Genomic DNA, 56,093 nt, shown 5'->3' with positions numbered 1-56,093 from the left:
GAGTGGCATGATTTGCCTGAAATGGCTCCTGTAGGAGTCCTCTCAATCCAAGGAATGTGCTCTCTGGAAGACCGACAGAATTTATATCCGGCTTTGTAGAATCAGGCATGACCTTCTGGCTCACGCATATGTGATGAACATTTCTCCGTCGCCGCCCCCCGCCCCTGGGGGAGGTCACTCTCCGGGATCTCCACTCCGCTCGTCTTTCTGCGCTTCTCTGCATCTCTTTGTGATCGCCCTGACCCTTGGGTCGTCGGGACAGAGTGCAAGGGCACGCCTGCAGAACCCCGCTGCCTCTTTTGGACGTCCGATGTCCATGAGTCGCTCGGCGAGTCCGGTGATGAGCGAGAGGTTCTCGGGGTCGAGACGCCAGCCTCTCAGAAGATAGTCGATCGCCTCCCTCTCTGAACTGGCGGTCCTGGCAAGATAATACATCAGTGCCGGTTGGTTGGGCTTGAGACGGTATGCGGTGAGCAATGCCTCCTTTGCCCCGACTTCATTCCCGAGATGATAGCGCGCGATCCCGTGGCCGAGCCATGCCTCGCCGTCGTGCGTGTCGAGGGTGATCGCCGCAAGAAAGGCCTCGTTGGCCGGGTCATATCTCTCCAGTGTGAGGAGGGCGGTGCCGAGGTGGAGGTAGCCCGTACTATTCTCAGGTTCGGCGGTTGTCGCCGCAAGGAAGTATTCGTACGCCTCGTGATAGTTTTTCAGGGCCATCAGGACCTTCCCTTTGCCGATGAGAAAGTCGGGATGGTTGGGGACAGCCCTGAGGGCGCGGTCGAAGTAGGAAAGGGCGTCCTCGTATTCATGAATGGAGAGGTGGGTGATCCCCTCGTGGTACCAGCCAAGGGCATACCGTTTCAGTCCAGAGATCCTGTGGTTCTTGGTCATCTGTGTGCTCTACGGTATTGGATCCAATCCATGATATTTATAGTTTCGTAGGCAATAACATATATTATTCGTACGATTCTACATTTTTAATGATTTTTTCTCTATTTTATCGGCCCATGTGCCCCCGATTGGGGTGTCAGGCCGGTCTCCATCTGGGTGATGATGCCCCTCTTCCTCGCAGGCCTGTGATTGTTCAGGTTCTCGCCATCGCCAGATGTGAGCATGATAGGGGCGCCTTCTCTTCTTTTCTCATCTGGGCCGGCACGTTCCCTGTCACGGAGAGCTGTCTGGAGAATGTTTTTCAGAGGCTTGAGAAGAGCGGCCGTGTAGGGCCCTGGACAGTCACCTCCTGGCGCGAGAGAGCAAGGAAACGCTCATTTATTCTTGATGTGGGCGGCACGTTGGATCGGTCTGCCCACCATCATCAGTCAAGTCAGGTGTCCCGCCCCTGAAATCCCCGGGATTGCGATTGACGCGGGGAAGGCAGAGAAATGGCAGAAGGGATCGATCGAGCCCTGGATATTTTTGGGATATTATCTTTGGCGGGGGGCGTGCCGCCCCCCGGGCCCCCGCGCGCGATTCGAGAGGCGGTGAATGGCATTACCCTCCTCATGGCGGTTGAGTGTGCCTTCCTGGCCGAAGAGGGGGGAAGGCAGGCGACACACATCTCCCACAATAGGTGGGGGGTTTTACAGAGCAGAAAAATTAATCTAATTTCTTCCCAGACTTCAGTTCTTCGATCGACTCTCCCTCATCGATCTTCTCTTCGAGCTGGCGGAGGAGGGTCTCGACCTCCTTTGAGGTCGGGATCTCACCGAGGATCGTCTCGTCAAGGGCCTGCGCCGCCTCTGCGCCCTCCTCTTCGGCCATCTCGTCGGTCGCCCCGAGGAACTTTGCGCTCTGTTTTACCAGGCTCGAGATCTCGAAGGGGAAGATGATCTTTGTCGCCTGGCCGTCGGCCATCTGTTTGAGGGCGTCGAGGGAGAGGACGGTGATCGCCTTCTTGTCCAGCGGCCTGGACCCGAGGGAGAGCACCCGCAGCCCCTGTGCCTCGCCCTGCGCCTGGAGGATCTTCGAGAGCCGGTCACCCTCGGCACGGAGCACTTTGCTCTGCCGCTCGCCCTCGGCCTGGAGGATCATGGACTGCCGCTCGCCCTCGGCACGGAGGATCGCGGAACGCTTGTCGCCCTCGGCGCGGAGAATTGCCGCACGCCGTTCACGCTCGGCCGCGGTCTGCTCGGTCATCGCCTGCTTGACCACGCCCACCGGGTCGACCTCCTTGATCTCCACCCGCTCGACCTTCACGCCCCACTGGTCGGTCTCGCGGTCCAGGATGTCGCGGAGTTTGGTGTTGATGAGGTCGCGGTTGTACAGCACCTCGTCGAGTTCCATGTCGCCGATGATCCCTCTCAGGCTTGTCTGGGCGAGGGCGACCGTCGCCATCCGGTAGTTCGAGACCTCGAAGAACGCCTTCTCCGGGTCGACCACTCTGGTATACACGATCGCATCGACGTTGGTCGGGGAGTTGTCCTTGGTGATCACCTCCTGCGAGGGGACGTCCATCACCTGGGTCCTGAGGTCGAGTTTCTCCACGGTCGTGATGACCGGGACCACCCACCTGAACCCGGGGTTCAATCGTCCGATATATTTTCCGAGCCTGATCTGCAGCCCTTGTTCATAGGGCTGGATGATCACGACTCCCTTGGACATGATATAGATCACGACCAGGATCAGAAAGATCGTGATGAGATTACTGGCAATCTCTTCAAGTACCATTTATTTCATCTCCTCCACCACAATATGCACACCCTCGGAACGCACGACGACCACCCTGGCCCCTGCCTGGATGGTGCCGTCTGCTGAGCGAGCACTCCATTCGACGCCCTCGATCGTGACCTTGCCTCTGATACTCTCGGGCTCGACTTCTTTTGTCACCAGTCCTTCGAGGCCGACGACCGAGTCGCGGCTGAGGGTCGTCGGGGGGTTTTCGTCGGGGGTGATCCTGGAATAGAGCCAGACCGTTATGATTGCGGCCGCAAGGGCGGTCACCACGCCTACGATGACCCCAAGGGTTGAACCAAAGACGTCGACCCCGAGGACGAAGAGGACTCCAAGGATGATCATCACGGTGCCTGGCACGGCGATGAAGAAGCCCGGGTTGGTCGCTTCTATCAGGAGAAAAAGGGCGCCGAGGACGATGAGGATCCATCCGATAGAGATGCCCAGCAGTTCCATGGGTTGGAATTGGTTTCTCAAGATATAAAGATGCTCAATGGAAAGAATAGGGGATGTTACTGGATATATAAAATATAGGTTTTGTGGCGCTGTAGTATCTCTCGTTTATTCTTGGTGTGACTGTAGCTCTATTGCCTTCCTGCATCTTTCGTCCCCGGGCGAGTGCCGCCCGCATCCCCTGGATGAAGAAGGGGCCAGGAGGCACATCTGATGTTCTTGAAGGGGATTATGCCGTCCTCGACTGGTCTGTTGCGAGGGGGCTCGGGGGGCGGCACGCCCCCTGACTCCTGCCCCTGGTCAGGGGTGGTAGAAGACCATGATCCAGATCGTCGTTGCGATGATGGCGAAGAAGCCCCAGGTGACGACCGAGATGATTGTCTCTGCGTAGCGTTTGAGGCCCCGTGGTTCGAGGACTCGTTCCAGTCCTTCCTTGAGGATGAGCCCACCGTCGAGGGGGAGCATGGGAAGGGCGTTGAAGATCCCGACGTTGATGTTGATCCAGGCCAGCCAGAAGAGGAGGTGGATCACTTCCCAGAAGAAGGGGAAGGGGACGGCGAAGAACTGGACGTCGGGCGTGGGCGAGGTGAGGATCATCAGGTGCTGTCCGAGGACCGGGTTGTAGAGGTGTGCCAGCGGGATTGCGATGAACAGGAGAAGGCCTGGCACCGAGAGGATGCTTTCGGCGGTGCTGGTGACGATCTCGGGCTGGTAATAATAGATGCCCATGTAGCCGCTCTCCCGCGGTCCGGTCTGGGGGGTAAGGCTCTCAGGCCAGGGGTCGAGGGTGAGGGTGTATGCGGTCTCTGTCCCGTCGTTTTCGAGGACGAGGTCGAGGGTGTCGCCCGGGCTGGTGGTATTGAGGACGGCGGCGACGTCTGCCGGGGTTGCGACCCCGATCCCGTTCACTTCGGTGATGAGACTCGGTGTCGGGAGGTCGGCGCGGTCGGCGGGGCCGTCCTGGTAGATGCCGTAGACGACGGGAGCGTTGGTGGGGACGGCCATGCCCATGAGGGCGACAAAGAGGAGGATGCAGATCGCGCCGAGGACGATGTTGTTCGTGATCCCGGCCCCGTACATCCTGGCCTTGGGCATGCCGGTGGTCTTCTCGACGTCCTCTTCATCGGGTTCGACGAAGGCGCCGATGGGGATGACGGCGTACAGGAGGCCTGCACTTTTTACCTTGATGTTCTCGATCCTGCAGAGGATCCCGTGGCCGCATTCGTGCACCAGGAGGGTGACGAAGAAGGCGATCCAGACGGCGACGGTCGAGGGGATGAAGGGGTTGAGTCCTGGGATAAGGAGGACGGCCTGGGGGGCGAGCGACCCGGCCTGCTGGTCGATGTTGGTGAGAGTCAACTGGAAGGAGAGGATGACCATGAGCGCCATCCCGATGGAGGCCAGGATGACCATCGCGACGCCGAATGTCCCGTAGGCGCGGAGAAACCTGGAGAGGGGTTTGAAGAGGTCGAAGAACCCGACCCTTGAGGTCCGGATCATCATGACTGGGCCCCAGAATGTGACGTGATCACTGAACCGCCCGGTTTTCAGGATATAGATCGAGATGGCGATGTAGATCGCAAGGAGAGATGCAAGTACCAGTACCCAGTCCATCTGAAGATACTGGTAGTTGTCGCTCTCTGATTAAACTACTGTCTTTTTGATCTGGGACACCGGCGCTCCCAGGAGATGCGCAGGGATGCGTGTCGTGCCTGGAGGGTTTGCGGGGGGGCCTGGACTGTGCGCGTGATTTTTTTCCATCGGCCCGGGGATGGGGCGGGGGTATGGGGGTGGGCCGACGATTTATCGTCATTTTGCGATGATGTTATCCTGGAAATGATGGGTTGACCAAAATCGGCAATTATTTATATTTTCATGCGATCTTATGATCGCACATATAAATCTTGGGCGATGAAATTCATGGATGCGACGAAAAAAATTCTTTTGGCGTCTATTGGGATTGCTTTAGTGGCATTCCTGATCGGCGGCGGGACGTACGCGTACTTCAGTGATATTGAGAAGACTCAGAACAGCACCTTCACGGCCGGGACGCTGGACCTGGACCTTGGGGATGTCACGGTGCCGGTTGCTGTCGATCCGCTGAAGCCAGGGGATAAGGATGAGACCTATGCCGAGTGGACCCTTACAAACACTGGGAACGTTGCGGGGGTGCTCAATGTCTCGGTAGGTGTGGTGTCAGGTAACGAAGGAGGAAATCCGAACGAACCTGAAGGGGACGCCGAGGAGGGTACCTCTGTTGGACTTGAGGAGAGACTGAATGTCTCCCTCTGGATTGAACAGGATACGGAGAAAAAATATCTCAAACCCGAGGGTGACTCTCTGGTGTGGGCTGATACTGAAACCTACGCTCTTCTGAACGATTTCAGCGGGAAGAGCACGACAGAGACGATCTCTCAGGGCACTGGAGACCCCAATCTCGGTACCTTCCACATCGCCTACGACCTCCCCTACGAGACCGGCAACGAGGTCCAGGGGGACAGTTGCTCGTTTAATGTCACCTTCGAGTTGAGGCAGCCACCCCAGCAGCCGTAAGACCAGACCCACACAGCACACGCGTTGAACAATGACAGAGAAAGGGAAGGCCCTGGCCGGGCGGCGGGGGGTGCTCCTCCTGCTCCTGGTCGTGGCAGCGGGCGCCATACTCCTTGCGGCGATGGGGGGGTGGCGGGTGGACGCCGTGCTCTCGGGGAGCATGGAGCCTGCGATCCCTGTCGGCGGGGTGGTGGTCACCCGGCCGGTGGCGGCCTCTGAGATCGGGGTGGGGGAGGTCATCACCTACCAGACCAGAGGGCACCTCACCACCCACCGCGTCGTCGAGGTCGTCCCTGGCCCGCCGCGTACCTTCGTGACGAAGGGCGACGCCAATGAGGATCCAGACCCCACACCGGTCTCGGCCGGGGACGTGGTCGGTGTCGTCTGTCTCTCCCTCCCCTTCCTCGGGTATCTTGGCCACTTTGTCAGGAGCCCTCCGGGTTTTGTCCTTCTGGTCCTCGTTCCCGTATTTCTCCTCCTTCTGACCGAGACCGTGTCGCTCCTGCGGCAGGGCGGGAAAGGGGGGACATAGATGGACCTTCGTGAGCGGGGCGCCGGGTTGGTTTTATTTTTTCTCCTTGTCCTCGCCTTCTGTGCTCTTCTGTTCGGTGAGAGCGGGTGTGTCTTTGTCGATCATGAGAAGACCAGGGAGATCGCCTTTGAGGCATGGCGGTCAGAGTGCCGGGAGTGGACGACGCAGGCGGACTTTGTGAACTGTACGCCTGAAAACGTCGATGTGCACCTGAGACCTGGCAGTGTGACCCTGGCGCTGAAGGGGAGTGGCAAACCACTTGAACCACGAGCGGTGGTAGGGGAGTGGAGTCCTCAACAATGGGCCGGGCCTGAGGTGGACCGGGACGTGGGGAATGATGTTGCTGCCCCGCCTCCCATTGATCTGGAGGACGAACCCTCTCCCTCTCCCACTGATTTGCTCGCTGATCCGGATCCTTCCCTTGAGAACGAGACGGCCGCAAATACCTCGATGGAGGATGGAGAGGAGGGTGGAGGCGGTAAAGGGTCCGAGCATGTTTCCGCTCCTGATCAGTCCACTCGCAGGGTGTCTGCACAGATCATGGCGACACAGATGAATGCGACGGCGGCGAACCTCACGGTCGAAGAGGAACTTATAGATCCAGATGGGGTCGAGGTGTTGTCGCCAGCGCCTGTTCTGCCTGCCGCAGGAGAAGAGGATGGAAACGATGACGATCCCCTTGAGGTCCTGGGATGCAACAAGAGTGCAGGAGAGATCCCGGTGCGGGAACCTGCAGGCCAGGAGATGATTGGGGAATACGATCCCGTCCTGGCCCCCTCCCCGCCGGCCGCAGGCATCGGGACCGAGGTGACGGGCGCCGGGGGAAGGGTCTGGAAGCGTTGTGCACCGGTCACCATCATCAATCCAGGCGGCCTGCTCACTGATTATCAGGTGAGGGTTGAGGTGCTGTATTCAAAGGGGATGAAGAACGACTTCCGTAATATTAGATTTACCAATACAACAGGCCAGGAGTCCCTCCCTCACTGGTGCGAGGGATATGAGAAGAAGAGTTCGGCGGTCTTCTGGGTGCGGGTGCCGTCCATCCCTTCAGGAAATTCGACCATCTATATCCTCTATTGGAATAAGAATGCACAGAGCGCGAGCAATGGGACGGCTACATTTCTCTTCTATGACGACTTTGGAGATACCACCACTGGTTCTTTGGATCGATGGACTTCAGAGGGTACCATTGAGACAGAGGTGTTCAATGATGGCGGAAATTATGTTCTGAAAGTCTCTAGTCCGTTATGGAATGGTCCTCCATTTCGGGATGATCTTCCATCCTGGATCATTGACAACGGTGGATATCTCATCGCAGATCACAACGAGAGTTGGGATAATATCGCTGTCAGGGAGCGTATCAAGTTAGATGGTGGTTCTATTGGAGTCGCGGGAATCACTGCTCGATATGAGAGTCCAGAAAATCATCTCTCAGCATATGTGCTAGGGAGTTTTACAGGGATTTCTGGTTGTACTGAAGGGAGATTATGGCTCGGTGAGATATGGGATGTACCCTGGGATCAGGGGACATGGCATACCGAAGAACTTGGCCTCTCCGGGGGTCGGGCCGACCTCTCTGTCGACGGAGATTGGCTTGGGAGCACCATGTCGCCTGAGAATGCTCCAGAATATGGGAAGACTGGCCTCTATGTCTTAGATATTATTCCTCAATACCGTGACGAACACATCGTCCGCCGCTACTGCCCGGTCTATGGGGGGTATCATCAGACCGGCACCCTCACCTCAGACGTCTTCGACACCGGCGACACCACCTCGAAATGGGACTCCCTTGCCTGGGACGCCGACCTCCCTGCGAGAACAGAGATCGCATTTGCGGTGCGGGCCTCGAACAATTCGAACGCGTTCTCCGGATGGATAGCGGTGGGAAACACCTCACCAGTAAGCGCGGACGCCCTCCCCCAGGGCCGCTACCTCCAGTGGCGGGCCACTCTCTCGACGGCCGACGAAACCCAGACTCCCATCCTCGAAGAGGTGCGGGTCTGGTACACCCCGGGAGGATCCTGACGATGCGGCCCGCCCCTCTGCTCTTCATGGTGCTCCTCGCGATCGTCCTCACAACCCCTGTCTCTGCCGCGGCGATCGATCTCGTCATCGACGAGGAGACTGCGGTCTCCTGGAACGAGACCGGGCTCGCCCCAGGCGACGAGGGAGAGGGGGTGGTCATGCTCAGGAACGCCGGGAACAGGCCCGGCACCCTCTCTCTCTGGGTGAGCGCCCTCACCGAGACCGACGCCGGTGGTGACGGTGCCGCCCTCGGCCGCTACCTCCTCTTCAATCTCTCGGGCGAGGGACTGGAGAGCAGGGTCACGTTCCCGGCACCTCTCGCGGCCTTCCCGCATGGCCCGGATGATCCGAATTCGATCCAGGTCTCAGGTCTCGGTCCTGGGGAGAGCGTCGCCCTCACCTGGCACTGGGAATTTCTTGAGGCCCATACTCCGCAGAACGACGCTCAGGGTGATACTCTCACCTTCGAGGTCACCTATCATCTTGTCGAGGTACCTCCCACCACCCCGTCACCCTCTGGTCCAGGAGACGGCGGGAAGAAAGTGAGATACTGGTTCCCATCCGCAACAGGGATGGATGGGGTTGAGCCTGAGAATAGAACCGTGGTCGCAGACGGATCGGTCGTCCCCCCGACACCCGCCGGCCCTCTCCCCCCGGCAGACTGGAGTCTAATCTTCCACTGGCTTCCCGCCCTCCTCGGCATCGCCCTCCTTGCCTACACCCGCAACAAGGCGGCGAGCGAGGGGACGCTCCCGCAAGGGACAGACACGCCGACCTTCGTCGGGATGCTCCTGGTCCTCGCCGGTGCCGGGCTTGCGGTCGTCGAGATCGGGGGGTGGTCAGGGTTGACCTGCGTAGGCGGACTCTGCCATGCCCTGGCCGGGGTGCTGGCCGCAGGCGTGATCGCGTTCGTCCTCATCTGCTGTTGTACCAAGAAGGGACGGGCATGGCGGTCACGTCGCTCTGCCCTCCAGCGCCGCCACGTCGTCAGGACGATCACCCTCCTCCTCCTCGTCGCTCTTCTCACTGGATTGCTGATGGCGTTCACTCGGTGGTGGGGGGTGCCTCTGGGGTAGTATCCGGGCAACTGGCTGATCCTTGAGTTCATCCCAAAAATCTCTGTGGCTAGAATATCCCTTTGAACCGAAGCGCTTCCTTCCAGAAATTCTGGCCTCTCTCCTCCGCCGGAGGGCTTACCTCTCGAAAATCATAAATTTTCTCGACTTCTTCCGGTCGTACTCGGAGATCAAAGATCTTCTCAAGCTCACTGGCGCTCGCACCCCCCGGACCCCCCGTTAATGAAGAGGTCATCCCAAAACTCTCCGACCTTACCTTTACAGAATATAGCGATGGATGATGGTTGAAAGATCCTCGCCCCCTCGTAGCCTAAAGAAGCACCTATGGCCTTCCCGCACGCTTGTGCTGGGGGCGGGGGCGCTGCCCCTTGGACCCCCGGGATGGCGATAGGTGGAGGATGGCGTCTTTTATAATCACGAAGGAAGGATTACTGTCCTCCTCCCTATCTTCTGCGGAGGGACCGGGGGGCTGCCGCCCCCCGGCGGAAGATACGCATTCTAAATTCTTGGAAAGGAGTGTTTCAATTCAGGCCTCAGAGGGTTTTGGGATATGCTCGAAGATTGACGGGGGATTCCCTACGGTCTTTATGGTCTTCTCTTTGCTTTCCCTGTCCAATCTTCGTCCCGCGGATCTAGTGGAAACGTGCGTGAGCAAGTTTGAGGAGATCTTTGATCTTCGCTGTGCGACCGGAGGGAACTTGAGAATATCTATGATCATCGAGATCTCCCCCGGTGCGAGCATGGAGGGGGACGATTGCGTCACATTCGAACTAAAAACAGATGAGAAGTCTACGGGACTTCTCCTCCGTTGCCCAACTCTCTCGTCTCACCTGCTAAAAATCGCCAAGACTTGTCTGCCGCCGCCGGTCGAAGAGTCGGGAGACCGTCTCCCAGCTCGTGCGGGCAAAAGCCGGGGCGGTGCCGTGTCCCGCGATATAGTCCTTGAGATAGGCGATGGTGACCCGGTCTGAGGGATACCCGCTCCCGACCGCGCCGAATTCTGCCCTGAGATCTTCGAGCGCCCGGTCCCTCGTCACCTTGGCGACGATGCTTGCAGCGCTCACCACCGGGAAGAGGGCGTCGCCGTGATGGCGGGCGACGACTTCGCAGTCGCCGCCGATGAGTGCAGCGACCTTTGAGCGGTAGCGTTCCTCATTCACATCGCAGGCATCAAGATAGGCCCGCCCGGCACCTCCCAGGCGCATGACCGCCCTGGCATGGGCCCTGGCCACCAGGTCGTTCATCGTCATCTCCTGCCTGAGCCGGTCGATCTCGGCCGCCTCGACCACCACCGTCTGCCAGGGGAACGACGCCGTGATCTCGGTATAGAGCACCTCCCGCCGCCTGGGGGTGAGGGCCTTTGAGTCCCGCACCCCGTCCGGCAGAGCTTCTTCGGCCTCGCACCCGACGACTCCGACCACCAGAGGGCCGAGGACTGCGCCTTTTCCCGCCTCGTCGACGCCACAGATCATGTACGGGTAGATTGGATGCACAAGGTATTTCAAGCCAGGGGCGGCAAATTGGTGGTGTGTATATCATCATCGTTGGTCTCGGCGGGATCGGGCGGAATCTGACGGCGATATCGGCATACCGCGGCGACAGCGTCGTGGTCATCGACCAGGACGAGACGAAGTGCAACGACATCCTTGAGCACTATGATGTGCTGGCGATCGCCGGCGACTCCACCGACAGTTCGATCCTCGACGACGCCGGGATCGACCGGGCGCAGAGCCTTGTCGCGACGACGAGCGATGATGCCGTGAACCTGATGACCTGCTGGCTTGCGAAACGTTTCAAGGTCCCCAACGTCGTCTCCATCGTGAACCAGAAGGAGCACTCGGCCCTCTTCAAAGAGGTGGGCGTGAAGATCAGCGAGAACCCGGACGAACTCGTGGCGACCAGGCTCTATTACTGGGCCGAGAACCCGAACATGCAGCAACTCGCCTCCATCCCGGGCGGGACGATCTTCGAGGTCGTGGCAGAGGAGGGGGCGCCGATCATCAACCACGAGATCAGGGAACTTGAAGTGAAGAACTTCGTCTTCATCGCGATCAGGCGGGCAGGCGGCGAACTGATCATCCCGAGTGGCGACGTGAAGATCCGGCCAAGTGACATCATCACGGTCTTCACCAAAAAAGAGGCCGAGAAGGAGTGTATCACCATCCTTAACCGGCAGTTGAAGAGTCCAGAACCCTGAATATCCCCTTCGTGTGCTTTTTGGCTCTGTAGAGACTCTCGCCTTTTATGGGTGCACGCGCGATTCTCCTGCCTTCTCTCGTGAATCGCCCCCGGCGCAAGGGTATGGGAAGGCATGATGATCAGTCGTGCCGCCCTCATCGCAGACTCTTTCCCGCGGTCTCGCGCCGGAGGGCTTTTCCCCCCGACCCCCCTGGAGAAAATAGGCGGAGGCGACACGATGCAAGATTTCTGGCCGTTCCCCCGTCACGAGGAGAATGACCAGAGATCCTTCCACGCCCTGGAACCCTGTGACATGAAAGTTTCAATCGCGTATGCGTGAACCTACGGTTCATGCTCAATTCTACTAGAGCTGTTTTTTCATTTTTTTGGCTCTATAGAAATGCTCTTAATGATTATCTCTGCGGGGGTCGTGCCGCCCCCCGAACCCCCCGCGCCACGATAGGTCGTGGACGGCAATCCCTCTTCAAGGATTTCGAATATGCCTTCCCAGTTCAATCTTCATCCCGGGGGTTCGGGCGGGTGCCGTCCGCCAGAGTGTTTCATCAAGAGGATTTACCATGAAAATGATCCTGACGATTATCTCTCCGGGTTTTTATGAGAATTAGAACTATCCATATCTTGTTGAAGATGATATTCAGATTACTGAGACCCCTTCAGCATGATCGGCGTTCTGCCTCCCCGCCCCTATTGCCATCCCGGGGTGCGGGGGCGCCGTGCCCCGCGACGAGGATAGGTGGGCGGGAGGTGAGTGGTGGTCCCCCCGTGGTGTGTGTGTGTCCTGCGCGAACGGGGGATCACGGGTCCACACACCCTGGAGACCCACGATCATGTTCATCTCGTATGCGTGAACTCAGGTTCATACTCGATTCTACAAAGCCGAAAAAAGAATCAGGGAGGCAGGTGCGGATCGCGATCCGGCGCACCCCTCCCTGCCAGGCACGTATTGGTCTTAATGTTTCAGGGCATCTTTGAGTTCTCTCAACTCAAAGAGCATCTTTGGATTTCTCTTGATCAGTTCCATGACCAGGGCCCTGACCGAGAACTCGGCGAAGTCGATATGTGCGATCGAATCGGCGAGGTCGTTCATCTTCTCGTCAGAGAGTTTTATAAAGAACTCTTTGACCTTGTAATTGCGCTCAAGGCTCTGGCCCATCTTCGAGTTGCGCCACTCCTCGTCGTACGGCATCAGGGCCGCCTTCGACGTGTCGCCTGCTGCGATCGCCTCTGCCGCCACCTCTGCAGCGAGCCTTCCGGTGACCATCGCGTTGCCGATCCCGCCGCCGGTGATCGGGTCGACGACCCGTGCGGCATCGCCGACGACCATCAGCCCGTCCGCCACCGTGCAGTCGAGGGGCTGACAGACCGGATCGCCGCCGAAGACACACTCGATGATCTTGCCGTCAGGGTAGTGCTCGGCCATAAAGCGGTCGAGATAGTCCTTGGCACGGTTCCCTGGCCCCCTCTTTGCGGCCGGGATCCCGATCCCGATATTGGCGCACCGCTCTCCCTTGGCAAAGACCCAGAGATACCCCTGCGGGGAGACCTCGTTGCCGAGGTAGAAGTCGTTGCAGACCGGGTCGATGTCGATATCGGTGACAAGATACTGGATGCAACTCATCAGTTCGTCTGCCGGGACTGTTGAGTCGATCCCGCACCACCTGGCGAACTTGGACTCCACCCCGTCGGCGGCGATGGTGACCGCAGCCCTGACCTCCTGCTGTGTGCCGCAGGACTCGACAACCGCTCCCATGACTTTGCCGTCCTTGATGAGTGGTCTGACGGCCCGTGTCTTGACATAAACGTCTGCACCGGCTTCAGAGGCCTTCCAGACCAGTTCACGGTCAAAGATCTTCCGATCGAGGACGTACCCGACCTCTGCACCGGCCTGGTCCTCCTTGAGTTGGATCTGGGTCCCGTCAGGGGCGATGATCCGGGCGCGTTTGATGTCTGCGGAGATCCAGCGCGGGTCAGGCTCAAGAAACTCGGTGAGGAGGTTTTTCCCGACCCCTTCGGCACACCTGACAGGGACCCCGATCGCCGGCCTCTTCTCGATGAGGCAGGTCGAAAGTCCCTTTTTTGCGGCGGTCCATGCTGCGACGGCACCGCCTGGTCCGCCCCCGATGACGAGGACGTCGTACTCAGACTTCATCGGTTACCTCCAGCGCACCAAGGGGGCATGCCTTTGTACAGATGCCGCAGCCGATACAGGTCTCGCTGTCGACGGTCAGATATGCGTCGATCAGTTCGAGGGCCCCTTCAGGGCATACAGAGACACAGGCACCGCAGTACCCACATATCTCCCGGCGAATATTGAGCATTGTACACAATATTATCCCGCCATTCCATTAATATTATCTTCCCGTTTCGACTGCCTACAGTCAGGGGCGATCTCATTATTGCTGCATCTTTCACGGTGTTCTGTCCCTGAGTCTCCCTGCTGATGCGGATCTCGCCCGACAGCCCGGATCTGGATCTCCCGGCCGCTTTCCCGGGCATAGGTGGCGATCCGCTCGCGGGTATGGGCGAGCATCCCGCCGGTAGTGAGGATGAGCGAGTCCTCCCCGGCGACCGCCCGCAGGAGACACTTGTCGATGACGCCGTAGGTGAAGTCCAGGACAATCCCTTCCTCAGATGCCCGACGTTTCGCCCTGGTGCCCATCGCCCCCACCCGGGCGACGGTGCCCGAAGAGAGGAGGGTGGCGAGAGCGGTGTTGTCGGTCCCGGCGGCGTCCCAGAGATGGATGGTCCCACGCCTGTCCTGGGTAGGCCTTCCGTCGGCCAGGCCCTCGACCAGGTCGGTGAACTCGAGTGCGCTGCGTGGTGGCGTTTTGTCTTTGAAATACCCGCGGTCGGAGAGTTCCTGGTAGAGGTCCAGCACCGCAGGCGGCTTGAGCCTGGCCTGGTGCAGGAGGGCCGGGTCGGAGAAGATCGCTTCAGGGCTTCCGTGCCTGAGCACTGCTCCGTCCTCCATCAGGACAACTTCGTCGGCCCAGCGATAGGCGAGTTCGACGTCGTGCGTGGAGAGGAGGATGGTCCGGCCCTCGTGGTTCAGTTCGTCCAGCAGGTCCATGACCTCCTCGGCGGTGGCCGGGTCGAGGGCGCTGGTCGGTTCGTCGAAGACCAGCACCTCCGGGTCCATCGCAAGCACCCCTGCGATGGCGACTCTCTTCTTCTCCCCTCCAGAGAGGTGGTGGGGTGGGCGTTTCTCATACCCGTTCATCCCGACCTGGTGAAGGGCCCGCCCGACCGTCTCATTGATCTCGTGCTTTCCCATCCCGAGGTTGAGGGGGCCGAAGGCCACGTCCTGCCAGACGGTCGGGGCGAAGAGCTGGGTGTCTGAGTTCTGGAAGACAAGCCCGACCTTCCGCCTCACCTCGCGGAGGGAGCGGGTGTCGTACTGCACCGGCACCTCGCCGATCTGCACCTCGCCCCGTGTCGGCCTGAGCATCCCGTTGCACATCAGGAGGAGGGTGGTCTTGCCGGCACCGTTCGGGCCGACAAGGGCGACCTTGCTCCCTTCTCTGACGGCGACGTCGATGCCGCGGAGGGACTCGGGTTGGTTTGAGTAGGCGAAGTGTACGTCCTTGAATTCGATTGCGTCTCTCATGGTCGTTCTCAGAATATCTGTACGCCTCTGGTCAGGAGGGCGATCACGCCGACGGCGAGGAGGTACGCGGCGACGGCGGCGGTGCTCAGGGGCGAGGGGCCGTCACCACCCTCTTCGAGGGGGAATTTGCCGTCATAGCACCTGGCGTCCATGGCAAGGATCAGTTCCTCTCCTTTCTCCCAGGCCCGCACAAAGAGTGCCCCAGCAAGCATCGGGAAAGAGCGGAGCGAGTTCCTGAACCCTGTGTAGCCCTGGCGGATCTCCTGGGCATTGTGGGTGGCCACCGCCTCGCCGATGAGCATGAAGATGAAGTGGTAGATGAGCATGGCGAGGTCGACGAACTCTGCCGGGAGTCTGAGCCCACGCATCACCGCGAAGATCTCGACCATCGGGGTGGTGAGCGCGATGAAGAAGAGGGAGCACATCCCTGCAAAGGTCCGGGCCAGGACGAGGGCGGCCATGTCGGCGCTACCGGTGGTGGCGGTGAGGGTGAACCCGCCGACTGGGAGGGTGATGAGGGGTGCGCCCCCGCCCTGGAGAAAGAGGATCACGCCTGCAGAGAGGGCGGCGAAGGAGAGGGGGATGGCGAGGAGGGCGGCGTAGAACCGTCCTGGTGTCCTGGCAAGAAAGACGGTGATCGCCGCCATGGAGACGGCGATGAGGAGTGGGGCGACCGGGCCTGTCGAGAGAATGCCGACGGCGATCGCTCCTCCGCCGAGGACAAGTTTGAGTCTGGTGTCGACGTCCCGCAGGGCGTTCTGGTGGGCATAATCGTCCAGGATATTCTCCATGCTCCTCTCCTGCTTTCCTCTCTCATCTACAGAGAAAGGGAAGTTTCAGGTATTAATCCGCCTCCCGCGGTAATAATACCCGAAGAAGAACCCGATCACCAGTGCCCCGATGGCGGACTGGAGACAGAAGAAGAGCGACTCGATCTCGCCGCTCGGGGGTTCGTAGAGGGGGTCGGCCCAGGGTTCGTACTCGGTGCCGGTCATCTCGTTGATGACGTCGCCGGCCTGGTCGTCGGTCCCGCTCCATTCGTGCTCGCCGGTGTTCTGGACGAGGACAAATGCGCCGGTGAAGATGAAGAGAATTGCAAGGACGGTAACCTCCAGTGCGTACTTCATGCCTGCACCCCCTGCAGCCGTGCGACCACTGCGTTGGAGATCACGCCGAGTCTGACCAGGATCTCGGCGCGGACATCAATGATGTACTTGAAGGTCAGGGCGATGACCGCACCCTCGATGATCGCAAGGGGCACCTGGGTGACGGCGTAGACCGCGGCGAAGGCGACGAACGAGGTGACGACCCCGCCGGCCTCTGCCGGGAAGGCGAGGGCGAGCTGGGCCGCGGTCACCACATAGGTGAAGAGATCGGCAAGGGCGGCGGCGAGGAAGACGGTGAGGTAGGTGTTGAGCCCGACCTTCTGGCCGCCCCGGTAGATTGCATAGGCGAGGAGCGGACCTGCGATCCCCATGGAGAAGAGGTTTGCTCCCAGGGTGGTGAGGCCGCCGTGGGCCAGGAAGATCGCCTGGTACAGGAGGACGATCAGCCCGAGGATCGCGGTGATGAAGGGGCCAAAGAGGATGGCACCAAGCCCGGTCCCGGTCGGGTGGGAACAGCTCCCGCTCACCGACGGGAGTTTGAGTGAGGAGAGGACGAAGACGAAGGCACCTGCGACGGCGAGGAGGGGGAGCGCCTCTCTCTTCTCTCTCATCAGTATTCTCAGTTGATACATCCCGTAGACGACAAACGGGGCAGAGACCAGGAACCAGAAGAGGCACCAGGCCGGTGGGAGGAACCCTTCCATGATGTGCACGATATCACCTATATCAATTTAATTTGAGTTAGGGAAATATGATCATACTTCTGTGCGGTCATGGTATTTATCCTGCGCTGTTACTCGGGGCGACAACGAGGGCCGTGGGGCCTTTTGCCCCTTCGCTATGAAGAGCGAGGGGGAGCGATTGACGGTGGACCGGTGAGTCGTTTTCCCTCCGTGATCGATCCCTCTCGATGTCCTCCCCCCTCTTCCTATTCGCTGTGAACGAGAGCGAACATGAGAATATCGTTTCTGTTGAATCCCTAACTTTTTCCGGATGCGAACGCGATTCAACCGCCTTCCCTCATGCTCAACACCTGGGGCGAGTGCCGCCCGGACTCTGGGATGGGAGGTAGGGACAGGAAGGCACCATCAATGACGATGAAGAGTGGAGTGCTGTCTCCCACCAATCGCTCGCGCGGGGGGGTTCGGAGGGCGGCACGCCTCCTGCCAGAGAGATTCATCAAGAGGATTTCTACAGAGCCCAATTCCCGGCCATCCCCCTCCAACCTTCCATGATGAAGGGTGAAGAGGGGGAGATCACTCTCACTGGTCCTCTGTCAATCGTCAGTGATCTGGTTCTCTAGGCTTTGTAGAAACCCTCGCCTCTTGTGTGGGTGAGACGTGTGTCACCCACCTTCTTACCTCTTTGGCCGGGGGCTCTGCCCCCGGACCCCCGAGACCACGATAGGGTCGGGAAGGCAGAATCGATGACCATAAAGAGAGTGCTGCCGCCCTCGCCCTATCGTGTGGTGGGGGGTTCGGGGGGCGGCACGCCTCCTGCCAGAGAGATTCATCAAGAGAATTTCTACAGAGCCGTTCTCTAAAATCTTTCTCCATCTTTAGAGAGGGAGACATGGACTGATCAGGTCCACCTTTCTCCTATGTTAAAGAAAAGAAAACGTGCCGTATTTTCCGCCGCCGCCAGGGACGAGTTTTACCTGTCCCTCCCTGAATGCGCCGATGGCCGCCCCGATCTCGGGGTCGACCCCGGCGATCTCTTCTGGGGGCACCTCGGCAAGGACGGCGATCTCGGTCTCGAAGGTCTCGGTCAGGCGTGCATATCGCGCCTCCACCTTTTTGGTCATGGGGGAAGAGACGCCGAGGACCACCCTGATGATCTCGCCGAGCGGGATGATGTGATAGTAGGGGGGGCGGCCAGAGAGATCGCCGCCCCCGCCGAGTTCATGGGCGCGGTTCTGCACGCCCTTCTTGATCCTCCCGCCGTCGACCGGACAGGTCCAGGCATGGGCCTCTGCCTCGTCGAGGGAGTAGTGCCGGTAGCACCTGGTGCAGGCCGTGCGGTTGTACTTCCCCTCCTCAGGGAAGAACCCGGCATTGAGAGAGACCTTCCCTTGTTTCACCGCGTCGAAGGCGGCCTTCGTCGTGACCGTATCGAGGTCGAGGCGGTTGAACTCGCGGCCCAGTTTGACCGGATGGGCTGAATGGGCGTCAGAGTTGGAGAGGAAGGGGACGCCGTCGAGTTCAGGGATCCCGGCGCCGTATGAGGTGTCGGCCGAGAGCCCGAGTTCGAGAAAGTTGATCGGTTCTTCGCCATAACAGGAGGCGACCGAATCATGCGACGCATAGAGCGAGGTCCAGGGGGTGAAGGCATGGGCTGGGCCGACCAGACCACCGAGGTCATGGACCGCCGCGGCGATCGTCTCGCCGTCGAGGCGCACATGCGGCCGTCCCCCGGTCAGAAGGTCGCGGGAGTGGGGGGCAAGGACTGCGGCGAGTTCCTCGAAGAGAGAGAAGTCCTCCATGATGATGAGGTGGTGGACCCGTCCCTTCCCCTCCACCTCGGTGGTCGGGAGGACGACCGTCCCGGTCTCATCTTCATATGCCTTCCAGGCCGCCCGCCACTCTGGGTGAAGGGCGTCCCCGCTTCCCAGCACCTCGATCCCCTTGACCGCTGCCGCCTCGCAGAGAGACGCCGGCGTCATTGAGGGTGAGGTCGCCATCGAGAAGGGGGAGTGGATATGGAGATCGGCATAGACCGCCATGGTCACCCGATATAATTGAGAGACTCGTCCTCTTTGCCGCGTTCCATCTCCTCGTACCTGGCGATGATCTTCTCCATCTCCGCGGCATGCTCGGTAAGCCGTGTGGGATCGACCTCGATCCCGAGGAGCCTGGCAAGGACCAGGAGCACCTCCCTGGCACTTTTCGGGTCGACGAGGTACCCGGACGTCTCGCCCATCAGGCATATCCCGTCCATATTGCGCTCTGCAGAGAGCCCGAGGAGGAGCCCTGCCGCCCCGACGATCCCGCCGGGTTCGTCGCCGGTCATCACGCCGCCGGCCGTGGTCACCTCTTCGATGAGCCTCTCGTCGTTCACTGCGCCGAGCACGTGCGGCTCCTCGACCAGGTGCCCGACCCCGAACCCGCCCAGGGTATAGACCCGCTTTACCCCGAGTTCCTCGGCGATGTCGAGATATGCTTCTGAAAGGAGATAATGCCCCTCATTTGAGGTGCTCTGGAAATCCCCGATGAGAAACGCGATCGAGATCTCTTCGCCCTTCCAGAGATAGATCTCGTTGGAGGGCAGGCGCGCAACCCCGCCAGGTTCGATGAGCACCTGTGGTGGGAAATAAATAGAGTAAATATCCACGATCTGTTCTGCGCCGAGTTCATCGATCAGGTGCTCGACGACGAGTTTGCCGACCTGCCCGATCCCTGGCAGGCCTTCGATGAGGACGTCCGCCTTGACCTTATCTTCGGTGAGAAACGCTATGTCTATGTCGTCCATCGCTTTGCCAGCCTCCTGTAGGCGCCGTACCGGTCCTGAGGAGAGTATCTGGCCGGGTGTGCCGTCCTTGTCGGCCCCCCACAGACTGGACAGCGGAAAAACAGGGTGTAGCGGCGGTCCCGCTCACAATATCGGATCCGACCGCTCATGCACTCTTTGCCTTTCGTACGAACTTTCCGGAGTCTTTTGCCCGTTCCATGACCCCAATTGCCGCGGTCGATGCCTTGTCAATGACCTTCTCGGCCTTCTTGTAATCAGGGGCGGTGACCTTCACCCGGTAGTTCGGTGCCCCGAGATAGGTGAGTTCGATCTCGACGTCGTCATCGACCTTTGGCTGGGCGCTCCTGAGGGCCCTGCGGATGATGTTTACGCCGTCCGGCTTTGTCGAGGTGAGGACGAGGGTGCCGGTGATCGTCACCCTCGGGATCTTTACATTTTCCTGTGCGACGGTCTTGAGGGCCTCGTTGACCTTTGAGTCAAGCTCGAAGGTCTTCAAGGCGTCGTCGCCCTTGACCACGATCTCCTCGAATGCCGGATAGAGCAGCCCGAAGGCAGCGTAGAACGTATCTTTGATCGCTTGTGGATCGGTGCCAGTGTCTTTTGCGACAAACCCGATCCACTTCTCGGCCTTCTGCTCGTTCTTCCACTCCTGGATCTTCTCGCGCCGCTGGTGGTCGTTGACATCCTTGAGAGAGAGGTCGATGTGGCCGCGGCGTGGGTCGACACTGAGCACCTTGCAGACGACCTTCTGTCCCTCCCTGACGTAATCGCGGATGTACTTGACCCAGCCGGTGGCGATCTCGGAGATATGAATGAGCCCTTTCTTGCTCGTGTATTCATCCAGACGCACAAAGGCTACAAAGTCTTTGACGTTTTCAACGGTGCATACGACGAGTTCGCCCTCTTCCGGCCATTCGTCTTTATCGTGCATCTGTCAATCTCACTGGAGTTCTGCCGTGATCTCAGCCTTGATCGTTGCCCGGCCACCGGTAGGTTCGGCGAGCACATGCCCGCAGACCGCACACTCGACGACCGTTGCAGCCTTCTCGAAGATCACCTGTTCGTTCTCGCAGTCCGGACACTTGACCTTGTAGAACTTGCTCCTGTTCTCTCTGTGCTGACGTACCATTTTTTTCACTCCACAATCTCGAACTTGCCTGCTCTCCAACCCGGACGGAGGTGTGCTTTCCCGCACTTGGTGCAACGGTACCTGATGTTGACCTTCTTGGTCGGCTTATCGCCACCAGGCACCTTTGAGAACTTGCCCATGTTGCCCACTTTGCCTCTCCGGGCTTTCTGCCGGTCGATCCAGTGCAGGCCGTTTACACGACCTTTCTTCACCTTTTCAACCTCGTGTACCTCATGTGATCTGCAGTGCGGACAGTAAGCCCTAAATTTTGCTGGCATCTTCATGAAATAAGCCCCTCACGATGGTCGTTGCAGCCCGTCCCGGGCTTTGCGGCAGTGCCGGGTCCGACCGTATTATCTGGGGGATCGGGGATCCATAGAAGGACCGCCCGTCATTATCCCGCCCTGATTGCCCGGCACTATTCTCTCGAATACCTGTATTATTTGATAAGCCTTATATTTAAGGCTATGTTGCGCCCGCAGAGGACGTCCGCATTCTCCCTGGGGAGGGTGACGATATCCTCTCTCTCAAGGGCATAGGTGCGGCCGTCAAGTCCCATGAACTCGGGAACCTCCTCTCTGATCAGCACCAGCGCGGTCTCGCTCTCTGGCGTGACCTCGAGTGCCGGCCCTTCCTCCTCATGAGGCAGAGGGACCGGTCCGGGCTCGTGAGGTGCAGAAGAGAGAGTGAACTCCCTCTCTGTCCCTTTCAGGAGGTCGCTGCGGCATGCGGCGATCTCGCCGCAGACCGCATCAAACATCGCCCGCTCTGCCGGCAGCATCAGTTTGAGTTCTTCTTTGTCTGAGTACTCGGCCTCGTTCTGGGCCTCCGCGAGTCTCAGGATCTTTTTGAGCCTGATCTTGATGATGGCATTGAGCGTCTCCTTGATCGCCTGGAACCTGTCCTGGAGGACGGCGCTCTCCTCGGAGAAGGGGTCTCTGATATGATCGATCTCGTCGTAGAGTTCGTCGAGAGAGACCTTCGCCGCCCTGAAGAGGTCGTTTGGGATCTCGGAGAGTTTCCCGCTCTCCCGTTCGTTCCATACGATGATCCTGAGGTCGTCAAGGTCCATCATCTGGCCCCACCCCCGACCTCGGCGATCCCGCGACAGCAGAGGAAGACGGCCAGGGCCTCAGGGACGAGGTTGGTCCCCTTCTTCACCGTGTAGGTGTTCCCCAGGATGGGCATGGAGAGGGTGAATGCGGCGTCCACCTTCACCTCCCGCTCAGAGAAGACGACGGCGTCGACAAGAGGGTCGAAGTCGGGAAGTTCCTTGAGCGGGACTTCGACGACTCGCAACCCGCTCCCGCCGTGGAGGGAGGTCGGCATCCTGATCAGGCGTTTGATGTCGGTCGTCACCGGTTCGTCGACGAGAGCGGCCCTGGCCTTGAGGAGGGGGACGAGTTCGCCGCCGTCCTCGGAGAGGATGGTGTGGAGCACCGGAGAGGAGACAAGGTTCCTTGGCATCCCGCCTGCGGCAAACTCCTCTGACTGGACCGCGGCAAGGAATCGTCCGGCATAAGTCTCTCCCACCCCTTCGATCCCGAGCAGATGGGTGCGTGCGGCCTTCTCGCCGTCGGCAAGGAGGTGGTCGGCGTAGTCGCGGAGGGCCGCGGCGACCCTGCCCTGCCAGCCTCCTCCTCCTCCTCGTCCCCCGGCAAAGAGGGAGGTGGGGACAAGCCCGGTGGCGCAGAGATAGTCGACGACCTCTCTTCGTTCCTGGCTCTCCCAGCCAAGGACCCGCGGGTCCCTGACATGGACGTGATAGCCCCGCCCGCCAGAGAAGACCAGGGTGAGCGACTTCCTGGAGAACCCGAGTTCGTCGGTGAGCATGGCCAGGAGTTTCTCGACCTCCTCCTTGACCCGTGCGAGCATGGCGTCATAGGCCACGCCCTTCACCAGGTGGTCGGCGTCGATGTCGAAGATGAGGTCGGCCCCGGTCCATCCCTTCTCGCCCATCGTCGCGGCGCCAGGATCGGAGTAATAGGCCGTCGAATAGTAGGCATGCGCCGGCGCCATCGACCTGATATAGTCGGTGCACTCCTCGCGCGATCCGAACCCGAGGTGGCGGCGCATCCGCATCCCCTGCCCCTGGCCGAAGAAGACAAAGCCCCACTCCCGCTGCTGAAGCGCTGGAGGCATGGCGAGGTAATGCTCGCGATAATACCAATTGAACCGTTGGCTGAGGAATTCAAGGGTTGCGGGTTTCATTGCAGTCTCTTTATCATGTATGGCCCTTCGCGTTCATAGCCCTGACCCCGGTAATAAGGCCTGACTCCGACCCCGCTGTTGACGGCGATCTTTTCGAACCCGTCGGTGCGTGCGGTCTCCTCGGCCCTGGCAAGAAGTTCTCTGCCGAAATTGCGGTGCTGGAACTCGCCTTCCCGGCCGTGTGTCCCGAGAGGGACCATCATCCCGTAGACATGGAGTTCGCGCAGCAAGGCCGCCCCGTCGAGTTCGGGCCTGACCGCTTCGCCTGGAGAGCGCAGGCGCGCAAATCCGATAAGGGCGTCGCCGGCCTCGACCTGGATGAAGTGTTCGGTCCCGCCGCAGCACCCATAGGCGAAGTCCCGCATCCCGGGTTCGCCGGAAGGTCTGCGCCGCCCGGCCTCGCGGCACCTGATGCACCGGCACTCCCTGCCCTGCTCATGCAACCGCTGCTGGGCAAGCTGCCTGAAGTTGGAGTGGTGCGACCCCGCGACGATCAGCCGCGCCGGGATGTCGCGCTGCACCCGCTGGAGGCGGACGTATTCGGGCAGGAGAGACTTTGCATAGGCGACGAGGTCCACCAGGTCGTCTTCAGGGTACGGGGCGAATTCCCCCTTCTCCCAGAGACCCTCGATCTCAGAACCCGGCGTCACCAGGGTGGGATAGATCTTGAGAAAGTCGGGCCTGAACCGTTCGTCTGCAAAGAGCGTCCGAAACATCTCGCGGTCATTTTCGAGGTCGCTCCCAGGAAGGTTTGGCATCATGTGAAACCCGACCTTGATCCCGGCGTCCCGCAACAGACGGTTTGCCTCGACCGCGTCGGCCACGGTGCACCCGCGCCGGTTGAGGGTGAGGACGGCGTCGTCGGTGTGCTGGACCCCGAGTTCGACCTTGGTCACCCCAAGGCCGAGCATCTCGTCGACATGCTCGCGCCTGCACCAGTCTGGACGGGTCTCGAAGGTCGTGGCGATGCACCGCACCGGCGCCGACTCGTTCTTCTCCAGGACCGTCGCCGGGTCAAAGGGACGGTGTGCGTCTGAGCGGTACTCGTTCATGGCGTGGACGCACGAGTGGACGAACCATTCCTGATACTCCCGTGGACGTGCGGTGATCGTCCCGCCCATCACGATCAGTTCGGCCTTGTCCACGTGGTGGCCCAGGGCCTCGAGCTGCGAGAGCCTGGCCTGGACCTGGGCATAGGGATCGAACTCGTGCTGGGTGCCGCGGAGGGCCGCGGGCTCCTGCCCGGTGTAACTCTGCGGCGAACCAAAGGGGTGGTCTGGGCCGCCAGGGCAGGGGAGGCACTTGCCGTGCGGACAGGGGGCCGGTGAGGTCATCGCCGCGATCGGGGCGACACCCGAGATCGTCCGGGTAGGTTTGACCATGAGGACCTCGCGCAGCACGGGCTCTTCGTCTGGAGTGGCTGCAGCAAGGATCGCGGAGTTCTTGGGGATAGAACTCACGCGATATTTCCGGCAGACCGCGATTTTAATTCGCTGGAGGTCTGCGGGTTCACAGGGTTGAGAAGAGATGCGGGAGATGATCTCCCGACAGAGGTCAACATTATCCATACCGTCTTAATGCTCTTGTGCTACGCCCTCATTATGGGTTGCCTTGTGGATCCCTTCCACCTGCTGGGCGTGGGGAGTGACGTCGCGCAGCTGGTGGACCAGGTCCTCGCCGAGGGCGAGGATCGCTTTCTTGTGGGAGATCTTGTTCTTGTGGATGTGGGCGGGGGAGACGCCGAGCACATCGTAGTCAGGGGTATAGACCTCATCTCCGGTCGTGGTCTCATAGTACTTCTTGATGTGTATCAAGAGCATGTGTAAATGGAGCAACTCTTCTTTCTGCACACTATCACCTAACTTCAAAAATTACATTTTTTCAGCGGTTGATATAGTTTATTGGTGATCTTTATATTGGACTTCGCACGGGCGGCTGGGTGCCTTGTAGGGCTTGCGGTAGGCGACGCGTTGGGTGCGCCCCTTGAGGGGATGCTTCCCCCGGAGATCCCGGTGACCGGAATGCGTGGTGGAGGGGTCCATCATATGGTGAGAGGCGAGGTCACAGACGATACGTTCCAGGCGATTGGACTTGTAGAATCTCTCATCTCGTGCCGGGGCTATGCCCCCGCGGACTTCATGGGGAGGCTGGTCAGGGCCTATGAGGAGGCGCCTGAGTTTTATGGGCCGACCTCGAGGACGGTCTTTGCCCTGGTCCGCGAGGGATGCGCTCTTGAAGAGGCGGCGGCCGTTGCGCATATCATAAACGGAGGGAGCAGGACGAACGGAAGTGTGATGCGTGCCCCGCCCCTTGGGGTCTACTATCCGCCGCGCGCGGTGCGTGAGGTGAGTCGTGCGTGCTCGGCACTCACCCATTATGACCCGGTCGCCGGCGAGTGTTCGGCCTTCGTAAACCAGATGATCTCGGAGATGTGCCGCGGGGTCACGAAGGGGCGGGCCTTCGTCCATGCCCTTGCCCGGTGCGAGCACCCCGAGGTCGCCGAGCGCCTGGGTGATTTTCGTCGCTGGCCCCTCGACTCCTCGCTTGATGCCGTCCTTGCCACCCATGCCGCCGTAACGGTCTTCATGGACTCGGACACCTTCGAGCAGACGCTGGTGCGGGCGGTGAACCTGGGCGGCGACGCCGATACGGTGGGGGCGATCGCCGGAGCGCTTGCCGGGGCCGGTTATGGGTTTTCATCCATCCCGCACCGGTGGCTCGTCGGCCTCCGTCATACCGGGAGACTCCTTGCGCTTTCAAGGGGGCTCTGTGCGGTGGCCAGGGAGTGAAATGCTCCCGGTGATCGGCGCTGTAGAGATGCCCTTGATGTTTTAACTGTTACTTCTCGTGCCGGGGGTTTCACCCCCGGACTCCTGCATGGCGATTGGCAGGGTGCTGTAGAAAAAGGGGGAATCCCCGCGACCTGTTGATGCCTCCCCTGCCCAGTCTTCCCCCTGGTGGTCAGGGGTATGCGGCTGGAAAGAGGTTGAGAAACAGTTCTTTAATTCGGCATGAGGCGATTCACGCCTCACCAGATGGGATGAACATTCCCTGTTGTTGGGGCTTTGTAGAAATGCTCTTGATGACGATCTCTGCGGGGGGCTTGGCCGCCCCCTGGTCCCCCCGCGCGATTCGAGAGGCGGGGGATGGCAATACTCGCTTCATGTTCAATGAATGTGCCTTCCCGGCCCTATCTTCAATCCTGGGGGTCCGGGGGCAGCGCCCCCGGAGAGATGATGGGGGAAGGCGCCTGAATCGCGCTCGCACTGAGAATAGGTAAGGGTTTCTACAGAGCCTGTTGTTTGGGCTTTGTAGAAACCTTCAGGATGGAACTCTCTGGCAGGGGGGCGTGCCGCCCCCGGCGAGAAGATAGGGGACGGGGGGTGAGTCACACTCACACCAGGAATCGGTGAGGGTTTACCATGAAAATGATCCAGACGATCCTCTCTTCAAGTTTGCATGAGAGTTTGCACTCGTAATATCACGTTGAAGCCGATACGCAGAGGATAAAAAAATTCTTCTGATGGATCGGCCGCTCCCATCGTCGAGATTTCCCTGCCATCTTGCGCCGGGGGGTTTCACCCCCCCGGACCCCCCACGACAAAGAGAGGTGGGGGCGGCGAATGGAACACGATCCCCCCCGATTCTCCTCTCTTGAAAAGAGAGAGCATGTGATGAGAAATTTTCATCACGTATGCTTGAACCCCACGTTCATGCCCGATTCTACAGAGACGTTGTTGGATCATTATTTTAAGACAGAAGAATTGGTGGAGGCCGTGTTCAATTTCCTGACCCCGTCTCTCCTCATCGTAGAGGGTCCGGAGGGTTGGACCCCCCGACACGAGACTACTGTCGAGTCAAGAACGAAAAGTCGTCACCACGATGCAATAGAACGAGAGGTCTCTCTCCTCGCGTGAAGAGAACGTAGGTCTCGCCACTATCCTCTTCATGTTCTCGCCCCTGCCTTCCCGTCCCTCTCTTCATCCCGGGGTTCCGGGGGAGCCGCGCCCCAGGGGCGAGGGCACGGGAAGGGACGTCGATCCACGGTGCCGCCCCCACAGAAAAACGAAGACATTGTTGTCACTCTCTCGCGTCGGGGGGTTTCACCCCCCCGGACCTCCACGATGGAGATAGGGGTGGGGGCGGCGAGGAAGCGGCGATCCCGCTTCCTGCCTACTCATGAAGAGTGTGATCCGCGGCATCCCGGTCGGACATGTGAGTGATGACACGACACTACGGTGATGATTTGACGATTGGGCCGGGAAAGCAAAACTGTGATCGTGACGATGGTCTACGACCCCCCGCCACTCTTTATCACCGGCGGGTGCGGGGGAAAGCCTTCAGTTCAAGACGATTGGTCAGGCCTCGGGGAGTTCTGGGGTATGCTCGCCAGGAACTGGTGAGGATTTCTCAAGGGTCAAAAAAGTGGGGGCGGTCTAAAAAGATCTGAATCTTCTGTACTCAGGCCCCGACCGGGCGCAGTTCGACAAGCTTGAGGGTATGCCCCTTCTCGCAGATGTCGGGCCCGCTGCCAAGCACCTTGGTGACAGTGTACTTCTCGCCCTCAATAACCCCGTCAGGGTGGCAGAGATGATAACTCCGGCACCCGCTCCTGGTGCAGGGCGGCTCGAAGCGAAGACTTGAGTTGAGGATGGCCCGGTCGGCCGGGACGAGTGCGGTGACCGGCGCCTCGATCACCTCGACCGCACAGATCCCGTCCTTGTGGACGGCACAGTCCTGCCTGGTATTCGGCCTGACCGCCACCACCTGATATTTTTTTCCTGGCTGGAGATTGTGGCAGACCTTCCAGATCTTGCAGTTCCGGCACTCGGTCGCCTCGCCCTCATATATGAACTCAAGCCCGATCTCCGCGAGACACGTCCCGATCAGGGTCACTTTTGCTTTTGGTTTGGCCATTGTCTCCTCACTCCTCCTCATAGAGCATCCTGACAAGTCGCCCGGCACTCTCCCTCGAGAGCCCCATGTCCAGGATCGTGAACCGCTCAGGCCTGATGGACCTCGCCGCCAGGAGAGCCTCGACCGCAGTCTCATCGTCGATCCCGAGTTCCGCCGGGGTCGTCGGGGCCCCGAGCCTCTTCAACGAGTCCCTGATCCACCGCCAGTCCCCGCCGTGCAGGTACATGGTCATGATCGCCCCGACCCCACACTGCTCCCCATGGAGCGCCCGTCCAGGAGCGAGACGGTCGAGGGCATGGGAGAACTTGTGCTCGCCCCCGCTTGCCGGCCTCGACGACCCGGCGATGGACATCGCCACCCCTGACGAGACCAGGGCCTTCATCACGATCCATGCACTCTCCTCAGTCCTGGCACCGATCACCCCGGTGTTCTTCACGACGATCTCGGCCGTCATCTTCGAGAGAGCCATCGCGTACTCCGAGACCGCATCGCCCCTGAGACGGTGGGCAAGTTCCCAGTCCAGGATCGCGGTATAATTGGAGATGATGTCGGCACACCCCGCGGCCAGGAGGCGCGGCGGGGCGGCGGCGATGATCGCGGTGTCGGCGACGACGGCGATCGGTGGGTGAGCGTCGAGCGAGACACTCCCCTCTGCCGTCGGGACCGAGGCGCGTGCCGAGGCGATCCCGTCATGGGCTCCGGCCGTCGGGACCGAGATGAACTGGCGGTCAAGATTGTACGAGACGATCTTCGCGGTGTCGATGACCCGCCCGCCACCTGCACCGATGACGAAGTCGGCCCCGGCCCCACACTTCTCGGCTTCAGCGATCTCGTCAAGCGACCCGGTGCGGACGAGAAAGGTGGTCACTTCGCACCGGTCTTCCAGGAGGGCGGCGATCCGGTTGCCCGCGATCTCCTGTGTCCGTTCACCGGTGATGAGCAGGACATCTCTCCCAAGCCCCAGGTCCTGGCAGACGGAGGGAAGTTCGTCGAGCACGTTATGCCCGATGAGCACGTCACGCGGGAGCTGCATCCACTTGGACTTGTCAAAGACCTTCTCCCTGAGTACTTTAATATCCTCTCCGCCCATTGAGATCACAGATGATTAGGGACTTCATCTACAAATATTACATCGATCCGATCAGATACGGCCAGGCGTACACGGTCGTCGATACGCTGACCTATGCGATCATCCTGATCATCGCGGTCTATCTTGTCTACCGGGGGCTCCAGCGGTTCGGGATCACGGTGGACCGGAAGTTCGTCCTCTCCACCATCCCATTCGTCGTGCTCGGCGGACTCCTGCGGGTGGTCGAGGACACCGGGATGATCACCTCTGACGCCAGGTTTCTGCTGATCACCCCGCTCATATTCTTCGTGATCTTCTTTATCACGGTCGGGGCCCTCTTTCTCTCCCGTCTCCTTGAGCTCAAAGGCGTGGTCGCCGACTACACCCGGCCCTATGCCTGGACCGGGACCGCGCTCTCGGTGGCATCGTTCTTCCTCCTGATCTACTGGGGGGCGACGCACACCCAGATCGACCTCGTCGTCCTCACGGTCATCCCGCTGATGGCGGTGGCCTCGACGGCCGCGATCTGGGGCGCCCTGCGGTATCTTGCCGGATGGGAATATGTCTCCGAACCCCTGTACACCCTCCTTATCTTCGGGCATATGCTCGATGCGAGTGCCACGAGTTTCGGGATCGACCTCCATCCCCTCCACTATGTGGAGCAGCATGTCGTCGGGTCCTCTCTCATCGAGTTGACCGGGACGGCCTTCTCGATGTTCCTCCTGAAACTGGCGGTGATCGTCCCGGCGATCTACGTCCTTGAACTCTATCGCAAAGAGGGGAGCCCGGCCTTCTGGCACCTGGTCCTGCTTGCGATGATCATCGTCGGGATGGCGCCGGGGATCAGGGACCTGATGCGGATGGTGCTCTATGTCTGAGGCCAGGCACATCTTTCTCCTCTCCCTTGCCGTCACCCTCCTCATCTTTTTCGGGGGTGGCGGGGCCGGGTATTATCTTGCGGCCTCGGGCGATCCCGCCGCCCAGACCCTGATGGAGACAGTGACCGAGGGGGTCTTCAGCCAGGTCGCCGACGATTCATCTCTCATACTCGCCGCAAAGATCTTTCTCAACAACCTCCAGGCCTGCGTGATCCTTTTCCTGGGCGGGGCGACCTTTGGGCTGCTCACGATCTTTATCCTTCTCACCAACGGCCTGGTCATCGGCATCTTCGTCAACGAGATCAAAGATGTCATCGGGCCGCTCGGCCTGGCCGCAGGGCTTGCTCCTCACGGGATCTTCGAGCTCCCTGCGATCTTTATCTCGGGCGCCCTCGGACTTGCCCTGGCCAGGGCGCTGGTGGCAGAACTGGTGGGTCAGGGTGACGCCGTGGCCGAGGCCAGCAGGATGGGGGGGCAATTTCTCCGTATTGTCGTCCCTCTTCTCGTCGTGGCGGCCGTTATAGAGGGATTTATTACGCCCGCGCTCCTACAGATAGTGATTTGAGGTACCCTAATGGAAGAAGAGAGCGGTTCACTCCCACCAAAATCTGACTTTTCGGCATGGTATAATGACGTGCTCTGGCGGGCGGAGATCATGGACGTCCGCTACCCGGTCAAGGGGCTGTATGTCTGGTACCCCTTCGGGTTCGGGCTGCGGCGGCAGACCTATGCCATCCTCCGCGACCTCCTCGACGGCACCGGGCATGAGGAGACGCTCTTTCCGCTTCTCATTCCGAAGACCGAGTTCATGAAGGAGGCCGAGCACATCAAGGGGTTCGAGGACGAGGTCTACTGGGTCACCCATGGCGGGCTCTCCGAACTCGAGGTCCCCCTGGCCCTGCGGCCGACGAGCGAGACCTCCATCTACCCGATGTTCGCCCTCTGGATCAGGTCGCATGCCGATCTCCCGCTGAAGGTCTACCAGATCGTCAACACCTTCAGGTACGAGACGAAGCATACACGGCCGCTCATCCGTCTGCGGGAGATCACCTCGTTCAAGGAGGCCCACACCGCCCATGCCACCTGGGACGAGGCGGCGGCGCAGGTGGAGACGGCGCTCTCCCTGTACACCAGGTTCTACGACGACCTCTGCATCCCGATCACGATCTCGCGCCGGCCAGACTGGGACAAGTTCCCTGGCGCCGACTACACGATGGCCGTCGATGCCCTGATGCCAGACGGCCGGACGCTCCAGGTCGGGACGGTCCACCATCTCGGCGACCACTTCTCAAAGACCTTCGAGATCACCTACGAGGACGCCGAGGGGCAGCAGCAGTATGTCTACCAGACGTGCTACGGGATCTCTGAGCGGTGCGTTGCGGCGACGATCGGGGTCCATGGCGACGACAAGGGCCTGGTCCTCCCGCCGAAGGTGGCCCCGGTCCAGGTGGTCGTCATCCCGATCATCATGAAGAAGCGTGCCGAAGAGGTGCTGGCGGCGGCCGAAGCGCTGAAGGCCGAGCTCGAAGACTCCGGTCTCAGGGTGCGGATCGATACCAGGGATATGCGTCCTGGGGCGAAGTACTATCACTGGGAGATGCACGGCGTGCCCATGCGGGTCGAGGTCGGGCCGCGTGACCTGGACGCCGGGACGGTCGTCGCCGCGACGAGAGACGGCGAGAAGATGTCGGTGCAGAGGGACGAGGTCGTCACGGCGGTCCCTGAGATCCTGGGCGCCTATGCGGCCCGTCTCCGCACGCAGGCCGAGGAGTTCCTCACCTCCCATATCACCGAGGCCGGGAGTGTCGAGGAGGCGGTCGAGGCGGTCAAGACCGGGATCGCGGTCGTCCACTGGTGTGGCGACGAGGCGTGCGCCGAAGAACTGGAAAAGGCGACCAACGGGAGCGTCCTCGGTACCGAGATCCGCAGCCCGCATATTAAAAAGACTGAGGGTTCGTGTGCGGTCTGCGGCAAGAAGGGGACTTCGACCGTCATCGCACGGACGTACTGAGATTTTCTAAACTCTCTTTTTTTTGGAATGAGGGCTCTGTAGAATCCCTCCCTCATTCTTCAAGGTCATCCCAGAACTTTTGCGCCCTCCTCCTCGCCGATGATCGCGATCGGATGATAATGAAGAGATTCCTGTTCTTTCATCGCGTATCCATACATTTTTCACCTCCCTCCATCCCCACTCCGGGGGCTCTGCCCCCGGACCCCTGGGATAGCGATAGAGCTGGGAAGGCAGAGAAAAAAACCATGAAGACGGGATGGAATCCCTCGCCAATCTTCATCGGCGGGGGTTCGGGGGGCGCAACCAACCCCCCGCCAGAGAGACCCATCCAGAGGGTTTTTACAAACCTGGAATTTGGGCCCTGTAGATACTCACTAATTCTCGTTGCGAGCGCGATTCACCCGTCTTCCCATCTATCTCTTTGGCCGGGGACGAGTGCCGCCCGCACCCCCCAGGATGAAGATAGGACCGGGAAGGCAGAATCAACAGCCGTGTGGAGGGAATTGCCGTCCTCTGCCTCTCCTCATGCGGGGGTTTGGGGGGCGGCATGCCCCCGTCGAAGAGCACCATCAAGAGAATTTCTACAGGACCGAAAAAAGGAGAGTTCTGATCCAGGGTGAAAACTCCCTGGATCGTGTGGAATATGTTCACTGAGAACAGGTGGGACAGCGGTAGATGACAGAGTCTATCGGCTTCTCCGCGTCCCACCTGAAGATCTTTTTCCCGCCTTTGAAGAAGAGGCGGCTACAGTCTGCACAGCGCTTTGGTATGACCCGTTCCCTGAGGGTGTATGGCACCTCGATCTCGAAGGAGAGTTTCTCCCCTTCGTTCCCGGTTCCCCTCTTCTCTTCGTACTTCTCAATGACCTCCATGACCTGGAAGGGGTTGGCGCCGAGGTCGTCGAGTCTTTTGAAGAGGAAGTAGTGGCAGATAAGCCAGGAGAGATCTGAGCGGTCGAGGTCGTCACCGATCTCAAGGCACTCGTCGTCCATATCCTCCAGCGGAGAACCACAGAGCGGGCACTTCCCGCCGACCAACTCCTCGAGGTAGACCTCCTCGTTGCAGAACGGGCAGACCGTGTGGTGGGCGCGTGTGCGTGATGTCATCTCTACTCCATGAGAAAGACGGTGGCTGCGAGTACCGTAGTCCAGGAGCCTTCTTCATCGACGACGGCACTCTCGGTAATGTTCAGGGTTTCTTCCGGGGTCTTGTCGGTGATGCTGTTATACATTCTGTAGGCAAGGCGCTCGGCATAGTCGCCGGTCTTTTCCTTGGTGTCGCCGAAGGCGTGGTGCTCGGCGAAATATCCCCACTGGTGTTCCATGTCTTCAGGGATTGCCACGCCGACAGAGGCCGAGATCCTCCGGTGTGGTTCGTTGGAGGCGATCCGTGACATGACGGTGAAGACCACGCTTCCTGGTTCAAGGTCGGCGAGCCCTTCACGGCGCGAGATGATCTGGCACTTGGGCGGCAGGATTGAACTCACCGTTACCAGATTGTAGCACTCGATCTTCGCTGCTCGCAACGCCATCTCAAAGGACCCGAGATATTCGGAGTCCCGCCCCACGCCGCAGGTGAAAAATACCCGTTTCGGCACAAATGTTCTGGTCAATCCATCGCTCACCTGTAAAATTAATTGCGTCTCTATTTGAGACCCGCCTCTACTTAAAAGTATATTTCTTTGCAGAATATTTTCGAGATTTCGTGATATTGTCCGGCGCTGCGGATTCTCCTGGTGTTCTGGTCGGTGATTGGTTTCTTCCAGGTGATCGGATGGTGGTGTCGTCGTGATATGCTGTCTAGCTGGGGGATCAGTCGGGATTATCATCTGGAGTTCTGTTCGGGAGATGATCTCCTCTTTTGGAGGTCAGAATACGTTGTATCTTTTTCAGAGGCTCTTGTTTATCCGTGGAGCGGCCTGTAGAGGAAGTGGTCAGAGATCACATATAGACGGGTCGCAGATCGGGATCAGGGATACTGATGGCACGTCAAATCACGATCCTGTTCCTGTTCCTCCTGGTTCTCATCGTGCTTCTGCTCTCCTCGGGGTGCACCACGACCCCGCCACCTGAAGTGGTGCCGGTGAACGAGACGCCAACGCTCCCGGTCCTTCACCACGGTGAGATCGCGATCGATCTCTCTGAGATCGAGATCAAAGACCCTGAACTCTTCACCGCAAATCTTACGTCAACGATCTCGACGGTTCTCACGGACAGGCGCGCCACGCTTCTCCTCGATCACGGGTGGAATATCACCTCGGTAAGGCAGGAGTTCGACGAAGAAGTTCTTGACCACCCATATGTGGAGGTCGAATTCATGAAAAATGACCTTTCGTTCTATTTCTGGGTTGACATGGAGGAGGAGAAAGTATTCAGAGGATATTGTGGGGCGGAAGGATGGATATCATCCAAAGATCCCCTCCCAAAAGACTATCATCAGGCACTTGACAAGCATACGAGGCGATGGTATGTCTTTGATGACCGAAACGGGATTCTCAGAGGTGAGGTTATGATCTATGACGGCGACACGATCTACTATCTTGACCCTGAATTCTGATGATGTCGTATTCAGTATATCCAACAGGAGGGATGGAGGTTTTCAGTCGGGAAATGGGGTTCTGAGAATGGAAACACCCCATTCTCACCTCCCCGCCGCCCATCTTCGGGTCTTCCCCACCCCTGAATCACGGCAATTTCCGTGCAGCCACGAGGCACGCAGGTCCTTTTATCGGGTCGGGGGGGTGGGGGACATCACTCTCACTCATACGGGGCAACAGGAGCCGGGGAGGGTCCATGATAATGCCTGGGTTCTGTGGACTGAGGCCTATATGCTCGATCCAGAGATCTCTCTGATCTGGGCCGGGGTCAGGGGTCCAGATCCAGGAATGGAGGATGATATGAGCGTATTTTCGTGGGGGCGAGGGTCGGTCTGGTGAGTGGGGTGCGTATTTGTTCTATGGGTTCTAAATGGATATTCTGGGTTTGTAGAAATTCTCACCGATGCTGGATTTGAACGTGATTCAAATGCCTTCCTGCCGTCTTTCGCCGGGGGCGAGTGCCGTCCTGACCCCCAGGATGAAATTGAGCCGGGAAGGCATATTCAAAATCCCTGAAGGGGGATTGCCGTCCTCTGTCTATCTTGGTGCGGGGGGTTTGGGGGGCGGCACGCCCCCCCACCAGAGAGAGATCCAGAGGATTTACCATGAAAATGATCCAGAAGATCCTCTCTTCAAGTTTACATGAGATTTTGAACTCGTCATATCACGTTGAAGCCAATACACAGAGGATAGAAAATTCTTCTCATGGATCGGCCGCCCCCATCGACGAGATTTCCCTGCCATCTCGCGCCGGGGGGAAACCCCCCGGACCCCCCACGACGAAGATAGGTGGGGGCGGCGATGGAACGAAGTCTCCACCAGTTCTCCTGTCTTGAAAAGAGAGAGAGCAAGTGACGAGAAATTTTCATCCCGTATGCTTGAGCCCAGGGCTCATGCCCGATTCTACAGAGTCGAAAAAAGGTCGTTCCCCCCCGACCTCTCATTCTTTCAGATATTTATTCTTTCAGATATTTCTCAGGCTCCGCCTCAAACGCCTTCTTGCACCCTGGAGCGCAGAAGTAGTAGGTCTTTCCCCTGTACTCGGTGGTGTGTTTCGCCGTCGCCGGGTCGACTTCCATCTTGCAGACCGGATCGATCTCCATCAGACTTCCCCTGGCTCTCCCCTCTTCGCTTCCGGTATATATCCTTTCAGGAGGAGCGAGAGGGTGACGACCGTGACCGAACTGGCGGCCATGGCGAGGCCCGCGAACTCGGGCCTGAAGACGATCCCGAAGGAGGGGTAGAGCACCCCCGCGGCCACCGGGATGAGGGCGGCGTTGTAGGCGAAGGCCCAGAAGAGGTTGAGTTTCACCCGGCCGATGGTCTTTCTCGCGAGTTGCACTGCGGCCGGGACGTCGGTGAGGTCGTCCCTGACCAGGACGACGTCGCCGCTCTCGATGGCCACGTCGGTCCCGCCGCCGATGGCGATCCCGAGGTCGGCCTGGGCCAGGGCCGGGGCGTCGTTGATCCCGTCCCCGACAAAGGCAACATGCCCCCCCTTCTCCTGGAGCGCCCGCACCTCGGCCACCTTCTCGTCGGGGAGCACCCCGGCCAGGACGCGGTCAATCCCGACCTGGTCGGCGACGGCCCTGGCCGTGCGCGGGTTGTCCCCGGTGACCATCACGGCCGGGAGCCCCATCTCTTTCAGGGCCTCGACCGCCCTCATCGCCGTCGGTTTGAGGGTGTCGGCGACGGCGACCACCCCGACGACCTCGCCGTCGGCCGCGAGGTACGAGACAGTCTTGCCCTCGGCTTCATACCGTTCACCCACTTCCGCGGCCCGGCCCGCCAGCACGGCCCCCTCGTCCGCGAGGAGGGCGCGGTTGCCGAGAACTACCCGCCGCCCGCCGACCGCGGCGACGATCCCCTTGCCGCGTACCGTCTCGACGCCCGTGCTCTCAGGGCGTGCGACCCCCTCATCTTCTGCCCGGCGCACGATCGCGGCGGCCACCGGGTGCTGCGAGTTCTGTTCGATGCCGGCGGCGAGGGCAAGCACCTCCACCTCGTCCTCGCCGATCCCCACCACGTCGGTTACGGCCGGCGTCCCCCTGGTGAGGGTGCCGGTCTTGTCGAAGGCGACGACGTCCAGGCCCTCGGCCACCTCCAGTGCCTCGCCGCTCTTGATCAGGATCCCGAGTTCTGCCCCGCGCCCGACCCCGACGGTGATCGCCGTCGGCGTGGCAAGTCCGAGGGCGCAGGGGCAGGCGACGACCAGGACGGCGATGAGCGTGGAGAGGGCGAAGATGAGCGGGGCGTCCAGGACAAAATACCAGATCAGGAAGGATGCCGTAGCGATGGCAAGGACTGTCGGGATAAAGTAGGTGACCGCGGTGTCGGCGATCCGCTGGACCGGCGGCCTCGTCCCCTGCGCTTCCTCGACAAGCCTGATGATCTGGGCCAGGACGGTGTCTCTCCCGACCCGCGTCGCCCTCACCTCCAGCACCCCGTCGCCGTTGACCGTCCCGCCGACGACACTTTTGCCAGGCCCTTTCCCGACAGGGACCGGCTCTCCGGTGACCATCGACTCGTCCACATAACTCTCCCCCCGCCTCACCTCGCCGTCGACCGGGACCTGGGCGCCTGGCAGGACCAGCACCACGTCTCCAGGCGTCACTTCGTCGATAGGCCGCTCCACCCGCCCGCCGTCGACGAGCACGGTGGCGGTCTTTGGCCTGAGACGGACGAGGGCGGCGATCGCCTCGCCGGTCCGTCCCTTCGCCCTGGCCTCCAGGTACCGCCCCAGGGTGAGGAAGGTGGCGAGCATCACCGCCGTCTCATAGAAGAGAAAATCGGTGGTGAGCACGACCCCGAAGGTCCCCAGCACCGAGGCGCCGAAGGCGACGCCGATGCCCATCGAGTACATCACGTCCATGTTCAGGGTCCGGTTCTTCAGGGCCCGCCAGGCCCCAAGGAAGATCGGCCATGAGAGGTAGAGGAACGGGGGAGTGGCGACAACCAGGAGGACGTAGGGCATCGCCACCGGGAGGGGCGGTGCAACAAACATCAGCGCCATCAGGGCCGCCGAGGCGACGGCACCGACGACGGTCCGCCTGAGTCGGTCCTTGAGGTCGGCCTCCCGCGCGGTGCGCTCGATCTCGCCGGTCTCCTCGCCTTCCATCCCGAGGTACCGGTACCCGGCGCCCTCGATCGCCGCTCTCATCTCAGCGACGCCGACGACTGCGGGGTTGTAGGTGACATAGGCCCGCTCGGCCCCGAGGTTCACCATGGCGGTGTGGACGCCAGGAAGCGCCTGCAATGCTGTCTCGACCGTCTTCACGCAGGTGGCGCACATCATCCCGCCGACCTTGAGGGTGGCCCTTCCGGTGACGACCCCGTAGCCTGCGCCGGTCACCGCCTCCTCGATCTCGGCCGCCGAGACCAGCGAGGGGTCGTACTCCACCGAAGCCTGCTCGGCCCCGAGGTTCACCGAGGCGCCGCGGACTCCCTTCGTCCCTTGAAGGGCCTTCTCGATGGTGACGGCGCAGGTGGCGCAGTGCATCCCGGTCACCTTCATGGTCTCGGTGCGGGTCTTCTCTTTCTTCTCCACCCTCTCCATGGCTCCCCCTATACCCTGCCCTGATATCAACGCTTGGTTTCGCCCGCCCTGGCCGCGGAGGCGCAGCGGTGGGCGGCCCTGAGGGGTTCTGGTCGCCGGTATTCCCTGCTCATGGCAAGGACCAGGTCGACCGCCGCGGCATGACCGACGAGGTGGCCAGGGGAGACGTAGACCGGGCGGACACCGCTCCTGGTCCGCACCGCCCACCCGACCACCTCGCCCTCAAAGAACACCGGGGTGGCGTCGTTCCTCTCTTGACCTGGTGCTCGGGCCTCGCCGACGAGGAGACGGTCGGCGACGCCGATGGAGGGGAGGCCGAGGAGGACGCCGAGGTGCGAGGCGATCCCGCACCGGCGCGGGTGGGCGATGCCGTGGCCGTGGACGAGGATGAGGTCGGGGGGCCGGTCCAGCGCTTCGAGGGCGGCACAGAGGGCCGGGCCTTCCCTGAAGGCAAAGAGCCCTGGGATGTACGGGAACCGCACCTCGCACGCGGCCCATGCCTTGTCTATCTGCTCCAGGCCGGGAAATGAGAAGAGGACGGCGGCGCCGTAGACCCTCGCCCCGTCCCGAGAGTATGCGGCATCGAGCCCGGCGACCAGGGCCGGGGCCGGTGCACCTCTGGCGACGATATGATCGCGGAGGCGTGCCTGGAGGGCGAGGGCCGCGTCGGGGTCGTCTGGCCAGAGCGGGTGCATGAGGAGAGGTGGCGCCCCCTCCCCATAAGGGCTATCACCCCTCGTGCAGAGGAGGGGGCATGAGCCTGAAGCGAGCATACTTCGCGGCCGGGTGTTTCTGGGGAGTCGAGGAAGCATTTCGGGAGGTGGTCGGCGTCTTCGAGACGGCGGTCGGGTATATGGGAGGGACCGCCGACCATCCCACCTATGGCCAGGTCTGCACCGGGAAGACCGGACATGCCGAGACGGTGGAGGTGGTCTACGACCCCGGGAAGGTCACCTATGCCGCCCTCCTCAGTCACTTCTGGACGCTCCACGACCCGACGACCCCTGACCGCCAGGGGCCAGACGTCGGGAGTCAGTACCGCTCGGCGATCTTTTTCACCGATGAGGGAGAGCGGGACCTCGCCCTTGCAGAAAAAGAGAGACTCGACCGGTCAGGGAAATACCGGCGCCCGGTCGTCACCAAGATCGTGCCCGCCGGACGGTTCTGGCGGGCCGAAGAGTATCACCAGCACTATTTCGAGAAGATGCGCCGGCGTGTCAGGCCGGTCAGATGAAGAGGTGCTCGAAGAGGATCCGCACCCCGATGAAGATCAGCACCGCCCCGCCGATGACCTCGGCCCGTTCGCGGTGCTTCCCACCAAAGACTCCGCCGCACCAGAACCCGACGAGCGAGAGGACGGCGCTCACGATCCCGATGATCGCCGCCGGCACCAGGACGGCCGACCCGAGGACGGCGAAGGAGAGCCCGACGGCCAGGGCGTCGATGGAGGTGGCGACCCCCAGGGTCAGGAGGACGAGCGGCTTCTCGAAGGCGACCGGTTCGCCTTCTTCTCCTTTCAGGCCTTCGTAGACCATCTTTCCGCCGATGAAGAGGAGGAGGAAGAAGGCGACCCAGTGGTCGATCCAGCCGATGAACCCGGCGAGGGCCGACCCGGCGTACCACCCGAGGATGGTCATCCCGGTCTGGAACCCGCCGAAGATGAGGGCGAGGGTGAGGGCGGTCCTGAACCTGCCTTCCCTGACCGAGACGCCGCCTGCGACCGAGACTGCGGTGGCGTCCATGGCCAGACCGACCGCGATGAGGAATACAGTGGGGAGGTCCATTGCCTCTCAGGGTAGGAGGCGTGGGGTGATGAACCCCTCGTTCCACCGTAGATTTTATCTGGGGACGCACCGATCCCGGCCTCATGCAGCAACTGGTGGAGAGTCCGGCGCGGCTGGTCGCAGACGGAAACGCCTGTTTGGAGAAGGGGGACTATGCCGGGGCGCTGGAGAGATTTGACGCCGCCCTGAGGGAAGAGCCCGGCCACCCTGGTGCGCTGTACCGGAAGGGACTGGTCCTGACCGAGACCGGGCGGATCGATGAGGGGATTGCATGCTTCGATCAGGCACTTGCCGTCAACCCCGACCTCCCTGAGGTCTGGCTGCGGCGGGGGATGGCCCTCTATTATGTGGACGAGTTCTGGGAGGCGGCAGAGAGTGCCCGCCGGGCGGTGGCGGTCGACCCCGACTATGCCTATGCCTGGTACATCCTCGGCCGGTCCCTCAAGGCGGTGGGCCACCTGCACAGCGCCCTTGCCGCCTATGACCGGGCCGCCGAGATCGAGCCTGAGAACCAGGCGGTCTGGTTCATGCGGGGGATTGTCCTCGCCCTGATGGAGCGACACGAGGAGGCGGTCAGGAACTTCGACCGGGCCATTGAACTTGACCCGACCGACCTGGACGCCCGCAAGAACGTGGCATGGTCCCTGTACCGTCTGGGAAGGTATGAAGAGGCGCGTGAGGCCTGCGACGCCGTCCTGGAGGTCTGCCCTGAGCATGGTCAGGTGGTGTACCTGAGGGGCCTGGCGGTGCGGGCCCTGGCTGGCGAACCTCCTGTCGAATAAGGGGGTCAGAGCCGCACGATGGCGCCGGGATCGAAGTAGCCTGTAAAATCGTCGAAGCGTTCGATATACTCGACGATCAGCCCGGTCAGTCCTGACCTCGCGGCCATCATCTGCCTGACGCCGGCGGCCGGCGATCCAGAGAGCGGGAGGGCGAACCCGATGCCGTCCTCTTCCATCCCGGCCGCGACGCCCGCGACGCCGTGGGTCGCAAGGGCCAGGTGGTGGACGCCGGGGCCGAAACGGGCGAGGAAGGGGTCGGTCGCGCCGGGTGTGGTCCCTGAAACAAAGTTGAGGGCAAAGTCTGCCTCTTTCACCCGCACCACGCTGTTGACCGAGCGGAAACGGCCGACATACTCCGAACCCTCATAGACCCCGCCGGTGAGGTGGAGGCACTCGAGCACCGCCGCCGCCCGGTCGCGGGGGTCGAGGCGGATGGCCAGGTGGTCGGGGCACCTGGCGGCCGCGAGGTAGGGGCGGTCAGGGACATGGAGCGAGAGGGGGACCTCCCGTCCTTCGGGGTCAGGGGTGCCGTCGGTGGTGAAGAGATAACGCACTCCGGTGAGGGCAGGGCGCCCGGCCTCGACGGTCCCGGCACCGGCCTGGCGGTGAGGGATCGCCGCGGCCGCACATGCCCTGGTGAAGGCGGGGAGGTCGCGCACCCTGAACGCCACCGCCGCACACCCGGTCCCCTTCCTGATCGTTCGCTCCTCCCTGACCAGGATGGGCGGACATCTCGGACACTCCAGGACGATCGTGAGGAGGGCGTCGGCCTCAGTCGCCTGTGCAGGGCGGTACCTGGAGAGCCCGACGACCTCGCCTGCCACCGCCGCCCCTTCTCCAGGCCCGGCCCTGAGGACGAAGTAGGCGAGGGCGGTCACCCCTGGCGTTCCAGAGATCCCGGCGGCCGCCGCCGCAAGCCCGGCCTCCTCCTCCCTGAGGGTGGCGAAGTCTGGCCCTTCAGATGGTGATGAGTTCATAGTCGGCAGTGCCAAGACCGATCTCTTCGCCGTAGCGCACCTGGCACATCCCGTCGGTGTACGGGGCGACGCCCTTGAACTTGTCCTCGCCTGGTGCATAGTTGCCGAGAAGGCGGCTTTCCCTGATCCCTGGCCTCGCATTGACCAGGTCGAAACTTGCGGCATCGATGGCGACCGGGTCGGTGGAGGCCAGGATCCCGATGTCGGGAACGATCCGCGAGTCGCTCCATGGGCAGCAGTCGCAGTCAGGGGTGATGTCCACGAGGAAGTTGAGGTAGCCGACCTTCCCCTCCTTCTCCTGCACGGCGCCGAGGGCGTACTCGGTCATCATCTCCATGAAGGGCACCAGCCCGTTTTCCCAGTCAAAGTCGAGCGCTCCGGTCGGGCAGACGGTCATGCACTCGCCGCACCCGATGCACCGGGTCGAGACCACCTCCACCGTCTCGTCCCCCGCTTCGAGGGCGCCCTTCGGGCAGGCATTGACGCAGGCCCAGCACCCCTCGCAGGCGTCCTCGTCCACGACCGGGCAGAGCCCCTGGTGCTGCGCCATCTTCCCGGCGGCCGGGGCGCACCCCATCGCGAGGTTCTTGATCGCCCCCCCGAACCCTGCCATCCCATGCCCCTTCACATGGGAGAGGACGACCATGCTCTCGGCGTCCAGGATGTCGCCGGCGATCTTCACCTGCTCGAAATAGTTCTTCCTGATCTCGACCTCCCGCCAGTTCCCTGACCTGAGACCGTCGGCGATGACCAGCGGCGCCCCGGTCACCTCATACCCGAACCCGTGGCGGAGGGCGGTGGTGAGGTGGTCGACGGTGTTCTCCCGCATCCCCGAGTACAGGGTGTTGGTGTCGGTGAGGAAGGGGTTGCCCCCGGCCGATCGCACCCGGTCGACCACCTCCCGCACCCAGACCGGGCTGATATGGGTGTCATTGCCCCACTCCCCGAAGTGGAGTTTGATCGCCGTCAGGTCGCCGTCGCCGATGCACGAGGCGATCCCCGCGGCGTCGAAGAGCCGCCTGATCTTGTCGAGGGTGTTCTCACGCCGCGGGCCGATCCCGGCCTCTGCAAAGTAGACCCTGGCTGTCATAGTACCCTGTCTATCAGTTGCTTCAGGAAAAAAGATGGTGGCCGGGGTGTGGAGAGGCTTTCATTTTTTTGGACTCTGTAGAATTGAGCATACGCTTTGGGCTCAGGCATACGTGATGAAAATTTCTCGTTGCTTGATCGCTCTTTTTCAAGAGAGGAGAATCGGCGGAGATCGTGTTCCATGGCCGCGCCCACCTATCTTCGTCGTGGGGGGTCCGGGGGGTTTCCCGCCGGCGCGAGATGGCAAGGAAATCTCGACGATTGAGGGCGGCCGATTCATCTGAAGAATTTTCTATCCTCTGCGTATCGGCATCAAATGGATATGGCGAGTTCAAACTCTCATGTAAACCTGAAGAGATGATCGTCTGGATTATTTCATGGTAATTTTGCATGAACCTCTGGCTCAAGCATACGGGATGAAAATTTCTCGTCACGTGCTCTCTCTCTCTCTCTTTTCAAGAGAAGAGAATAGGTGTGGATCCTATTCCATCGCCGCCCCAACCTATCTTCGTCCGTGGGGGTCCGGGGGTGAAACCCCCGGCGCGAGATGGCGGTGAGGATCCTGTGATGGGGGGCGACACGTCTGATCATCACGCCTTCCCACACCACCATGCCGGGGGCGCTGCCCCCGGACCCCCGGGATTGCGATTGGGACGGGAAGGCGGAGAGATGGCCATGAAGAGGGGGTTGCAATCCGCCACCTATCTCCGTGTGGGGGGTTCGGGGGGCGCCCTGCCCCCCGGCGAAGAGAACCGTCAAGATGATTCTCCAGAGCACCCCAACAGGGCCGGTGTCCATGTTTTCTCATCTCTCTTCTTCTGCGTTCAACATCTCGATGACCTCGCCCATGAGCAACCTGACCATGGCCGGGGTTGTGCTGGTGACCGCCTCGCGTCGCTCCCTGATCCGCATCACCGAGATCCACTCCTGTCGGTCGATGACGAGGGTAAGGTCGCCCTTGACGGTGAATTCGTCTGCGGTGTAGTCTGTGACATAATTCTCGATGATCTTCTGGTGCGCCTCCGGGACCTCATGGATGGGGAGCCTCATGCCGGTGAATTTCCGCCGGTCGTCCACGATGACGGAGAGGTCACAGCGTTTCGCTGCTTCTTTGAGGACGCTCGTGAACTGGCGGAGATATTCCGGGTATGCGGAGAGGACGATGATCTCGTGCTCGGCATGGCCGATCATCTGCCTGACCCGGTTTTTGATCGCCCACTCGGAGTGGAGGGACCAGATCAGGGACCGGTGCGGGTACTCGGAGCCGATCCTCTTCAGGGCGTCGACGGCCTGGTTGAGGTTCCGGTTGAAATCGTCCCTGATGGCACCGAGGACTTCTTCCGGCGCGACGGCCGCGTACCGCGTTGGGGTGCCGTGCTGGACGTCGAGGTAGCCTTTTCTGACCAGTGCGTTCAGGACGTGATAGATTTTTCCCCGCGGGACGCCGCTCAGTTCTGAGATCATCCTGGCCGTACCCTCGCCCATGCCGATGAGGGCGACGTAGGTCCGCGCCTCGTACTCGTTCCACCCGATCGCCTTCAGGCATGCTACCGGATCGTCGGTCATCACCATTCCCTGGAACCCGGAGAAGATGACTGTTTGCAACCCTGCCTGTTGCATCCATCTTATATCGCGGTGCCGCACACCAGGGATCTGCATGAACGCCTTATTCATCCTTCTCGGTGCGATCGGGATCGAGGTCTGCGCCACCACCTGCCTCAAACTCTCCGACGGGTTCACCCAACCCCTGCCGTCGCTGGGGGTGGTGGTAGGGTATGCCGCCTCGTTCTGGCTCCTCTCCCTTGTCCTGAAGGATCTGGACGTCGGTGTCACCTACGCCGTCTGGGCGGGGCTCGGCACCGCCCTCGTCGCGGTGGTCGGGATCCTCGTCTTCAAGGAATCGTTCACCTTCTTCAAGGCCGCATCGATTCTCCTCATCGTCGCCGGCGTCGTCGGGCTGAACATGGGCGGGGGCGTCCACTGAGGGGCTGGCAGATAATAGAGGGTTTTTTTTGGCTTTGGGCTCTGTAGAAATCCTCACGGTGGCCATCTCTGCGGGGGGGCAGCACGGCCCCGGGATCCGCGTCACGATAGGACGGGGACGGCAGAACCCTCGTTATGGTCATCCATGCGTGCCTTCCCCCGTCACTCGCGCCGGGGGTGAGTGCCGCCCGGACCCCAGGGATGAAGATAGGCACGGGAAGGCAGAGGGCTGATCCTTCTGGAGGAATTTCTATTCTCTGCGTACTGGTCTCAATGAGATTTCGTGAGTTCAAATCGTCATGTAAATCAAGAGGCCCGGCATTCGGGATATTTTCATAGAGCATATCCCAAAACTCTCTGGAGGTGACCATCTCCTCAAACCGAAACGCATCTTTCGAGAAATTCTAAACTCTCTCCTCCACCCCCGGGCTGACCGCTCCCCGACCCCCCGCGGATGAAGAGTGGTGAAGGATTGCGTCCCGTTTTTATGGTTCTGTTCTCTGCCTTCCCGATCCTCTCGTCATCCCGGGGGTCTGGGGGAGGCGCCCCCAGCGCAGGCGTATAGGAAGGCGGTGAATCGCACACGGCCTCCACCGGTTCTTCAGTCTTGAAAAGAGAGAGAAAGCACGCGAAAAGAAATATTCATCCCATATACGTGGGGAATGCGTTCGCTTCAGAAGTTATTCTACAAAGTCGGGGATCAAACATTTCCTTAAGCCCCAGATGCGATCGTGTGGGGAATCGTGCGAGGAAGGCACGCCGGTCAGACCCTCCCCCTGCCGGACCATTCAGCCTGCACGAGGAGAGACTGAACTCAGAGATCTCAAAGAAAAGAGGGGGAGGGACGGTGGTGCTGGTGCGTGTCCCCCCCCCTGTGCCCTCCCTATAGGGAGAGGAGAGCGCGACCCTTCTCCGCCCCCTCTCTCTCTCCTGGGTGACGCGCATATGAGATGTATGAGATAGTCTGCTCATGTCATGGCCGACGTTCCTGGGCCTCGTCTTTCAGTCCTCCGCAGCGACCCACTGATACAGGAACGCCGCGACGACCGCCCCGAGGATGGGTCCGATGACGTAGATGGGGAAGAACCCCCAGAGGTTGGTGCCGCCGATGAGCCAGTCGCCGAAGTACGGCCCGAAGGTACGGGCCGGGTTGAGCGACGACCCGGCGATGTTCCCGGTCGTCGTGATGATCCCGGCGACGGTCAGCCCGATGACCAGACCGGCAAATCCCGTCGGGGCCTTTTTGTCCACGGCCACTCCCATGATGGCGAGCATCAGGAGGAAAGTGCCGATCGCCTCGACCAGGACCGCCTGTCCTATCGAGATGCCGGGGAAGGGCGTCGTGGCACCGAGCCCGCCGATAGTCACGGCGTCCATACCGGCGCAGGCGAAGAAGGCCAGACTGGCGATGCCGGCCCCGACGAACTGGGCGACGATATAGGCGACGCTGTCTCTTGCCGGGAACTTCCCGATGGCCCAGAGGGCGATGGTCACCGCCGGGTTGATGTGCGCCCCCGAGACCCGGCCGAAGGCGTAGATCGCCGCCGCGATGGCGATCCCGAAGGCCAGACCGATGGCAAGCCAGTCGCCCAGACCGCCGAGGGCGCCGATCCCGACGTTGAACTCGTTCGGCGCCGCGGCCCCGTGGGCGAGCATCAGGGTGACCGCCGCCGCCCCGGCCCCGAAGAAGACCAGGATGAAGGTCCCGACCAGTTCGGCGACACTCCGCTTTGCGAGTGATGCCATGGATCGTCACTCCTTCAACGCCGCCGCGCACTCCGGACAGAGGATCCTGGGGAGTTTCTTCTCGAGTTTCTGTGCAGGGAAGGGATATCCCCCTTCCCAGAGGTCGACGTCCTCCCGCACCATGTGCCCGGTGCAGAGGCCCATCCCGCAGACGATGCAGATCCCTGCGGCCTCAGTATCCTTGCCCTCCTGGGCGCAGACATAGCATTTCATGATTGCCTCACCTGACCGCGAATCGGTTCAGACCGCCTCTCTCCACTGGCAGTATTCGTGCCTGAAGTCGACCATCGAGGCCGAGGCACAGTCCTTGCAGGCCCGGACCGGGGCGGCGATCTGCTCGGGGTGGAGGGCGATGACATTGGTCATCATCGTCGCCGTCACCGGTTCGCTGGTCAGCAGGCAAGGATAGTCGGCAAGGCGCATCAGGGCCGAGAAACGCACCGTGATCGCCGAGGCCGGGTAGGCGTAGCGCTGCGGGATCATCAACACCTCGTTCTCGTGGATGGGCGAGAGGTCGACAGGGTAGCCGGCGGCGAGCGGGACGAGTTTGTCGCCGCCACCGTTGCGTTTGCGCCTGGCCGAGTCGAGAAGCCGCCATCCCCGCCAGATCATGTCCATGAAGTCGCAGTTGTGCAACTCCGCGGCCGCCCCGCGGGTCGGGTAGAGCTGGACATAGTTGTGAAAGCGTTTGGTGAGGAGGTCGACGACGACGGGAGCGTTGAAGCCGTCGAGTTCGAGGATGTACTCGGTCGCCGCCGCCGATGATCCAGTGGCCAGGGAGAGGACCTGGGACTCGCTCCTGACCTTGTCGAGGGAGGCACGCAGGCTTTTTTCCATGACGTCGGTCACCGCCTCGATCACCGCCATGACCACGTCGTCCTTGCACATGTTGTAGGTGGACTGGGCGATGTGGTGGGAGATGTCGCCGACACAGTAGGCCGGGACGGTGACGATGTTGCCGTAGTGGACCCCGGCGTCGATCGCAGCCTTCACGAAGGGTCTGATGTCCTGTTTGTACCCTTCCATGTACTTCTTCGGGTCGAAGGATGTCATCCCGGCCTTTTCCATCAGGTCGACCTGGGCATCGACCGGGTGGTCGTAGATCGCCTGGAGCTGCTCAACCTCCTTTCTGGTGGCGTCGGTCAGGGTGTCGCCGGCCTCCAGCGCGTTGGCAAAGACCTCGCCGACGCCGTAACTGGTGTTCATCCCCCATGACTTTGCCGCGAGGATCGCCTGTTTGTGGGGGGTCGGGATATCGACGGTCCTGAGGATCTGGTTGACGACGTTCGAGGTGCTGCCCGGGATGAGGGCGAAGTCCACGACGCAGGTCGGGCCGTAGAACCCGGCGTACCGGCGGGCCGACTCGCGCCCGATGATGGCCTCGGCCTTCCCGATCCCCTCGATGAAGGCTTCCAGGCTCTTCTTAAAGCCCGGGTCTTCCTCGCAGAGGATCTCAAGCACCGGGGGCGTCTGGTAGTGCTCGACAAAGGGGTCGTCCTCTGGCCTGACATAGTTGGTGAGGGCGGAGAGGCGCCCGTAATGGGCCTTGACCGACTCCACATGGAGGTCGATCACCTCCTTGCTCTGTCCTTCGGCGACCCCCATCTGCGTGACCGCATCAAGGTAGGCCTTCCCGTCCGGGACGGTGTACTTCGTCCCTCGCTTCTCTTTGATCGTCGCCACGTCGGCGCGCTGGGCCGCCATGGCTTCGTCTACCATTTTTGTATAAAGTGCGTTCATCTATTTCCCTCCAGATCTGGTATTCAGCATGCGAGCATCCGCTCTTTTGAGCGGTTTTTTTATTTCGAAGAGACTTTTGGTGTTCAAAAGTGTCGCGTGTCCGGCGGGCCGAGGAGAGAAGAACGGTATGCAGGGCCGGATGCCCCGGCTGGATGGGTGATCGATTGTGCCTCCCTGCCGCCCGTGCAGGGTTCAGGCTGGCGGTGCAGATTTTCCGGACTGGTGGTTGTCAGGCTGCTGTCACCTCCCTTAGATTGGGATCTTGTCATCCCCAAATATATAGTTATCTCACTAATCTGCGCCTGCATCTTAGATTTTATTGAATTAATATATTTAATACAATAATTATCTCAAATGCCGATGTTCTGGCTGTGTAGAATTCTTCATCAACTCCTGGTGTGAGTGTGACGTGTCTGCCTCACCCATCATACTCACCTGGGACTCTGCCCCCGACCCGGATGAAGATAGGGGGAAGGCTCGCTCAAAGAGTTATAAAAAAAGGAATTGCTGTCCTCTCTATTATCCTGGTGTGGGAGGTATGGGGGGTCGACCAGAGGGAGTTGAGATAATTTCGGCTCTGTAGAAATCCTCTTGATGATCTCTTCGACGGGGGGCTTGCCGTTCCCTGGACCCCCCGCGCGAGCGATAGGTGGAGGATGGCAATTTCCTTTTCAAGATCATTGATTACGGCTTCCCGGCCCAATCTTCATCCCAGGGGTCTGGGCGGCATTCGCCCCCCGGCACGAGGGTATGGGACGGTGTGATGATCATGGGTGCCGCCCCCAATCGCAGAACCTTCACTGCCGTCTCACGCCGGGGGGTTGCACCCCCCGGACCCCCCCACGATGAAGATATGCAGGGGGCGGCGATGAAACCGGATCTCCCAGATGCCCAATCGCGAGGAGAAGGATCCTCTTAAACTCTGTAGCGCTGCTCAGAACAATTTTCATCGCGTATGCTTGAACCCCACCTTCATGCCTGTTTCTACAGAGTCGTGCCGCCCTCTATTTCTCGATCATCTTGTAGGGTCTGAGGCGTGGCCGAGTGATCGGAAGTGAAGGTCTCTGCAGATCCCTCTGAGATCGTCTCTGGTCTGCGACGACCCAAAAAGAAAAAAGATCAGGGTGTCCCCTGTGCCGGCGGGGTGAAGGCCCTGGTGCCGAGTTCTTTGTCGAGCATGAAGAGGCCGTTGGTCTCGTCCCCGATCAACTGGAGTTTCCCGATGATTTCGGTGTCGTTGGCCTCTTCCTCGACCTGTTCGTCCACGTACCACTGAAGGAAGTTGGTGGTGGCATGGTCCTTCTCCTTCATGGCGAGGTCGACGAGGTCGTGGATCATCTGGGTCACCCGCTGTTCATGGGCATAGGTGGCCTCGAAGACCGCGAGCGGCGACTCCCACTCGTTGGGCGGGGCCTCGATCGCGAGCATGGTCGCCCGTCCACCCCGTGCGATACAATAGTCGTAGAACTTCATCGCGTGGAACTGTTCTTCCTTCACCTGGACCTGCATCCAGTTCGCAAAACCGGGGAGACCGCGGTCCGAGAACCAGGCCGACATCGAGAGGTACAGGTAGGCCGAGTAGAGTTCACGGTTGATCTGGCGGTTCAGCGCCTCAAGTATTGTGTGCGATATCATGCTCTCACCGGGTGTCTCCTGGACATGCCCGGCAATAAAGGGATCGTCTTGGTCGGTGACGGCGGGCAGGGGGGGTGATGGGAGAGCGCTCACATTTTTTCTGTGACTTGCCGCCCGGGTGGCGATTGAAGAGGGAGGCAGAGTAGTGGCGGGGTATTGTCCCTTTCTCTTCTACGGACGGTCCGTCTGCCTCTATCCTCTTGATATGGGGGTCAGGGTTTCCCCCGGACCCCCGCTCTGGGACGTTTGGCAGGGGACGGCACAGCAGAAGATGTGATTGGAAGCGGCCCCCGAACCCCCTACGGTGGCTACAGTTTGGAGACGGCAGGGCGGTGGACCCCAAATCAAGGAAGTCACCTCTTTCCCCCTCCCTCTCCCTTATCTCCTCTCCTCCAGCACCCCCCTGATCACCTCCCTGCGCCGGTGGTCTGGCAACCGTCCCATCGGCGGCCAGGCCTCGCGCTCCCGCTCGACCTCGTAGAAGACGCCAAGGGCGATAGGGGCGCCATCCGAGTAGTCCCATTCACGTGCCCGCTCTAGCGCGGCGGTCAGGTCGGCGGTGTCGTGGCCGTCGAGTTCGTAGGCCTGGTCGTGGTAGGAGGCGGTGAGGTTGTTGTAGGTGGCGCAGATCTGGAGCACCTCCACAAAGGAGAAACCCCGGTGGAGGACCGCCCGGCGCAGCACCTCCCTGAGGTGGTCGAGGCGGCGGGTGTAAGCCCTGGCCACAAAGGTCGCTCCTGAGGCGAGGGCCAGTTCGACCGGGTTGAAAGGGCGTTCTTTCGCGCCTTTGGGGGTCGAGCGTCCCCTGAACCCAGTGTACGAGGTCGGGGTGTACTGTCCGGTGGTGAGGCCGTAGACCCGGTTGTCGTGGACGACGGCCGTGATGTCGGTGTTGCGCTTGGCGGCAAAGACGAGATGGCCAAGCCCCTCGGCATAGGCGTCACCGTCGCCGGCGCAGGCCACCACGGTGAGGTCCGGGTTGGCCAGGGTGATCCCGGTCGCCACCGGCAGGGTCCGGCCATGGATGGCGTAAAAACTGTTGACCGCGAGGTAGTCGGCGATCTTGGCATGGCACCCGATCCCTGTGACGAGCACGAACTCTTCTGGCCGCCGCCCCTCGTCTGCGACGAGACCGGCAAAGACGTCCTTGAGGGCGTGCTGCACCGTGAAGTTGCCGCATCCAGGGCACCAGGTATTCTGGGCATCGGTGATCCAGGTCATGCCCCCACCCCCTTCAACTGTCGCTCAAGATCTTCCAGGAAGAAGGGGCGCCCGTCGTACTTCCCGATCACGGCGTTCACCCGGTAGCCCTCTGCCCTGACCAGTCTGGCAAGGTGCCCGTCCAGGTTCTCCTCGACGGCGACGACCTGTTCGGCCCCCCCGATCGCCGCACTGAACTGTTCGACCGGGAAGGGCGAGAGGACGACCGGCCTGACCACCCGCAGCCCCAGGTCTTTTGCTGCCTCGGTGCAGACCCCGGCGGTCGAGCCCCAGCAGAGGAGGACGGTTCCGGCCGCGGGGTCGCCGGCGGTCATGACCGAGGGGTAACTCCTGAGCACCTCGGCCATCGCCTTCTCCTTCTCGTTCCGTTTCTCGGCCATCCTGGCGACGGTCGCCCGGTCTTCGGTGGTGATCCCCCTCTCGTCGTGGGCGTACGAGTTCACCTTCACGACCGCGCCGGCCGTCCCCGGACTTGCGAGCGGCGAGACGCCGTCAGGACCGGGAGCATACCGCCGGTACCCGCCGTCCCCATCCCAGCGGACCGACGGGAGAGGCGGCCTCTCTGGTGCGCCGTGGAAAGTGTACATCCCCTCGCCGAGATTTTTGTCGGTGAGCAGGACCGCCGGGGTCTGGAACCGCCAGGCAAGGTCGAGGAGCGCCCCGGCCCAGTACCAGGCCTCTTCGAGCGTGCCCGGGGCGACGACCGGGCGCGGGAACTCACCCTGCCCGGCCGAAAGCGCAAAGAGCAGGTCGCCCTGGCCAGAATAGGTCGGGACGCCGGTGCTCGGGCCGGGCCGCTGGGCGAGGACGATCAAAACCGGGAGTTCGGCCATCCCGGCCAGGGAGAACCCTTCGGTCATCAGGCAGAACCCCCCGCCCGAGGTGCCGACTGCCACCCGCCGCCCGGCGTACGCCGCCCCCAGGGCCATCAGCATCACCCCGATCTCGTTTTCAGGGTGGACGACGCTCGTCCTGAACTCCTCCTGCCGTGCGGCCAGGAAGTGGAGGATGCCTGAGGAGGGCGTCATCGGGTAGGCGATATATCCCTCGAGCCCGGCCTCCACCAGACCGAGGGCGATGGCCTCGTTCCCGCTGATCGCCGGGAGCACCCTTATCCCCGCCGCCCTGGCCGGGAGAGGCCTGACCATCTCGGCCGCCTCGTAGCCGCGCCCGGCCACCCTGAGGTTCGCTTCCACCGCCTTTGGCACCGCACGACTGAGCACTGCCTCCACCGTCTCCCACGGGATGGCGCAGGCCTTGCAGAAGCCCCCGATCAGCCCCATGTTCCGTGTCACCGCCGGGGCGCCCTCGTCTTTCACGATCTCGTCAAGGGGAATGCCGGTCCCCTCCCCCTCCTGCACCCGCCCGGTGTCGTAGATGACCTGGCCGCCGGCACGGAGCCTTCCATGGTGGCGGCGGACCGTCTCCTGGTCCAGGGCAAGGACCAGGTCGAGCCCTTCCCGGTGGCAGTACGGCTGTTCGGCCGCCCCCCTGATCACGGCGAAGTTGTGTCCTCCTTTGATCAGGGACTGGTAGTCATAGTACATCGCGGCCCGCAGCCCGCAGCCCGCGATGAGCCGCATGACCACCGACCCTGCGATATTGATCCCCTCGCCTGCTTTCCCTCCGATGAGCACTGCGATCTCGTCCATCTCTCCCCCTCGGCGGGAAGTGCACCTGGGCCATGATATATCTTTGCCGGACCTGGCGCCTCTCGCGGGGGATGGCACGCCACCACCTGAGACTTGAGATCTAAAGCATATCCAGGAATTCTGGCTCTGTAGAAATCTTCTGGATGACTCTCTCTGACGGGGGGCGCTCACGGCCGTCCCCCGCCCCCCCCCACACCATGATGGGTCGAGGAGGACACTCCCTCTCCAGGGATTACGAATATGCCTTCCTGCCCAATCTTCATCCCGGGGGTCCGAGCAGCACTCGTCCCCGGCGAGACGAGGGGGGAGGGCGGTTGAATCATACTCGAACCAAAAGAACTGAGGGTTTACCATGAAGATGATCCTGACGATTATCTCTCCAGGTTTGTATGAGAATTTGAACCATCCTGATCTCGTTGAAGATGAGAGAGGCGCCTTCAGCATGATCGGCGATCTGCCTTCCCCCTCCTCTCGCCGTCTCGGGGGTCCGGGGCGCCGCGCCCCAGGCGAGAGCGTGGGGGAAGGCGTGATGATCATTCGTGCCGCCCCAGATCGTAGAGTCATCCCTGTCATCTCGCGCTGGGGGTTGCACCCCCCCGGACCCCCCACAACGAGGAGAGGCGGGGGCGGCAGGCGGGTGGTGATCCCCTCATGGAGTCCCGCGCTCAAGGGGAAAAACTGGCCCACACCCTCTGGAGACCCACGATCATGTTCATCATGTATGCGTGAATGAGAAGGAGGAGTCATGTTCACACCATGAATAGGGGAGGAGATCTACAGAGACGTTCTTCGTGTCGTCGAGAAAAACTCTGATCTTCGAGCACAGAGTCCACGGCGCGAGCAGCAGACGATTCCCGGCCGCGGGTGAGGTCACTGATCTTTGTCAGGCGAGAAGATCTCCTCGATTGTCACATTAAAATAGCGGGCGATCTTAAAAGCAAGATCAAGGGAAGGATCATATTTTTTCTTCTCGATGGCGATGATCGTCTGCCTGGTCACTCCCAGCGCCACTGCCAGCTGCTCCTGAGTGAGGTCGTGCAGTGCTCGGTAGACCTTGAGTTTATTATTCATCGTCCCCTTCATCCCAGAACGGCTTAATCGCGATGATCCAGAGGACCAGGTACAGGAGGATGATCCCACCTGAGAGTTCAAGGAGGAACATCCCGTCATTCATCGCCCTCTCAAGATCGAGGAGCGCCCCTGAGACGAAAAATCCCAGTCCGAAGAAGATCATCAGGAAGAGCGCGATCTTCAAGGTCTTCTCGGCCACCTGCTCCTCGACCCGGCTCAACCGTTCGTCCCAGATCACTCCCTTCACCCGCTGCCTGCAGACAAAGACCAGGAGCAGGGCGATATAGAACGAGAGTTCCGCAACAGCGTCATAGCCCGCGCTCAGGGCGAGCGTGAAGACGATGACCTCCACGGCGGCAATGAGAGCGATACAGAGGAAAAACCGGCTTCGATTCATGTACAGCGTTACAAATCGTGTTCGCGGCCACTGTTAATATACCTTGACATCTGGCAATTGGAGTGTGTTCACCCCATCGCCAGGTCATAGATCCTGGCAAAATACCTGGCCTGGAAGATCGACAGCGGAACCATGGCCAGCGCAAAGAGGGCAAACGCCACCACGTCGTTTGGGACGAGCAGGACAAGGCCGATGACTGTGTTCACAAAGGCGGCGAGAAGGATCACGGCGGCGACATACTGCCAGAGCCCGATGCGGCCGATGCACCTCCAGATCTCTCCAAATGAGAATGCCGCAAACAATCTCTGCTCGCGGGCAAACTTGATCGTTGCAAGGTTCACAAACAGGCCTGTCAGGATGTAGAGCACACAGACGATCAGCACCCCCCCGATGATCTCGGTCAGGTGCGGCTCGATCGCGCTGACGCCGTCTGTCACATAAAGAACCACTACAGAACCGACGAGGGCCACAAATGCCACGAGCACAGGGACAGTATAGAGGAACCAGATCAGGCACACCTTGATCCCGTCAAGAAACATCTTGAAAGACCACCGCACCGGCGGTGCCGGGTCCTCTCCGCGCAGCACCTGAACAAGATACCCAAAAAAAAGAGGGAAGATGACCACACTGACAAGCAACTTGAGGGTGTTCTTCCCCCGCCCCCAGAAGGTGCCCTTCGTATAGCGGGCTGCGTCCATAAAGAGTGCACCAAGATCCATTCAATAGTCACGTCTCCCTCAGAGATGTGCAGAGATCATAGACAAGATTTGTGGTGTATGCCATGTGCGGCAGAACCATGAATCACAAGAAGAGAGATACAGTATGTCAGCACTCCCGCCCATGCCCCCTGGTGGGGTGTGATCACGACGGGAGTCCTTGAAAGGAATAGCGATGAAGTCTATTACACGTGACGGGAACACGTTCTACAACGGAGACTGCATCACCGGTGCCAGGGAGGTGATCGAAGACGGGTCCGTCGACCTGATCATCACCGACCCACCGTACGGGATCGGCGGCGACACCCTCCACCGTCACTACAATCGTGACGAAGGTTATGTGGTCGATGGATATGTCGAGATTCCTGAATCTGAATACGGAGAGTTCAGTCTCAACTGGATCCAGGAGGCCGAACGGGTGCTCAGGCCCGGCGGTTCGATCTATATCGTCTCAGGCTACACCAACCTCTACCATATCCTCCATGCCCTGCGGCAGACTTCGCTGCGCGAGGTGAATCATATCATCTGGAAGTACAACTTCGGAGTGTATACCAGCAGGAAATATGTCTCGTCCCACTACCACATTCTTTTCTACGAAAAACCGGGTGGCGAACGGACCTTCAACCTTGAATCAAGGTATGGGACAGGCGAACACGCCCCCGACGGCGGCTCTCTCAATTACCGGGATAGGGAGGACGTCTGGGTCATCAATCGCGAGTATAAACCAGGGCAGGTGAAGAACAAGAACGAACTGCCGACCGCGCTCCTCACCAGGATGATCCAGTACAGCAGCAATGCAGACGACGTGATCTGTGACTTCTTTATGGGCGGGTTCTCGACGGCGAGGGTGGCGACCGGGCTTGGCCGAAAGTTCGTCGGGTTCGAGGTCTCGGAGACGATCTTCGAGAACGGAGTCCATGACCTCCAGGCGGTCACTCCGGGTTTTCTCCTCAGTTCGCTCCGCACCCCGGTCCTCGGCACCCCAAAGAACCAGCGGAAGCGCTGGACCGCCGACGAACGCCGTCGCCTTGACCGGCAATACGAGGAACTGCGAAATAAGGGAACGACACGGAAGCGGTCCATCGAAATTTTGCAGGAAGAGTTCGGGAGAGGGCGGTGGGCGATCGAGCGGGCGCTGAAAGAGAGAAAAAACCGGTCATCTCACTTATAGTCTCTTCTGGGTTCTGTAGAATCGAGCATGGCCCTGAGGTTCACGCATACGCGATGAAAATAACATCTCAGAA

At 60.8% G+C, this 56,093-nt stretch carries 55 protein-coding genes; 14 read left to right on the top strand and 41 right to left on the bottom strand.

Annotated elements, in window-relative coordinates:
• Positions 1 to 174 precede the first annotated feature (174 nt).
• From J2129_RS07115 to J2129_RS07100, 4 genes are all read right to left on the bottom strand, one after another.
• On the bottom strand, positions 175 to 891 hold the full coding sequence (locus J2129_RS07115) for a tetratricopeptide repeat protein (RefSeq protein WP_209630206.1): 717 nt from the start codon (positions 889 to 891) through the stop codon (positions 175 to 177).
• Between the two features lie 705 nt (positions 892 to 1,596).
• On the bottom strand, positions 1,597 to 2,667 hold the full coding sequence (locus tag J2129_RS07110) for an SPFH domain-containing protein (RefSeq protein WP_209630205.1): 1,071 nt from the start codon (positions 2,665 to 2,667) through the stop codon (positions 1,597 to 1,599).
• Positions 2,668 to 3,126 carry an NfeD family protein gene (locus tag J2129_RS07105; RefSeq protein ID WP_209630204.1) on the bottom strand — a complete coding sequence of 153 codons (459 nt, stop codon included), beginning with the start codon at positions 3,124 to 3,126 and terminating at the stop codon, positions 2,668 to 2,670. It lies immediately after the preceding gene.
• A 297-nt stretch (positions 3,127 to 3,423) separates the two neighbouring features.
• Positions 3,424 to 4,737 carry a site-2 protease family protein gene (locus J2129_RS07100; RefSeq protein WP_209630203.1) on the bottom strand — a complete coding sequence of 438 codons (1,314 nt, stop codon included), beginning with the start codon at positions 4,735 to 4,737 and terminating at the stop codon, positions 3,424 to 3,426.
• 306 nt (positions 4,738 to 5,043) lie between these two features.
• Between J2129_RS07100 and J2129_RS07095 the strand changes: the two genes are divergently transcribed.
• Genes J2129_RS07095 through J2129_RS07080 form a run of 4 tightly spaced genes read left to right on the top strand, consistent with a single transcriptional unit; the run spans position 5,044 to position 9,309 of the window.
• Positions 5,044 to 5,676 (top strand): TasA family protein, encoded by a 633-nt coding sequence (locus J2129_RS07095; RefSeq protein WP_209630202.1) that lies wholly within the window; start codon positions 5,044 to 5,046, stop codon positions 5,674 to 5,676.
• Positions 5,677 to 5,707: 31 nt separating this feature from the next.
• Entirely contained in the window at positions 5,708 to 6,208 is a 501-nt protein-coding gene (locus J2129_RS07090) for a signal peptidase I (protein WP_209630201.1), read from the top strand.
• The gene (locus J2129_RS07085; protein ID WP_209630200.1) at positions 6,209 to 8,233 is read left to right on the top strand and encodes a DUF2341 domain-containing protein; all 2,025 of its coding nucleotides are present in this window, start codon (positions 6,209 to 6,211) and stop codon (positions 8,231 to 8,233) included.
• Positions 8,234 to 8,235: 2 nt separating this feature from the next.
• Positions 8,236 to 9,309 (top strand): hypothetical protein, encoded by a 1,074-nt coding sequence (locus tag J2129_RS07080; protein WP_209630199.1) that lies wholly within the window; start codon positions 8,236 to 8,238, stop codon positions 9,307 to 9,309.
• A gap of 833 nt (positions 9,310 to 10,142) precedes the next feature.
• Here the strand turns inward: J2129_RS07080 and rnhB are convergent.
• A complete protein-coding gene (rnhB, locus tag J2129_RS07075; protein ID WP_348632306.1) occupies positions 10,143 to 10,814 on the bottom strand; it encodes a ribonuclease HII in 672 nt (223 codons plus the stop codon).
• Between the two features lie 23 nt (positions 10,815 to 10,837).
• Between rnhB and J2129_RS07070 the strand changes: the two genes are divergently transcribed.
• Positions 10,838 to 11,506, top strand: a complete 669-nt coding sequence (locus J2129_RS07070) for a TrkA family potassium uptake protein (protein ID WP_209630198.1) — start codon at positions 10,838 to 10,840, stop codon at positions 11,504 to 11,506.
• Positions 11,507 to 12,457: 951 nt separating this feature from the next.
• On the opposite strand, the gene J2129_RS07065 is transcribed toward J2129_RS07070, so the two are convergent.
• The 16 genes from J2129_RS07065 to J2129_RS06990 form a co-directional block, all read right to left on the bottom strand.
• On the bottom strand, positions 12,458 to 13,657 hold the full coding sequence (locus J2129_RS07065; protein ID WP_209630197.1) for an NAD(P)/FAD-dependent oxidoreductase: 1,200 nt from the start codon (positions 13,655 to 13,657) through the stop codon (positions 12,458 to 12,460).
• Positions 13,647 to 13,826, bottom strand: a complete 180-nt coding sequence (locus J2129_RS07060; protein ID WP_209630196.1) for a 4Fe-4S binding protein — start codon at positions 13,824 to 13,826, stop codon at positions 13,647 to 13,649. The genes J2129_RS07065 and J2129_RS07060 overlap by 11 nt, the downstream gene beginning before the upstream one ends.
• Positions 13,827 to 13,837: 11 nt before the next feature.
• The gene (locus tag J2129_RS07055) at positions 13,838 to 15,115 is read right to left on the bottom strand and encodes an ATP-binding cassette domain-containing protein (protein WP_209630195.1); all 1,278 of its coding nucleotides are present in this window, start codon (positions 15,113 to 15,115) and stop codon (positions 13,838 to 13,840) included.
• An 8-nt stretch (positions 15,116 to 15,123) separates the two neighbouring features.
• Positions 15,124 to 15,906, bottom strand: coding sequence for a cobalt ECF transporter T component CbiQ (cbiQ, locus tag J2129_RS07050; RefSeq protein WP_209630194.1), 783 nt, complete (start codon positions 15,904 to 15,906; stop codon positions 15,124 to 15,126).
• 45 nt (positions 15,907 to 15,951) lie between these two features.
• Positions 15,952 to 16,242, bottom strand: coding sequence for an energy-coupling factor ABC transporter substrate-binding protein (locus tag J2129_RS07045; protein ID WP_209630193.1), 291 nt, complete (start codon positions 16,240 to 16,242; stop codon positions 15,952 to 15,954).
• A complete protein-coding gene (locus J2129_RS07040; RefSeq protein WP_209630192.1) occupies positions 16,239 to 16,934 on the bottom strand; it encodes an energy-coupling factor ABC transporter permease in 696 nt (231 codons plus the stop codon). The genes J2129_RS07045 and J2129_RS07040 overlap by 4 nt, the downstream gene beginning before the upstream one ends.
• A gap of 890 nt (positions 16,935 to 17,824) precedes the next feature.
• Positions 17,825 to 18,943: an endonuclease Q family protein gene (locus J2129_RS07035; protein WP_209630191.1), complete on the bottom strand. Its 1,119-nt coding sequence runs from the start codon at positions 18,941 to 18,943 to the stop codon at positions 17,825 to 17,827.
• Positions 18,944 to 18,945: 2 nt separating this feature from the next.
• On the bottom strand, positions 18,946 to 19,689 hold the full coding sequence (locus J2129_RS07030; RefSeq protein ID WP_209630190.1) for a proteasome assembly chaperone family protein: 744 nt from the start codon (positions 19,687 to 19,689) through the stop codon (positions 18,946 to 18,948).
• The gene (locus tag J2129_RS07025) at positions 19,677 to 19,838 is read right to left on the bottom strand and encodes an RNA-protein complex protein Nop10 (RefSeq protein WP_209630189.1); all 162 of its coding nucleotides are present in this window, start codon (positions 19,836 to 19,838) and stop codon (positions 19,677 to 19,679) included. Before J2129_RS07025 ends, J2129_RS07030 begins: the two co-directional genes overlap by 13 nt.
• Positions 19,835 to 20,620 (bottom strand): translation initiation factor IF-2 subunit alpha, encoded by a 786-nt coding sequence (locus J2129_RS07020; RefSeq protein WP_209630188.1) that lies wholly within the window; start codon positions 20,618 to 20,620, stop codon positions 19,835 to 19,837. Before J2129_RS07020 ends, J2129_RS07025 begins: the two co-directional genes overlap by 4 nt.
• A gap of 9 nt (positions 20,621 to 20,629) precedes the next feature.
• Positions 20,630 to 20,818, bottom strand: coding sequence for a 30S ribosomal protein S27e (locus tag J2129_RS07015; protein WP_209630187.1), 189 nt, complete (start codon positions 20,816 to 20,818; stop codon positions 20,630 to 20,632).
• Between the two features lie 5 nt (positions 20,819 to 20,823).
• Positions 20,824 to 21,102: a 50S ribosomal protein L44e gene (locus J2129_RS07010; protein WP_209630186.1), complete on the bottom strand. Its 279-nt coding sequence runs from the start codon at positions 21,100 to 21,102 to the stop codon at positions 20,824 to 20,826.
• 155 nt (positions 21,103 to 21,257) lie between these two features.
• Complete coding sequence (locus tag J2129_RS07005; RefSeq protein ID WP_209630185.1) at positions 21,258 to 21,893, bottom strand: DNA replication complex GINS family protein; 636 nt, start codon at positions 21,891 to 21,893, stop codon at positions 21,258 to 21,260.
• A complete protein-coding gene (locus J2129_RS07000; protein WP_209630184.1) occupies positions 21,890 to 23,029 on the bottom strand; it encodes a DNA primase small subunit PriS in 1,140 nt (379 codons plus the stop codon). Before J2129_RS07000 ends, J2129_RS07005 begins: the two co-directional genes overlap by 4 nt.
• Positions 23,026 to 24,597 carry a tRNA uridine(34) 5-carboxymethylaminomethyl modification radical SAM/GNAT enzyme Elp3 gene (locus J2129_RS06995; RefSeq protein ID WP_209630183.1) on the bottom strand — a complete coding sequence of 524 codons (1,572 nt, stop codon included), beginning with the start codon at positions 24,595 to 24,597 and terminating at the stop codon, positions 23,026 to 23,028. The genes J2129_RS07000 and J2129_RS06995 overlap by 4 nt, the downstream gene beginning before the upstream one ends.
• A 6-nt stretch (positions 24,598 to 24,603) precedes the next feature.
• A complete protein-coding gene (locus J2129_RS06990) occupies positions 24,604 to 24,879 on the bottom strand; it encodes a UPF0058 family protein (protein ID WP_209630182.1) in 276 nt (91 codons plus the stop codon).
• A gap of 54 nt (positions 24,880 to 24,933) precedes the next feature.
• Here J2129_RS06990 and J2129_RS06985 point away from each other — a divergent pair, with 54 nt between their 5' ends.
• Positions 24,934 to 25,818 (top strand): ADP-ribosylglycohydrolase family protein, encoded by an 885-nt coding sequence (locus tag J2129_RS06985; RefSeq protein WP_209630181.1) that lies wholly within the window; start codon positions 24,934 to 24,936, stop codon positions 25,816 to 25,818.
• Positions 25,819 to 27,490: 1,672 nt separating this feature from the next.
• On the opposite strand, the gene J2129_RS06980 is transcribed toward J2129_RS06985, so the two are convergent.
• Positions 27,491 to 27,946 (bottom strand): UPF0179 family protein, encoded by a 456-nt coding sequence (locus J2129_RS06980; RefSeq protein ID WP_209630180.1) that lies wholly within the window; start codon positions 27,944 to 27,946, stop codon positions 27,491 to 27,493.
• A gap of 7 nt (positions 27,947 to 27,953) precedes the next feature.
• Entirely contained in the window at positions 27,954 to 29,036 is a 1,083-nt protein-coding gene (locus tag J2129_RS06975) for an NAD(P)-dependent glycerol-1-phosphate dehydrogenase (RefSeq protein WP_209630179.1), read from the bottom strand.
• Positions 29,037 to 29,047: 11 nt separating this feature from the next.
• On the opposite strand from J2129_RS06975, the gene J2129_RS06970 reads away from it, so the two are divergent.
• The 3 genes from J2129_RS06970 to proS are packed head-to-tail and all read left to right on the top strand — an operon-like array spanning position 29,048 to position 31,904.
• The gene (locus J2129_RS06970; RefSeq protein WP_209630178.1) at positions 29,048 to 29,893 is read left to right on the top strand and encodes a DUF63 family protein; all 846 of its coding nucleotides are present in this window, start codon (positions 29,048 to 29,050) and stop codon (positions 29,891 to 29,893) included.
• Positions 29,886 to 30,458: a stage II sporulation protein M gene (locus J2129_RS06965; protein WP_209630177.1), complete on the top strand. Its 573-nt coding sequence runs from the start codon at positions 29,886 to 29,888 to the stop codon at positions 30,456 to 30,458. Before J2129_RS06970 ends, J2129_RS06965 begins: the two co-directional genes overlap by 8 nt.
• 9 nt (positions 30,459 to 30,467) lie before the next feature.
• A complete protein-coding gene (gene proS, locus J2129_RS06960; RefSeq protein ID WP_209630176.1) occupies positions 30,468 to 31,904 on the top strand; it encodes a proline--tRNA ligase in 1,437 nt (478 codons plus the stop codon).
• A gap of 647 nt (positions 31,905 to 32,551) precedes the next feature.
• Here proS and J2129_RS06955 read toward each other — a convergent pair.
• Both J2129_RS06955 and J2129_RS06950 read right to left on the bottom strand, forming a co-directional pair.
• Complete coding sequence (locus J2129_RS06955) at positions 32,552 to 33,010, bottom strand: hypothetical protein (RefSeq protein WP_209630175.1); 459 nt, start codon at positions 33,008 to 33,010, stop codon at positions 32,552 to 32,554.
• Positions 33,011 to 33,012: 2 nt separating this feature from the next.
• Entirely contained in the window at positions 33,013 to 33,516 is a 504-nt protein-coding gene (locus J2129_RS06950) for an arginine decarboxylase, pyruvoyl-dependent (RefSeq protein WP_245320673.1), read from the bottom strand.
• A gap of 368 nt (positions 33,517 to 33,884) precedes the next feature.
• Here J2129_RS06950 and J2129_RS06945 point away from each other — a divergent pair, with 368 nt between their 5' ends.
• Complete coding sequence (locus tag J2129_RS06945) at positions 33,885 to 34,460, top strand: hypothetical protein (RefSeq protein ID WP_209630173.1); 576 nt, start codon at positions 33,885 to 33,887, stop codon at positions 34,458 to 34,460.
• A 996-nt stretch (positions 34,461 to 35,456) separates the two neighbouring features.
• On the opposite strand, the gene J2129_RS06940 is transcribed toward J2129_RS06945, so the two are convergent.
• Genes J2129_RS06940 through J2129_RS06930 form a run of 3 tightly spaced genes read right to left on the bottom strand, consistent with a single transcriptional unit; the run spans position 35,457 to position 38,751 of the window.
• Positions 35,457 to 35,603: a YHS domain-containing protein gene (locus J2129_RS06940; protein WP_209630172.1), complete on the bottom strand. Its 147-nt coding sequence runs from the start codon at positions 35,601 to 35,603 to the stop codon at positions 35,457 to 35,459.
• Positions 35,603 to 38,056, bottom strand: a complete 2,454-nt coding sequence (locus J2129_RS06935) for a heavy metal translocating P-type ATPase (protein ID WP_209630171.1) — start codon at positions 38,054 to 38,056, stop codon at positions 35,603 to 35,605. Before J2129_RS06935 ends, J2129_RS06940 begins: the two co-directional genes overlap by 1 nt.
• 26 nt (positions 38,057 to 38,082) lie before the next feature.
• Positions 38,083 to 38,751: an endonuclease V gene (locus J2129_RS06930; protein ID WP_209630170.1), complete on the bottom strand. Its 669-nt coding sequence runs from the start codon at positions 38,749 to 38,751 to the stop codon at positions 38,083 to 38,085.
• Between the two features lie 59 nt (positions 38,752 to 38,810).
• On the opposite strand from J2129_RS06930, the gene msrA reads away from it, so the two are divergent.
• Positions 38,811 to 39,290: a peptide-methionine (S)-S-oxide reductase MsrA gene (msrA, locus tag J2129_RS06925; protein WP_209630169.1), complete on the top strand. Its 480-nt coding sequence runs from the start codon at positions 38,811 to 38,813 to the stop codon at positions 39,288 to 39,290.
• On the opposite strand, the gene J2129_RS06920 is transcribed toward msrA, so the two are convergent.
• A complete protein-coding gene (locus tag J2129_RS06920) occupies positions 39,283 to 39,840 on the bottom strand; it encodes a manganese efflux pump MntP family protein (protein WP_209630168.1) in 558 nt (185 codons plus the stop codon). The genes msrA and J2129_RS06920 overlap by 8 nt on opposite strands.
• Positions 39,841 to 39,923: 83 nt before the next feature.
• Between J2129_RS06920 and J2129_RS06915 the strand changes: the two genes are divergently transcribed.
• Positions 39,924 to 40,622: a tetratricopeptide repeat protein gene (locus J2129_RS06915; RefSeq protein WP_209630167.1), complete on the top strand. Its 699-nt coding sequence runs from the start codon at positions 39,924 to 39,926 to the stop codon at positions 40,620 to 40,622.
• 5 nt (positions 40,623 to 40,627) lie between these two features.
• Here the strand turns inward: J2129_RS06915 and J2129_RS06910 are convergent, their stop codons facing one another.
• The 3 genes from J2129_RS06910 to J2129_RS06900 all read right to left on the bottom strand — a co-directional run bounded on the left by J2129_RS06910 (position 40,628) and on the right by J2129_RS06900 (position 44,308).
• On the bottom strand, positions 40,628 to 41,599 hold the full coding sequence (locus J2129_RS06910) for a hypothetical protein (protein ID WP_209630166.1): 972 nt from the start codon (positions 41,597 to 41,599) through the stop codon (positions 40,628 to 40,630).
• Positions 41,580 to 42,689, bottom strand: a complete 1,110-nt coding sequence (locus J2129_RS06905; protein ID WP_209630165.1) for a DUF362 domain-containing protein — start codon at positions 42,687 to 42,689, stop codon at positions 41,580 to 41,582. The genes J2129_RS06910 and J2129_RS06905 overlap by 20 nt, the downstream gene beginning before the upstream one ends.
• 803 nt (positions 42,690 to 43,492) lie before the next feature.
• A complete protein-coding gene (locus J2129_RS06900) occupies positions 43,493 to 44,308 on the bottom strand; it encodes a helix-turn-helix domain-containing protein (protein WP_209630164.1) in 816 nt (271 codons plus the stop codon).
• 37 nt (positions 44,309 to 44,345) lie between these two features.
• Between J2129_RS06900 and J2129_RS06895 the strand changes: the two genes are divergently transcribed.
• A complete protein-coding gene (locus tag J2129_RS06895) occupies positions 44,346 to 44,672 on the top strand; it encodes a multidrug efflux SMR transporter (protein ID WP_209630163.1) in 327 nt (108 codons plus the stop codon).
• A 1,001-nt stretch (positions 44,673 to 45,673) separates the two neighbouring features.
• Here J2129_RS06895 and J2129_RS06890 read toward each other — a convergent pair.
• The 9 genes from J2129_RS06890 to J2129_RS06850 form a co-directional block, all read right to left on the bottom strand.
• The gene (locus J2129_RS06890) at positions 45,674 to 46,417 is read right to left on the bottom strand and encodes an MIP/aquaporin family protein (RefSeq protein WP_209630162.1); all 744 of its coding nucleotides are present in this window, start codon (positions 46,415 to 46,417) and stop codon (positions 45,674 to 45,676) included.
• 6 nt (positions 46,418 to 46,423) lie between these two features.
• Entirely contained in the window at positions 46,424 to 46,630 is a 207-nt protein-coding gene (locus J2129_RS06885) for a DUF2180 family protein (protein WP_209630161.1), read from the bottom strand.
• Positions 46,631 to 46,657: 27 nt separating this feature from the next.
• On the bottom strand, positions 46,658 to 48,157 hold the full coding sequence (locus J2129_RS06880) for a DUF2193 domain-containing protein (protein WP_209630160.1): 1,500 nt from the start codon (positions 48,155 to 48,157) through the stop codon (positions 46,658 to 46,660).
• Between the two features lie 1,119 nt (positions 48,158 to 49,276).
• Positions 49,277 to 49,792, bottom strand: a complete 516-nt coding sequence (locus J2129_RS06875; protein ID WP_209630159.1) for a ferritin — start codon at positions 49,790 to 49,792, stop codon at positions 49,277 to 49,279.
• Positions 49,793 to 50,170: 378 nt separating this feature from the next.
• Positions 50,171 to 51,013, bottom strand: coding sequence for a thiamine pyrophosphate-dependent enzyme (locus tag J2129_RS06870; RefSeq protein WP_209630158.1), 843 nt, complete (start codon positions 51,011 to 51,013; stop codon positions 50,171 to 50,173).
• Positions 51,010 to 52,665 carry a 2-oxoacid:acceptor oxidoreductase subunit alpha gene (locus J2129_RS06865; protein ID WP_209630157.1) on the bottom strand — a complete coding sequence of 552 codons (1,656 nt, stop codon included), beginning with the start codon at positions 52,663 to 52,665 and terminating at the stop codon, positions 51,010 to 51,012. The genes J2129_RS06870 and J2129_RS06865 overlap by 4 nt, the downstream gene beginning before the upstream one ends.
• 870 nt (positions 52,666 to 53,535) lie before the next feature.
• Complete coding sequence (locus J2129_RS06860) at positions 53,536 to 53,736, bottom strand: helix-turn-helix transcriptional regulator (protein ID WP_209630156.1); 201 nt, start codon at positions 53,734 to 53,736, stop codon at positions 53,536 to 53,538.
• Positions 53,729 to 54,133 (bottom strand): DUF2178 domain-containing protein, encoded by a 405-nt coding sequence (locus J2129_RS06855; protein ID WP_209630155.1) that lies wholly within the window; start codon positions 54,131 to 54,133, stop codon positions 53,729 to 53,731. The genes J2129_RS06860 and J2129_RS06855 overlap by 8 nt, the downstream gene beginning before the upstream one ends.
• Before the next feature lie 68 nt (positions 54,134 to 54,201).
• Positions 54,202 to 54,852: a DUF4013 domain-containing protein gene (locus J2129_RS06850; RefSeq protein ID WP_209630154.1), complete on the bottom strand. Its 651-nt coding sequence runs from the start codon at positions 54,850 to 54,852 to the stop codon at positions 54,202 to 54,204.
• 172 nt (positions 54,853 to 55,024) lie between these two features.
• Here J2129_RS06850 and J2129_RS06845 point away from each other — a divergent pair, with 172 nt between their 5' ends.
• Positions 55,025 to 56,020 carry a site-specific DNA-methyltransferase gene (locus tag J2129_RS06845; RefSeq protein ID WP_209630153.1) on the top strand — a complete coding sequence of 332 codons (996 nt, stop codon included), beginning with the start codon at positions 55,025 to 55,027 and terminating at the stop codon, positions 56,018 to 56,020.
• The last annotated feature ends 73 nt before the right edge of the window (positions 56,021 to 56,093 follow it).

It is taken from the genome of Methanofollis sp. W23, assembly GCF_017875325.1.
In the GTDB taxonomy this organism is placed as follows: Archaea; Halobacteriota; Methanomicrobia; order Methanomicrobiales; family Methanofollaceae; genus Methanofollis.
The sequence above is the reverse complement of the archived record's forward strand: the minus strand, read 5'-3'. Positions and strand labels throughout refer to the sequence as shown.

Bases quoted from the DNA above. Each gene is read 5' to 3' on its own strand.
- J2129_RS07115 (WP_209630206.1), bottom strand. From the start codon at position 891: ATGACCAAGAACCACAGGATCTCTGGACTGAAACGGTATGCCCTTGGC.
- J2129_RS07110 (WP_209630205.1), bottom strand. From the start codon at position 2,667: ATGGTACTTGAAGAGATTGCCAGTAATCTCATCACGATCTTTCTGATC.
- J2129_RS07105 (WP_209630204.1), bottom strand. From the start codon at position 3,126: ATGGAACTGCTGGGCATCTCTATCGGATGGATCCTCATCGTCCTCGGC.
- J2129_RS07100 (WP_209630203.1), bottom strand. From the start codon at position 4,737: ATGGACTGGGTACTGGTACTTGCATCTCTCCTTGCGATCTACATCGCC.
- J2129_RS07095 (WP_209630202.1), top strand. From the start codon at position 5,044: ATGGATGCGACGAAAAAAATTCTTTTGGCGTCTATTGGGATTGCTTTA.
- J2129_RS07090 (WP_209630201.1), top strand. From the start codon at position 5,708: ATGACAGAGAAAGGGAAGGCCCTGGCCGGGCGGCGGGGGGTGCTCCTC.
- J2129_RS07085 (WP_209630200.1), top strand. From the start codon at position 6,209: ATGGACCTTCGTGAGCGGGGCGCCGGGTTGGTTTTATTTTTTCTCCTT.
- J2129_RS07080 (WP_209630199.1), top strand. From the start codon at position 8,236: ATGCGGCCCGCCCCTCTGCTCTTCATGGTGCTCCTCGCGATCGTCCTC.
- J2129_RS07065 (WP_209630197.1), bottom strand. From the start codon at position 13,657: ATGAAGTCTGAGTACGACGTCCTCGTCATCGGGGGCGGACCAGGCGGT.
- J2129_RS07060 (WP_209630196.1), bottom strand. From the start codon at position 13,826: ATGCTCAATATTCGCCGGGAGATATGTGGGTACTGCGGTGCCTGTGTC.
- J2129_RS07055 (WP_209630195.1), bottom strand. From the start codon at position 15,115: ATGAGAGACGCAATCGAATTCAAGGACGTACACTTCGCCTACTCAAAC.
- cbiQ (WP_209630194.1), bottom strand. From the start codon at position 15,906: ATGGAGAATATCCTGGACGATTATGCCCACCAGAACGCCCTGCGGGAC.
- J2129_RS07045 (WP_209630193.1), bottom strand. From the start codon at position 16,242: ATGAAGTACGCACTGGAGGTTACCGTCCTTGCAATTCTCTTCATCTTC.
- J2129_RS07035 (WP_209630191.1), bottom strand. From the start codon at position 18,943: ATGGCGGTCTATGCCGATCTCCATATCCACTCCCCCTTCTCGATGGCG.
- J2129_RS07030 (WP_209630190.1), bottom strand. From the start codon at position 19,689: ATGGACGACATAGACATAGCGTTTCTCACCGAAGATAAGGTCAAGGCG.
- J2129_RS07025 (WP_209630189.1), bottom strand. From the start codon at position 19,838: ATGAGCGGTCGGATCCGATATTGTGAGCGGGACCGCCGCTACACCCTG.
- J2129_RS07020 (WP_209630188.1), bottom strand. From the start codon at position 20,620: ATGCACGATAAAGACGAATGGCCGGAAGAGGGCGAACTCGTCGTATGC.
- J2129_RS07015 (WP_209630187.1), bottom strand. From the start codon at position 20,818: ATGGTACGTCAGCACAGAGAGAACAGGAGCAAGTTCTACAAGGTCAAG.
- J2129_RS07010 (WP_209630186.1), bottom strand. From the start codon at position 21,102: ATGAAGATGCCAGCAAAATTTAGGGCTTACTGTCCGCACTGCAGATCA.
- J2129_RS07005 (WP_209630185.1), bottom strand. From the start codon at position 21,893: ATGATGGACCTTGACGACCTCAGGATCATCGTATGGAACGAACGGGAG.
- J2129_RS07000 (WP_209630184.1), bottom strand. From the start codon at position 23,029: ATGAAACCCGCAACCCTTGAATTCCTCAGCCAACGGTTCAATTGGTAT.
- J2129_RS06995 (WP_209630183.1), bottom strand. From the start codon at position 24,597: ATGGATAATGTTGACCTCTGTCGGGAGATCATCTCCCGCATCTCTTCT.
- J2129_RS06980 (WP_209630180.1), bottom strand. From the start codon at position 27,946: ATGGCCAAACCAAAAGCAAAAGTGACCCTGATCGGGACGTGTCTCGCG.
- J2129_RS06975 (WP_209630179.1), bottom strand. From the start codon at position 29,036: ATGGGCGGAGAGGATATTAAAGTACTCAGGGAGAAGGTCTTTGACAAG.
- J2129_RS06970 (WP_209630178.1), top strand. From the start codon at position 29,048: ATGATTAGGGACTTCATCTACAAATATTACATCGATCCGATCAGATAC.
- J2129_RS06965 (WP_209630177.1), top strand. From the start codon at position 29,886: ATGTCTGAGGCCAGGCACATCTTTCTCCTCTCCCTTGCCGTCACCCTC.
- proS (WP_209630176.1), top strand. From the start codon at position 30,468: ATGGAAGAAGAGAGCGGTTCACTCCCACCAAAATCTGACTTTTCGGCA.
- J2129_RS06955 (WP_209630175.1), bottom strand. From the start codon at position 33,010: ATGACATCACGCACACGCGCCCACCACACGGTCTGCCCGTTCTGCAAC.
- J2129_RS06945 (WP_209630173.1), top strand. From the start codon at position 33,885: ATGGCACGTCAAATCACGATCCTGTTCCTGTTCCTCCTGGTTCTCATC.
- J2129_RS06940 (WP_209630172.1), bottom strand. From the start codon at position 35,603: ATGGAGATCGATCCGGTCTGCAAGATGGAAGTCGACCCGGCGACGGCG.
- J2129_RS06935 (WP_209630171.1), bottom strand. From the start codon at position 38,056: ATGGAGAGGGTGGAGAAGAAAGAGAAGACCCGCACCGAGACCATGAAG.
- J2129_RS06930 (WP_209630170.1), bottom strand. From the start codon at position 38,751: ATGCACCCGCTCTGGCCAGACGACCCCGACGCGGCCCTCGCCCTCCAG.
- msrA (WP_209630169.1), top strand. From the start codon at position 38,811: ATGAGCCTGAAGCGAGCATACTTCGCGGCCGGGTGTTTCTGGGGAGTC.
- J2129_RS06920 (WP_209630168.1), bottom strand. From the start codon at position 39,840: ATGGACCTCCCCACTGTATTCCTCATCGCGGTCGGTCTGGCCATGGAC.
- J2129_RS06915 (WP_209630167.1), top strand. From the start codon at position 39,924: ATGCAGCAACTGGTGGAGAGTCCGGCGCGGCTGGTCGCAGACGGAAAC.
- J2129_RS06910 (WP_209630166.1), bottom strand. From the start codon at position 41,599: ATGAACTCATCACCATCTGAAGGGCCAGACTTCGCCACCCTCAGGGAG.
- J2129_RS06905 (WP_209630165.1), bottom strand. From the start codon at position 42,689: ATGACAGCCAGGGTCTACTTTGCAGAGGCCGGGATCGGCCCGCGGCGT.
- J2129_RS06900 (WP_209630164.1), bottom strand. From the start codon at position 44,308: ATGCAACAGGCAGGGTTGCAAACAGTCATCTTCTCCGGGTTCCAGGGA.
- J2129_RS06895 (WP_209630163.1), top strand. From the start codon at position 44,346: ATGAACGCCTTATTCATCCTTCTCGGTGCGATCGGGATCGAGGTCTGC.
- J2129_RS06890 (WP_209630162.1), bottom strand. From the start codon at position 46,417: ATGGCATCACTCGCAAAGCGGAGTGTCGCCGAACTGGTCGGGACCTTC.
- J2129_RS06885 (WP_209630161.1), bottom strand. From the start codon at position 46,630: ATGAAATGCTATGTCTGCGCCCAGGAGGGCAAGGATACTGAGGCCGCA.
- J2129_RS06880 (WP_209630160.1), bottom strand. From the start codon at position 48,157: ATGAACGCACTTTATACAAAAATGGTAGACGAAGCCATGGCGGCCCAG.
- J2129_RS06875 (WP_209630159.1), bottom strand. From the start codon at position 49,792: ATGATATCGCACACAATACTTGAGGCGCTGAACCGCCAGATCAACCGT.
- J2129_RS06870 (WP_209630158.1), bottom strand. From the start codon at position 51,013: ATGACCTGGATCACCGATGCCCAGAATACCTGGTGCCCTGGATGCGGC.
- J2129_RS06865 (WP_209630157.1), bottom strand. From the start codon at position 52,665: ATGGACGAGATCGCAGTGCTCATCGGAGGGAAAGCAGGCGAGGGGATC.
- J2129_RS06860 (WP_209630156.1), bottom strand. From the start codon at position 53,736: ATGAATAATAAACTCAAGGTCTACCGAGCACTGCACGACCTCACTCAG.
- J2129_RS06855 (WP_209630155.1), bottom strand. From the start codon at position 54,133: ATGAATCGAAGCCGGTTTTTCCTCTGTATCGCTCTCATTGCCGCCGTG.
- J2129_RS06850 (WP_209630154.1), bottom strand. From the start codon at position 54,852: ATGGATCTTGGTGCACTCTTTATGGACGCAGCCCGCTATACGAAGGGC.
- J2129_RS06845 (WP_209630153.1), top strand. From the start codon at position 55,025: ATGAAGTCTATTACACGTGACGGGAACACGTTCTACAACGGAGACTGC.